The organism is Thermus sp. (assembly GCF_037444525.1).
Classification (GTDB): domain Bacteria; phylum Deinococcota; class Deinococci; order Deinococcales; family Thermaceae; genus Thermus.
In genome coordinates this window covers 1-47949 of the sequence record NZ_JBBIMD010000008.1, presented here as the reverse complement: position 1 = coordinate 47949, position 47949 = coordinate 1, and the positions used below count along the sequence as shown (strand labels likewise).

Below are 47949 nucleotides of genomic sequence, written 5' to 3'. Positions count from 1 at the left end.
AAAGCCCCCCAGGTTTAAGCCTGGGGGGCCATGGTGGAGCGGGAGACGGGACTTGAACCCGCGACCCCGACCTTGGCAAGGTCGTGCTCTACCAACTGAGCTACTCCCGCAAAATCAAAATCCCCCGCACCGACCTACTCTCCCAGGACCTCGCGGTCCCAGTACCATCGGCGCTGGCGCGTTTCACTTCCGTGTTCGGAATGGGAACGGGTGGTTCCACGCCGCTATGGGCACGGGGGACTCTCCTCTTCTCCCTCTCAAAATCCTCGCACCACCCAAAAGGTGGCAGAAGACCTCAAAAGCTGGGGTGGCATCACTGCATCTAGGAGTCAAGACCTCGGACAATTGGAACCGGTCGGCTAAACGCCTCACGACGCTTACACCCCCGGCCCATCCACCGGGTCGTCTACCCGGGTCCTTACCGGCTTCACACCGTGGGAGGCCTCATCTCGAGGCAGGTTTCCCGCTTAGATGCTTTCAGCGGTTATCCCTCCCGCACATGGCTACCCAGCTTATGCCCCTGGAGAGACAGCTGGAAAACCAGAGGTGCGTCCCTTCCGGTCCTCTCGTACTAGGAAGAGCCCCCCTCAAGCCTCCTGCGCCCGTGGCGGATAGAGACCGAACTGTCTCACGACGTTCTGAACCCAGCTCGCGTGCCGCTTTAATGGGCGAACAGCCCAACCCTTGGGACCTTCTTCAGCCCCAGGATGCGACGAGCCGACATCGAGGTGCCAAACCTCCCCGCCGCTGTGGACGCTCGGGGGAGATCAGCCTGTTATCCCCGGGGTAACTTTTATCCGTTGATCGATGGCCCTTCCACACAGAACCACCGGTTCACTAGGCCCGGCTTTCGCCCCTGCTCGGCTTGCAAGCCTCACAGTCAGGCCCCCTTCTACCCTTGCGCTCTCCAGCGGATTTCCGTCCCGCCTGAGGGAACCTTTGGGCGCCTCCGTTACCCTTTAGGAGGCGACCACCCCAGTCAAACTGCCCGCCAAGCGCTGTCCCCCTCATCAGGGTTAGGCCCCCAGCCGCATCAGGGTGGTATTTCACCGGCGCCTCCACCGCCCCCAAAAGGACGGCTTCACAGGCTCCCACCTATCCTACGCAGATGCAACCAAGAGCCAACACCAGGCTGCAGTAAAGCTCCACGGGGTCTTTTCGTCCTGCCACGGGTAGGCCGCATCTTCACGGCCAGTTCAATTTCACCGGGTCCCTCGCCGAGACAGCGCTCCGGTCGTTACGCTTTTCGTGCAGGTCGGAACTTACCCGACAAGGAATTTCGCTACCTTAGGACCGTTATAGTTACGGCCGCCGTTCACCGGGGCTTCGGTTCAGGGCTTGCACCCCTCCCCTTGACCTTCCGGCACCGGGCAAGCGTCGCTCCCTATACCTCCTCTTACGAGTTCGCAGAGAGCTGTGTTTTTGGTAAACAGTCGCCAGAGCCTGTTCACTGCGACTCGCTCATCGCGAGCACCCCTTCTCCCGAAGTTACGGGGCTAACTTGCAAAGTTCCTTGGCGAGGGTTCTCCCGCGCGCCTTAGTGCTCTCGCACCCGCCCACCTGTGTCGGTTTCCGGTACGGGTTCCCATGGGTTACGCTTAGAGGCTTTTCTCGGCTCCCTGGCTTCAGGAGGTTCTCACCCTCACGGGCTTCCCCACCACGCAGAGCTCACGAGAGGCGGATTTCCCTACCCCTCACCCTGCGCTTCTGGCCGGGCTCAGCCATGGCTCCGGTCCCCCTAGCCTAAAGCGTCACCCCATCGCACCCATGGGAAGGGCCGGAATATTAACCGGCTGCCCTTCGGCTACGCCTCTCGGCCTCACCTTAGGCCCCGCCTAACCCTACGCTGACGACCATTGCGTAGGAACCCTTGGGCTTACGGCGACAGGGATTCCCACCCTGTTTATCGTTACTCATGCCGGCATCCGCACTTCCCTTACCTCCAGCCGCCCTCACAAACGACCTTCATCGGCATCGGGAACGCTCCCCTACCGCCTAGAGGCTCATCACCCCTAGACCCGCAGCTTCGGCGCTGGGCTTAAGCCCCGATCATTTTCGGCGCAGCACCACTCGACCAGTGAGCTATTACGCACTCTTTAAAGGATGGCTGCTTCTAAGCCAACCTCCTGGCTGTCTAAGCGGCACCACATCCTTTCCCACTTAGCCCAGACTTCGGGACCTTAGCTGGCGGTCTCGGTTGTTCCCGCGCTCGGACACGAACGTTATCGCTCGCGCCCTCACTCCCAGGCTCCACCTGAGACCCTTCGCAGTTTGACAGGGTTTGGTAGGCTGGTAGGCCCCCTAGCCCTATCAGCGCTCTACAGGCCCCAGTCAGCACCTGAGGCTGACCCTAAAGTCATTTCGGGGAGAACCAGCTATCTCCGGGTTCGGTTAGCTTTTCACTCCTAACCCCAGCTCATCCGAGGGGTTTGCATCCCCCACCGGTTCGGCCCTCCACTGGGTCTCACCCCAGCTTCAGCCTGGCCAGGGCTAGCTCACCCGGTTTCGGGTCCACGACCGCAGACTAAACGCCCTATTCGGACTCGGTTTCCCTACGCCTCCGCCTCCACAGCTTAAGCTCGCCTGCGATCGTGAGTCGCCGGCTCATGCTTCAATAGGCACGCCGCAACCCCACAAAAAGGCCGCGACTGCTTGTAAGCCCACGGTTTCAGGCTCTATTTCACTCCCCTCCCGGGGTTCTTTTCACCTTTCCCTCACGGTACTGGTCCACTATCGGTCACCCGGAGTACTTAGCCTTAGGCGGTGGTCCGCCCAGATTCCCCCATGGCTCCACGAACCACAGGGTACTCGGGTACCCTCACCTATCCCTACACCTTCCGCCTACGGGGCTTTCACCCTCTTCGGCGCTGCTTCCCAACAGCTTCGGCTAGGCTCAGGATTCGGCTTAACAAGGGCCCCACTACCCCGCCCGGTTAAACCAGGCGGTTTAGGCTAGTCCCCTTTCGCTCGCCGCTACTCAGGGAGTCGATCTCTCTTTCCTCTCCTCTGGGTACTGAGATGTTTCAGTTCCCCAGGTTCCCCCCGCCAAAAAGCGGTGGCCCGTGTTCCCACAGGCCGGGTTCCCCCATTCGGACATCCAGGGATCCACGCTCGCTACCAGCTCCCCCTGGCTTATCGCAGGTAGCCACGTCCTTCATCGGCTTGGGTGCCAAGGCATCCACCGTGGGCCCTTAGCATCTTGACCCCCAAAGAGCTACCTCACGTAGCCCCTTGACTACCTATCCACCCCAGCTTTCAAGATCCCCCGCCACCCCTCCGGGCAGCGCAAATAAAAACCTACCACCCACACCACCAGCTGTCAAGGGGGTGTGGCATACTGAGGGCATGAACCTTCTAGACCGGATCGGCCGGCTCATCCGGGCCAACCTGAACGAGCTTTTGCGGCGGGCGGAAGACCCGGAGAAGATCATTGAGGAAGCCCTTCGGGAGATGAAGGAGGCCCTTCGCGAAGCCCGGCGCAGCGTGGCCGAGGCCATGGCGGAGGAGAAGCGGCTCACGAGAGAACGGGAAAGCCACCTGAAAGAGACGGCGCTTTGGGAGGAGAAGGCCAAAGAAGCCCTGATGGCCGGTCGGGAGGACCTCGCCCGGGAGGCCCTGAGGCGGAAGAAGCGGGCCCTGGACTTGGCCGAGGGGTTTTGGGTCCAAGGGGAGGAGCAAAGGGCCCTGGTGGAGCGGCTCGTGACCCAGCTCAAGGCCCTCGAGGCCAAGATTGAGGAAGCGGAGGCCCGAAAGAAACTCCTCATCGCCCGCAAGCGGGGCGTGGAGGCCGCGGAGGCGGTGCGGCGCATGGAGTCCCGCCTGGAGGGGCATCCGGCCCTCGAGGCCTTTGAGGAGATGGAGGCCCGCATCCTAGCCATGGAGGATCGGCACGAGGCCCTGAAGGAGCTGGACGGGGCCGATTTGGAAAAGGAGCTCGCCGCCCTCTCGGCGGAGAAGGCGGTGGAGGAGGAGCTTAGGCGGCTTAAGGAGGAGCTTGGCAGATAGGGAAAGCCCCCCAATACCCCACCAAAGCTTTCCTAGGTGTGGGCCAAAGAAAAGGGGCTAGGGTAGCCTGACGGCCGACCCAGCGCACCTTCCCCTCAGGCCCTGTGAAGGCTTTGCGGTGCAGGGGCGCTTAACCTCAGCCCTCAAACGCCACGGGGGCTTTCCCTGGCGGCTTAAAGAAGGTGGTAGGCTTTGCCCAGCCAGAGCATCAGGGCCACGGTGGATGCGGAGAGGACAATAAGGAGGAGCATAAAGAAGATAAACCGCAGGTCAAAGGTCTCCCCCTCCGTGGTGAGCACCCGGGGGTTCAGGATGAGGTAAAAAAGCAGGGTCACCAGGGCCGCACCCAAGGCAAAAAACGCGATGTACGCCATCTCTCCCTCCCTTCACCAGAGGCGCAAGAGGGCCTCCAGGTTCGCCCTTAAGTTTACCAACCCTACCCCGTAGGTGGGAACCCCCAGGGCCCACCCCACCGCCCCCCAGTATGGGCCGGGCTCCTCCGGCAGGTCCACGGGGGGCTTTTCCGTGCGCCAGGGGGGGTAGAGCCGGCGTTCTTGGTACACGAGGCCCGTGGGGGCCTCCACCTGGAGGGAAAGGGGCTCTCCTTCCGCCTCTAGGGGCCGCCACCCCTCCTCCGTCTCCTTGCCCCCGGGGAAGGAAAGGCCAAGGCCTTCGCCGGGAAAGGCCAAAAGAAGGCGCTGGGGGCGGAACTGGACCAGGAGGTGGGCCAAGGGGGCCGCCGCGGGGCCGGAGAGGGGGCGGCCCTCCAGGGTGCGGGAAAGGGGGGAGGGGTCCAGGGCCAAGAGGATCCGGCCGCGGAAGGTGAGGCCGTTTAGGGCCTGGAGCACCGGGAGGGCCTCCTGGTATGGGGCGTGGAGGAGGACCGTCCCCCCGCCCCGGCCGCCCTCCAGGTAGGCGAAGAGGGTGCCGAAGGGGTCCAGGCCAGCCCGCACGTGCTCCGAGAGGACCTCGAGGTCCACGTAAAGCCTCTCCAGAAGGGGCCCCATCATGGCCTCATGGTATCCTAAGCCCGGTGCGCTACCTGGTCCTCTCCGATATCCACGGGAACTGGTCTGCCCTGGAAGCGGTCCTGAAGGCTGCCCCTTCCTTTGACCGGGTCCTCTTCCTGGGGGACGCGGTGGGCTACTATCCGGATGGGGACCGGGTGCTGGACTTCCTCCTGGAGGTGGGGGCGGAAGGCGTTTTGGGCAACCACGACGCTTGGCTGTTGGCCCTGGACCAACTGCCCGTGGAGGGGCCGGTGCTGGAGATCCTGGCCTGGCAGAGAAGGCGGCTTTCCCGCCGCCACCTGGAGTACCTCGCCAGCTGGCCCTGGCAGAAGGAGGTGGAGGGGGCGCTTCTGGTGCACGGGAGCCCCTGCGACCCCTTCATCTACCTGGACGACCTCGCCCCCGCCCGGGAGGCCTTCGCCTGCACGGAGAAGGCCCTGGTCTTCCATGGCCACACCCACCTGGCAGGGGCCTTCTTGGCCCTGGAGGGTCCCAGGCCTTGGGTGCGCCACCAGGCCTTTCCCCAAGGGGGCGAGCTCCTCCTTTCCCCCAAGGTGCGGGCCCTGGCAAACCCGGGCTCCGTGGGCCAGCCCCGGGACGGGGTGCCGGGAGCGGCCTTTCTCCTTTGGGAGGGGAACCGGCTGGCGTTTTACCGGGTGGACTACCCCCTGGACCAAGTGGAAGCTAGGCTCCTGGAAGAGGGATTCCCACTATGGCTTCTGGAGCGGCTCAAGGTGGGGCAATAATCGGCCACGAGGCCATCCTGGCCCTTCTGCCCAAGCTTTCCGCCTCCACGCTGCTCTTCACGGGCCCCGAGGGGGTGGGGCGGCGCACCGTGGCCCGGTGGTACGCCCTGGGCCTGAACCTGGGCTTTCCCCCCCCTTTCCCCTTCGAGCACCCCGACCTCTTGGAGATCGCCCCCAAGGGAAAGGCCCTCCGGGGGCGGGCAGAGATCCCTTTGGAGGAGGTGGAGCCCCTTTTCGCCTGGCTCTCCACCCACCCCCGGGGCCAGGCCAAGGTGGCGGTCCTGGACGGCGCCCACCTCCTCACCCCTGCCGCGGCCAACGCCCTTTTGAAGCTTCTGGAAGAGCCCCCGGCCTACGCCCGCCTGATCCTCATCACCCCTAGCCGCGACACCCTCTTCCCCACCCTGGCCAGCCGGGCGGTGGAGGTGGCCTTCTCCCCCGTGCCCGAGGAAAAGATGAGGGTCCTCACGGAGGACCCGGAGCTTTTGGCCTACGCCATGGGGGCCCCGGGACGGCTCTTCAGGGCCCTTTCCGACCTCCAGGCCTTCCGGGGGCGGATGGGAAAGGCCAAGGCCCTCCTCAAGGCGGGATCCCTGGAAAGGCTAAGCCTCCTCAAGGAGCTCCTGGCGGAAGAGGAGGGGTTCCAGGCCCTCTACGCCCTCCTTAAGGAAAGGCCTGAACGCCTCCTCCCCCTCTTCCGGGCCCAGGAGGCCCTGGAGCGCTACGTAAGCCCGGACCTGGTCCTGGCCCGCCTCGCTTTAGACTTAGGGCTATGACCGTGGGCGTCCGCTTCCGCACCCCCACCCTCCGCTACTTCCGCTTCCAGGGGGAGCCGCCCCCTTTGGACAGCTTCGTGGTGGTGCGCACCCCCCGGGGCCTCGAGGTGGGCAAGGTGCGCACCCCCCCGAGGAAGGCCCCCGAGGCCGGGGAGGTGGTGCGCCTGGCCAGCAAGGAGGACCTGGACCGGGCGGCGAGGCTTAGGGCCAAGGGGGAGGAGATCCTCTTCTACCTCCGGGCGCGGCTTAAGGAGGAAGGCGTACAGGCCAAGGTCCTGGGGTGCGACCTCACCCTGGACGGCCGCCACCTCCTGGTCCACTACGCCGCCAGCGAGCGGGTGAACCTCAGGCCCTTTGGGGCGGAGCTCGCCCGAACCTTCGGCCTCAGGGTGGAGTTCCAGGCGGAAGGCCCCAGGGAGGAGGCGGGCTATCTGGGCACCTTGGGGGCTTGCGGGATGGAGTCCTGCTGCTCCACCTGGCTCCAGGGCTTCGCCCCGGTGTCCATCCGCATGGCCCGGGACCAGCAACTTCCCCTCTCCCCGGATAAGATCTCCGGCCCCTGCGGCCGCCTCCTCTGCTGCCTGGCCTACGAGCACCCCGTGTACCAGGAGCTCCTAAAGGAGCTCCCAAAGAAAAACGCCCGCGCCTGCACCCGCGAAGGGGTCTGCGGCAAGGTGCAGAAGGTAAACCCCCTTAAGGGCACGGTGGAACTCCTGCTGGAGGAGGGGAAGATCCTGGAGGTGCCCAAGGAGGAGCTGGAATGAGGTCCCACCGGACACAAGGCCCCCTCCCCACCTTCTACCACTTCTACCCCGGGGTCCCAGCGGTGGTGGGGGTGCGCCTGGGGGAACGGGTAAACTTCTGCCCCGCGGTGTGGAACACCGGGCTTTCCGCCGACCCGCCCCTCTTCGGCGTGGCCCTAAGCCCCAAGCGCTTCACCCATGGCCTCCTCCTGGAGGCAAGGCGCTATAGCGCGAGCTTCCACCCCCACACCCAAGCCCCCTTGGTGCAGCACCTGGGAAGCGTCTCCGGGCGGGAGGTGTACAAGGGGAAAACCCCCCACTTCCTGGGCCACACGGGCGTGCCCATCCTGGAAGGGGCCTACGCGGCCTACGAGCTGGAGCTCCTTGCCGTCCACTCCTTCGGCGACCACGACCTCTTCGTGGGCCGGGTGGTGGCGGTGTGGGAGGAGGAGGGCCTCCTGGACGAGGCGGGAAGGCCTAGGCCCGGCCTCGCCCTCCTCTACTACGGCCGGGGGCTTTACGGCCGCCCAGCGGAGGAGGCCTTCCGGCCGTGACCCAGGCCGAGGCCTTTGGCAGAAGGGTGCGCCGCCTGGCCCTGAACCGGCAGGGCACGGAGGCCCAGGTCTTCTTGGAGGAAGGCTTTTTGTACCTCCGGTCGGACGGCTTCGCCCGCTTCGCCCAAGGGGAGGGGGAGGAAACCCTTATGGGCTTCGCCCTCCTAAGGGGCGGGGTGGAGCTGCGCTTTAGGGACGGGAGCGTCCTCCGCCTCCTCTACCGCTTGGGCCGCCTGAAGGCTTACTTCTCGTAGGGCTTGCCCACAGCCCCGGGCGGGCGGCTCCGGCCCATGAACCCCGCCAAGACCAGGATGGTGACCACGTAGGGAAAGGCCTGGACCAAGACCGCGGGGAGGATGTCCGTGCCCTGGAGCTGGATGGCAAGAGCGCTGGCAAAGCCAAAAAGGAGGGTGGAAAAGAGGATGCCCACCGGGTGCCACTTGCCAAAGATCATGGCCGCCAGGGCGATGAAGCCCATCCCCGCGGACATGCCCCGCACGAACTGGTTGAGGAAGCCGATGGAAAGGTAGGCCCCGGCAAGCCCCGCCAAGACCCCGGAGAGGACCACCCCCAGGTAGCGCATGCGGTGGACGTTCACCCCCAGGGTGTCCGCGGCCTCCGGGTATTCCCCCACCGCCCTAAGGCGCAGGCCCCAGGGGGTTTTGAAGAGAAGCCACCAGCTTAAGGGCACCAGGAGGAAGGCCAAGTAGACCAGGGGGGACAGGGCGAAGCCCTCAGGGCCCCAGAGGGGTAGGCGGCTTTGCACCTCCTTGGAGCTGGTGGCGTTGCCGTACAGGTAGGTGAGGACCAGGCTCGGCGCCCCCAGGGCCAGGAGGTTGAGGGCCGTGCCGCTCACGATCTGGTCCGCCCGGTAGCGGATGGAGACCACCGCATGCACCCAGGCCACCAGCGCCCCCACCACCATGGCCACCAGCACCCCCGCCCAGGGCAACCAAGGGGCGGGGCCCAAGGAGGCTTCCATCCTTTCCACGAACACCGCCGCGGACAGGGCCCCGAAGAGGATGATGCCCTCCAGGGCGATGTTCACCACCCCACTCCGCTCGGAGAACATCCCCCCTAGGGCGGTGAGGAGGAGGGGCGTGGTCTGGCGCAGGGTGGAAAGGAGGAGGGCCAGGAAGAAGGCCGCGTCCAGGTTCACCGCGCCCCCTCCTTTCCGGCCTCCTGGGCCTTGAGCTCCACCTCTGCCGCCCTTAAGGGGTCGGTGAAGTAACGGGGGAGGAAGCCGCCGGCGGCGATGAAGAGGACGATGAGGGCCTGAAGCACCGCCACCAGCTCCCGGCTGATGCCGAGCTGGAGGTTCACCTGAAGCCCCCCTGTGAGGAGGATGCCGAAAAGCCAGGCGGCAAGCCCCACCCCAAGGGGGGTGTTCTGGCCCATGAGGGCCACGGCGATGCCGTCAAACCCCACGCTATAGGGGAGGGACTGCTTGAGGCGGTACTCGTCAATCCCCCCGCCCAGGACGTAGTGGGTGGCGGCCAGGCCCGCCAGGACCCCGGAAAGGAAGAGGATGGCCACGATTTTCCGCCTCGAGGGCACCCCCGCGTACTCCGCCGCCTTGGGGGCAAGGCCCAAGGCCCGAAGCTCATACCCCCCCACGCTGCGGAAGACGTAAAAGTGGAAGAAGGCCAGGGCTAAGAGGGCCAGGAGGAAGCTTCCGTTGAGCCGCACGGAGGTGAGCTCTCCCCCCAAGGCCACCTTTGGCCCGGGGAGAAGCCCCCCTAGGAGGTAGCCCAGGACGAGCCCCAAAAGCCCGAAAAGAACCCGGTACCCAAGCCTTTGCCGCACCAGGAAGTACCCCAGAAGGCCAAGAAGAAGGGCCAAGGGCAGGGCAAAGGAGAGCTCCCCTCCAGGGGCCAAAAGGTCCGTCCAGAGGGGGATGCGGGCCTCGGGGCGGATCTCGTAGCTCCTCGCCTCGTACCCCAGGTACTTGAAGGGGAGGTAAACGGGCTGGCCAAAGAAGCGGTACTCGTTGGTGGAGATGAGGAAGAGGAAAAGGCTTGCGGCCACGTAGTTCAGCATGATGGTGTTGATGACCTCGTGGGCTCCGAAGCGGGCCTTGAGCCAGCCGGGCAGGGCCCCCCAAAGCCCTCCGGCTAGGGCCGTGGCCAGGATGGCTAGGGGCAGGACCAGCCAGCGGGGCCCAGGCAGGTACACCCCCACCAGCATGGCGGCGATGGCCCCTAGGATAAGCTGCCCCGGGGCACCGATGTTGAAAAGCCCTCCCCTGAACCCCAGGGCCACCGCCAGGCCGGTGAAGATCAGGGGCGTGGCCAGAAGGAGGCTCTGCAGGAAGCCGGGGAGGCTCACCAGGGGGCTGAAGAGGAGCTGGTAGGTGTAGGCGATGAGGTCCAGCTTGAGCATCAAAGCCTCCCTCAAGCCCCTCGCCTCCCCCGGACTTTCCCGGATGAGGGCCACGATGATCCCGCCCGCCAGCACGGCCAGGAGGAGGGAGAAGAGGGGCACCACCGCCCCCCGGCGCCGCACCAGGAAGGCCACCCCCCCCGGGGCCCGAAGCCGTCCCAAAAGGAGAAGGTAGAGGCTAAAGGCCAGGGTAGCGTAGCCGGCAAGGCCTAGGCTGTGGCGCCTTAGGGGTGGGGTTTCCCCCTGGGCCAGGGCGGGGGCGTTGGTGGCCGAAACGCTCCCGTAGAACAAGAAGGCCAAAAGGAGGAAAAGCCCAAGCCCCACCCCCCCTAGGAGGTAAAGCCTCTTAGGGGAGGCCCGGAAGCCCAGGAGGAGGGTGAGGAGGAGCCAGGCGGAGGCCAGGTAGAAGTAGGGGAAAAGCCAGGCATCCCGGTAACCCTGGGGAAGGCTCCCCAGGGGCAGGTGGTGCCCGAAGGGGTTCAGAAGCACCCCCTCTCCGCCAAAGAGTCGGTGGGGCACAGCCCAAGGGGCCAGGTACCAGAGCAACGCGGTGAGGAGGCCCCCCAAGAGGACCAGCACCCCCACAGGGCGATCGGTCAACACGCCCAGGATTCTACCCCATCCCCCGGGGTAGACTTGAGGGGTGGCACCTGAGGAAAAGGCCCAGAGGGTGCGGCGGATGTTCTCCGAGATCGCGCCCCGCTACGACCTCCTGAACCGGCTCCTCTCCTTGGGGGCGGACCTCTCCTGGCGCAGGCGGGCGGTGGCCCTGGCCTTGGAAGGGCGCCCCCGGCGCATCCTGGACCTGGCCACGGGCACGGGGGACCTGGCCCTTCTCCTAAAGGAAGGGGCCCCCGAGGCCCAGGTGGTGGGGGCGGACTTCGCCCCGCCCATGCTGGCCCTGGCCCGGAAGAAAGCGGAGGTGCGGGGGGTGGAGGTGGATTTCCTCGAGGCCGACGCCCTGGCTCTCCCCTTCCCCGACGCCTCCTTTGATGCGGTGACCGTCGCCTTCGGCTTCCGCAACTTTGCAGACTACCAAAGGGCCCTCCACGAGATCCACCGGGTCCTGGCCCCTGGAGGAAGGCTCGTCCTCCTGGAGTTCCCCCCGCCCCCCAAGGGGGCCTTCGGCCTGGTCTACCGCCTTTACTTTGGGAAGATCCTCCCCTTCATCGGCGGCCTGATCTCGGGGAGCTTCGGCGCCTACCGGTACCTGCCGGAAAGCGTGGAGGCCTTCCCACCCCCTGAGGCCCTGAAGGCCCTCATGGAGGAGGTAGGGTTCAGGGTGCGCTACGAGCTCCTCACCTTTGGGGTGGCGGCGATCCACGTGGGGGACAAGGGCTAAGCGCCTCGGCATGGAGAAATCCCCAAGGGGACTCGGAGGAAAGGGGGGCCAAGGCTAGACCCCTTTTGAGGGGCCCCGCCCAGGAAAGCTTCGGCGGGGTATCTAAAGCCCCGCCGACCGGGCCAGCTCCTCATCGGAAGGCACCCGGCCTTCCTTCAGGGCCTCCACCAGGAAGAGGCTCATCCGCCCCAGGGCATCCCGTACCCGGCGCCACTCGGAGAGGGGCCTCCCCGAGGGGTCGGGGAAGGAGACGTGGCGCTTTAGAGTCTTCTTGGGGTAGGCGGGGCAGGCCTCCTTGGCCTGGTCGCAGACCGTGAGGACCAGGCCGAAGTTCCAGGGGTCCGGCACCTCAAGAAGGGTCTTGGAGGTGTGGCCAAGGAGGTCCAGCCCCACCTCGGCCATGACCCTCTTGGCCTCCTCCTTGACGAAGGTCTTCTCCGTACCTGCCGAGTGGACCTCCAGATCCACCCCAAGAAGGCGGGCATGGTGGCGGAGCCAGGCCTCGGCCATCTGGCTGCGGGCGGAGTTGTGGGTGCAAAGAACGAGGAGGCGCATCCTTCTAAGCTTAGAGCCTTCCCGTCAAGAGAGGGTCAGACCATCCTGCTGAGAAGCTCCACCTTCTCCTCCAGGACCCCCAGGGCCTTCCGCCAGAAGGCGGGGCTTTCTAGGTCAAAGCCGAAGCGGGCGGCAAGCTCCTTGGCGGGGTACATCCCCGAGGCGGCAAGGAGCTCCTCGTAGCGCTCGGAGAAAGTGGGGTCCTCCTGGGCCTCGCGGTAGACCGCAAGGCCGAAGAGGAGGCCGAAGGTGTAGGGGTAGTTGTAGAAGTCTGCGCCGTAGTAGTGCCCCTTCACCGCCCACATGTAGGGGTGGAAGGTGGCAAGGGCCTCCCCGTAGGCCTCCTTCTGGGCCCTAAGCATCAGCTCCTTGAACTCCCTGGGGGAAAGCTCCCGGGCGCGCCGGGCCTCAAAGACCCAGGACTCAAAGAGGAAGCGGCTGTAGATGTCCACCACCACCTGGGCCGCCCCCTGGAGGTAGGCGTCCAGGATGAGGCGGGCCTCCTCCGGCCTCACCTCCTTCAAGGCCGCCTCCACCACCAGGGTCTCGTTCATGATGCTGGCGGTCTCGGCCAGGGTCATGGGCACTTCCCGGAGGCTTGCGGGCACCTGGGCCAGGGCGAAGTTGTGGTAGGCGTGGCCGAGCTCGTGGGCCAGGGTGGAGAGGGATTCAAAGCTCTCCTCGTAGTTGGCCAGGATAAGGCTCTTGCCCCCGCCCCGCGGCATGCAGTAGGCCCCGCCCACCTTCCCCCTTCGGGGAAGGAGGTCCATCCAGCGCTCCAGGAAGGCCAGCTCCGCCACGCGGGCGGCGTTGGGGAAGGCGGAAAGCTTCTCCTTGAGGAAGCTTTGGGCCTCCTCCAGCGTCCAGCGCCGCCCCTCCCCCAGGGGGGCGAAGAGGTCCCACCAGTCCAGCCTTTCCTTCCCAAGCCCCTTGGCCTTCAGGGCGAAGTAGCGGCGGAAGAGGGGAAGGCTTTCCTTCACCGCCTCCAGCAAGGCGGAAAGGGCCCGCCGCGTGATGCGGTTGGCGAGGAGGGTGGGCTCGAGGTCGTCCCGGAAGGCCCGGCGGCGGTTCAGGACCGAGGCCTCCCCCTTCACCCCGTTCATGGCGAAGGTCAAGGGGACCTCGTGCAGGGCCCAGGCCTTAAGCTCCGCTTCATAAGCCTTTTTCCGCACCTCCTCCTCGGGGCGGAAGTAGAGGTTGCGCACCTGGGTGATGGGGAGTTCCTCCCCGTCCACCTGAGCAGTGATCTGGCTGGTGAGGCTCTCGTGGAGCTTGCCCCAGGCCTCCCGGCCCGAGAGGGAAAGCTCCGCGGCCAGGGTCTCTTCGCCCTCGGGCATGAGGTGGAGGGCCTGGAGGCGGGCCTCCTCCACCAGGATGCGGTAGGGCCCGGCCTCCTCGGGGTCCTCTAGGGCCAGACGGCGGGTGAGGCGGGGGGCGAGGCGCTTTAGGTCCAGGAGGAGGACCTGGAACTCGGAAAGCTTGGCGGAGGCGGCCTCGTCCGCCGTGTCCGCGGTGAAGCGGGCGTAAAGGTAGGCCTGAAGAGGGGTGGCCTCCTCGTAAATCCCGTCCAGGGCAGCCAAGACCTCTGCCAGGGGAGCCCCCTTCTCCAAAAGGGCCCCAAGGGCCCCGATCCGGCCCCTTAGCCCCTCCCAGGCCTTTCGGAACTCGGGGCTTTCCAGGCTGGGGAAGAGGGGGGTAAGGTCCCAGGTGGTTTCCATGACCCCAGTATACTGACCCGGCGGTCAGCCTTTAGGGGAAGGAGTTAGACCTGGTATAGTTTTAGCCTATGGAAGGCTTCCCCGTGGTGGTGCACGTGGACGTGCGTTTCCGCGACCTGGACCCCTTGGGCCACGTGAACAACGCCGTCCATCTCTCCTACATGGAGCTGGCCCGCATCCGCTACTTCCAGAGGATCTCCCCCGACTGGCTCCAGGAAGGCCACTTCGTGGTGGCCCGCATGGAGGTGGACTACCTCAGGCCCATCTACCTGGAGGACGAGGTGCGGGTGGGGGCCAAGGTGGTGGGAATTGGGCGGTCCAGCCTCAAGATGGAGCACCTCATCCTGGCCGGGGGCGAGCCCGCCGCCCGGGGGCTTTCCGTCTTGGTCTGGCTGGACGAAGGGCGGCCTGCCCCCCTTCCCGAGGCGGTGCGGCGGCGGATTGAGGAGGTGGAGGGCCGCTCCTTCTGAGGCCCTAGCCCTTTAGGAAACGCACGTAGCGCTCCAGGAGGAGGTAGGCCTCCCCCGAGGCTAAGACCTCGAGGGCAAGCCCCACCCCTTCCTCCAGGCTTCCCACCCGCCCCGCGGCGTAGAGCCCGGCCCCTGCCGAAAGGGCCACCGCGTCCCGTAAGGGGCCCTTCTCCTCCCCTTTCAGGAGGCGGCGGGCCAGGTGGGCGTTCTCCTCGGGGCCGCCCCCCCTTAGGGCCTCCAGGGGGGCCCGTCTGAGGCCCACCCCCTCGGGGGTGAGGGCGTAGGAGCCCCGGCCCACCTCCACCACCCGGTTCTCCCCCAATACCAGCTCGTCCGCCCCCTCCCCATGGACCACGAGCCCCTTGGCCCCAAGCCGCTCCAGGGCCTCGGCCATGGGGGAAAGCCAGGCGGGGCTAAAGACCCCCAGGACGTACCGGTCCGCCCCCGCGGGGTTGGTGAGGGGCCCAAGGAGGTTGAAGACCGTGCGGATGCCGAGCTCCGCCCGCACCGGGGCCACGTGGCGCATGGCGGGGTGGAAGACCCGGGCGAAGAGGAAGCCGAAGCCCAGGGCCTCTATGGCCTCCCCCACCCGCTCCGGGGGGGCCTCGAGGTCCACCCCCAGGGCCTCCAGGAGGTCGGCGGAGCCCGCCCGGGAACTGGCCGCCCGGTTTCCGTGCTTGGCCACCGCCACCCCCCCCGCGGCTGCCACCAGGGCCCCCAGGGTGGAGAGGTTGACCAGGCCCTGATGGTCCCCCCCCGTACCCACGATGTCCAAAAGGGGCCTCCTTTCCACCTTGAGGGGCCTTGCCGCCTCCCGCATGGCCCGGGCCATGGCCGCGATCTCATGGGGGCGCTCCCCCCTTAGGGCCATGGCGGTGAGCACCCCCGCGGCCCGCACCGGGGTGACCTCCCCCCGCATGAGGGCCCCCATGAGCCCATAGGCCTCCTCCTCTGTAAGGACCTCCCCCAAAAGCGCTTTCCTTATGGCCTCCATGGGTCCTCCAGGAAGTTCTTGAGGATAAGTTTACCCGCCTCCGTGAGGTAGCTTTCCGGGTGGAACTGCACCCCGTGCACGGGGTAGGCCCGGTGGCGGAGGCCCATCACCGTTCTCTCCCCCGCCTCCTCGGCCCAGGCATTCACCAAAAGCTCCTCCGGGAGGTTTCGCACCACCAGGGAGTGGTAGCGGGTGGCGGGGAAGGGGCTTTCTAGGCCCCGGAAGACCCCGGTGCCATCGTGGTGGATGGGGCTCACCTTGCCGTGCATAACCAGGGGGGCAGGCACCACCTCCGCCCCGAAGGCCGCCCCGATGGCCTGGTGGCCCAGGCAGACCCCGAGGATGGGGTAGCGGGGGGCGTAGCGCTGGATGAGGGGGACGGAAAGCCCAGCCTCGAGGGGGGTGCAGGGCCCTGGGCTGATGAGGATGCGGTCCGGATCCAAGGCCTCCACCGCCTCCAGGGCAAAGCGGTCGTTCCGCCACACGATGGGCTCAGCCCCGAGCTCCCCCAGGTACTGGACCAGGTTGTAGGTGAAGCTATCGTAGTTGTCCACCACCAAGACCCTCATAGCCCCTCCTCCGCCATCTCCACCGCTTTTAGGAGGGCCCGCGCCTTGTTCAGGCACTCCTGGTACTCCCTTTCCGGCACCGAGTCCGCCACGATGCCCGCCCCGGCCTGGATGTGCATCCGGCCCTTGGCGATGACAAAGGTGCGCAAGGTTAAGGCCATGTCCATGACCCCGTCGTAGGCCAGGTAGCCAAAGCTTCCCCCATAAGGCCCCCGACGGTGGGGCTCCAGCTCCTCGATGATCTCAATGGCCCGGATCTTGGGCGCCCCGGAGACGGTGCCCATGGGCAGGACGCTGGCCAAGGCGTCCAAGGGGGTCTTTCCCTCCGCCAAAAGCCCTTCCACCGTGGACACCAAGTGCATCACGTGGGAGTAGTACTCCACGTGCATGGGCTCCAGGACCCGCACCGTGCCGAAGGCGGCCACCCGGCCGATGTCGTTTCGGGAAAGGTCCAGGAGCATCAGGTGCTCCGCCCGCTCCTTTTCGTCCCGTAGAAGGTCTTCCGCAAGGCACCGGTCCTCCTCCTCGTCCCTCCCCCTAGGCCTCGTCCCCGCGATGGGCCGGGTGACCACCCGGCGGCCGTCGGAGCGGAGGAGGCTTTCGGGGCTTGCGGAGACCAGGACCACCTCCCCCAGGTCCAGGTAGCCCATGTAGGGGCTCGGGTTCACGCTCCTTAAGGCGCGGTAAAGGGCGAAGGGGTGGACGGTGAGGGGAGAGGAGAGCCTCAGGGAGAGGACCACCTGGAAGATGTCCCCGGCGTAGATGTAGCGGAGGGCCCTTTCCACGGCCTCGAGGTAGGCCTCCCGGGAAAGGTCCGCCTGGAACCCCACCCGCCCCCCGGGCCGCATCCCCGGCACCCCGGGGAGGGGCCCCTTGAGCCTGGCCTCGGCCCAGGAAAGCCGCCTCTCCGCCTCCTCCCCCTCCTCCCCCGGGGCGATGAGGTGGAGGAGACCCCTTAGGTGGTCAAAGACCGCCACCACCTCCGGCTCCACGAAGAGGAGGTCGGGCAGGCCCAGGTCATCGGGCTTGAGGGCGGGGAGGCGCTCGTAGTAGCGGATAAGGTCGTAGGCCGCGTACCCCACCACTCCCCCGAAGAAGGGGGGGAGGTCGGCGGGGCGCTCCAGGGGGGCGTGCACCGCCTGGTAAAGGGCGCGCAAGGGGTCTTCCGCGGGCAAGGGCTTCCCGTTTACGGTGAAGACCCCGTCCTTAAGCCGGAAGGTGCGCCTCGCCCCCACGCCCACGATGGAAAACCGGCTCTGCCGCCCCCGCTCCACGGACTCCAGGAGGAAGCTCACCGGGGCCTTCTCCGAAAGCTTCAGGTAAGCGGTGACGGGGGTTTCCAGGTCCGCCAGGAAGGTTCTCCGAAAAAGTCTGATGGCCATGCCGCCCCCTAAAAAAGCCCCCCGGGGTGCACCCCGGGGGCATGCCCGCCTCCACCCGGGGCCTATCCGGGCCACCACCAAGGGAAGACGGGCGCCATGGCCTTACCTTACCCCAAACCCCCGTCCAGGTAAAGGGCCCGGGGCCCCGAAGGGCCCCGGTAGGGAGGGAGTACACCGGTCTACTTGACCGGGGGACGGGACTTAAGCGCCTTCTGCGGGGAAAAGGCCCTGGCCCGCTGGGCCTTCACCTCCTCTGGGGTGAAGGGCTTGGCCTTGGACTTGGCGAAGACGGCAAGGACATGGTTCAAGACCGCCGCCACCTCCCGGTCTTTGAGCTGGCGGAAGGGCGGCATGACCCCGTTAAAGGTCTTGCCCCCCACGGTGAGGGGGCCCTGGAGGCCGTAGAGCACCACCCGGATGAGGTACGCCCGCCCGCCTTTGGCTTGGACCACCTTGTCCAGATGGGTGAGGGGCGGGAAGGCCCCGGGAAGGCCCTGCCCGTTCGCCTGGTGGCAGGTCTGGCAGTTGGCGGAGTAGACCTTAGCCCCTTCGCTCTGGGCCAAGCCCAGGCCCAAGAAGACCACCAGAAAGAGGATCTTCCTCATGCTTCCATTTTTACTGGGGAAGGGGGGTAGGGCTAGGGGCATTTGTCCTAGGGGTGTAGGCGCACCGGGGGTCGGCGGCCAGGTAGTCCCCGGTCTCAGCGAAGGCCCGGGCCCGGCTTCCCCCGCAGATCTCCTTGTACTCGCATCGGCCGCACTTCCCCTTCAGGCGGGCCTTGTCGCGGAGGGCCTGGAAAAGGGGGCTATGGCGGTAGATCTCCAGGAGGGGCATTTCCCGAACATTCCCCGCGGAAAGGGGCAGGAAGCCCGAGGGATAGACCTCCCCCGTGGAGGAGACGAAGACGAAGCCCAGGCCGTCGGAGAGGTGCACCCCCCGGCCCGCCCCCACCAGGGCCCCGTCCCCTCCCCCTTCCCTAGCCCGCCGCTCCAGGACCACCCGGCGGAACATGGGGCCTTCCGTGGTGCGGATCTTGAAGGGGTAGCGGCGGGAAAACTCGTAAAGGAGGTGCATGACCTCCTCGTACGCCTCGGGGGAAAGGCTTTCTAAAAGGGCCCCTCGGCCCACAGGCACCAGGAAGAAGACCTCCCAGGTGGCCACTCCTTTGGCCTTTAGGATCTCGGCGATCCCCGGCAGCTCCTCTACGGTGAGGCGGGAAACCGTGGTGTTCACCTGGGTCATGAGCCCCACCTCCCGCGCCCAGTCCAAAGCCTTTAGGGCCAGGGCAAAGGTCCCAGGCACGCCCCGGAAGCCATCGTGGGTTTCGGGGCTCGCCCCGTCCAGGGAGATGGCCATCTGGTGCACCCCAAGCTTCTTAAAGCGCACCACCACCTCCCGGGTGAGCCGGGGGGTCACCGCGGGGGTGATGCCCACCTTAAGCCCCAGCCGCTTTGCTTCCTCCAGGAGGAGGAAGAGGTCCGGCCGGGCCAGGGAGTCCCCCCCGGTGGGGAGGAGGATGGGCTTGGGGGTGTAGGTGGCAAGCTCCCGCAAAAGGGCCAAGCCCTCCTCCGTGGAAAGCTCCCCGGGCAGGGGATCGGGCTCGGCGGAGGCCCGGCAGTGGCGGCAGGCCAAAAGGCAGGCCCGGGTCATCTCCCAGGCCACCAGGAGAGGAAAGCGGTGGAGGTCGGGCTTCATGCCCCCAGGATGCCCCTTTGGAAGAGGGGCAGGTGTCCCCTCAACGGGCCAGGACCACCCGGTAGACCAGGCGGCGAGCTTCTTTAGCCCGGAGGGACACCTCCAGGCGGTACCCTTCCGGAAGAAGGGTAGCCCCCGGGAAGTCCAGGCGGAAGGGCTGGGGGAAGACCTCAGAGAGGAGGAGGGTTACGGGGTAGGGGTAAGGGTTTTCCAAAACGGTTTCCACCCGGTACGCGCGCTCCTTTTCCCCCTGGGCCACCTCCTCCACCCGGCGGAGGAGGCGGGCCCCCGCGTCCCGGCCCAGGAAGACCTCCGCCACCTCCCCTTCTGGGGTGGGGGGAAGGAGGGCCTGACCCAGGAAGAGGCCGTCCTCCACCGCCTCGAGGCGCCCCGGGGCCAGGGGGAAAGGGGCCTGGAAGCGGTAACCCCGTTCCAGGGGGAGGACCCCGGCGGTCCGGAAGGGCCCCTGGTAGCGGAGGAGGCGGGTGGGCTTGAGGTCCGCCCTGAGGAAGGGGAGCTCGGTGGTGCCCGTCTCCAGCCTTCTTGGGGGGAGCTCGTAGCGGAAAAGGCCAAAGGGGTTTTCCCCCGGGCTTTCCGCCAGGGCCTTATAGGCCACGGCCCGCTCCAGCACCGGGGCCTCCCCCGCAAGGAGGGTAAGCCGCTTGGCCTCGAGGGGCTCCCCTTCCAGGGTAAGCCGCGCCCAGGCGGTGAGGCGCCCCTCCTCCAGGGTGTAGAACACCTCCCCCCGAAGCCCCAGGTAGAGGTAGCGGAGCACCGCCTCCCCCTCCCCCCGGTAGCGGAAGAAGACGGCCCCCGGGCGGTAAAGGCGCTCCTCCTCCTCCACCCCAAGGAGGCGCAAGGAACCGGGCACCGTCTTCTCCAGCCGCTCCCCGCCCAGGTAGACCCAGGCGGAAGGGGGCAGCCTAAGGGGCTCCTTGATCTCGGCAAACCCCGGGTACACGGTGACCTCCTGGGCCCAGGCGATAAGGCCCAGGAAAAGGAGGGACAAGGCTTTTCTCACACCCCCAGTCTACGGGCCAGGGCCTCCACCTCTTCCCGCTTGAGGGGCCCCCCGTGGCCGGGATACACCCACTCCACCCCAAGCTCCAAGATCTTGCGCACCGTCTTTTGGGCCAGGGCGTGGTCCTCGTTGATGAGCCTTGGGGGAAGCCCCTTGCCCCGTAGGGCGTCCCCTGCAAGGAGCACCCCTTCCCGGAAGAGCCCCACCTGGCCCAGGGTGTGGCCGGGAAGCTCCACCACCCGCCAGCCCAGGACCTCCACCCCCTCCTCCACGGGCCTTAAGGCCTCCTCGGGAAGGGGCGGGCCCAGGTTGGCGAGAAAGCCCCCAAGAAGGGGGATGGGAAGGGGTGGGCGGGGCTTCTCCCCCGTGAGGTAGGGCCACTCCTTGGGGTGGGCCAGGATGGGGAGGCGGAACCTCTCCCAAAGGGCCCTGGCCCCCCCGGCATGGTCCAGGTGGTGGTGGGTGAGGAAGAGGAGGAGGGGGAGCGTGTCCAGGAGGAGGAGAAGCCTCCGGCTTTCCCAAGGAAGCCCCGCGTCCACCAGGAGATAGCCCCCTTCCACAGGGACGCGGTAGAGGTTAGCGGCAAAGGGAAGGCGCTCAGGCCCGCTCATGGACGGGGGCTACGCCCATCTCCCTAAGGGCTCGCCGGATGCCCTCGGCATCTATCCCCGCCTTCTTGTGGAGGGAGGGGATGGCCCCGTGCTCAAAGAAGCGGTCGGGGAGGGCTAGGATGCGGACCTCGGGCTTTAGGCCCATCTCGTTTAGGGCCTCCAGGACCGCGCTCCCAAAGCCCCCCATCCCCTGGTGGTCCTCCACGGTGATGAGCTTGTAGCCGGCAAGCCAAGCCAGCATCTCCCGGTCCAGGGGCTTCAGGAAGCGGGCGTTCACCACCCCCACTCGGGGGTCGTCCCCTGCGGCCTCGAGGGCGTACCTCAGCGTCTTCCCGAAGGCCAGGAGGTAGACCTCCCGCCCCTCCTTCAAGACCTCCCACTTTCCCCAAGGGATCTCGGGCCAAACCCCCTCGGGGGCCCGCTCCACGCTGTCCCGGGGGTAACGGATGGCCACCGGCCCCCCCACCTCCAGGGCCTTCTTCAGCATGGCCCGAAGCTCCAGGGCGTCCTTGGGGGCGGCGATCTGTAGGTTGGGGACGGTGCGCAGGAAGGCGATGTCAAAGACCCCGTGGTGGGTGGCCCCGTCCGCCCCCACGAGCCCCGCGCGGTCTATGGCGAAGACCACGGGGAGGCCCTCAATGGCCACGTCGTGGACCACCTGGTCGTAGGCCCGCTGCAGGAAGGTGGAGTAGATGGCCACGATGGGCTTCATCCCCTTTAGGGCCAGCCCCGCGGCGGTGGTCACCGCCACGTCCTCGCAGATGCCCACGTCCAGGTAACGTTCGGGGTGCTCCGTGGAGTAGCGCACCAGCCCCGAGCCCTCCCGCATGGCCGGGGTGATGACGAAGAGGCGGGGCTCGAGGTGGGCGAGCTCCGTCACCGCATCCCCAAAGGCCTGGCTCCAGGAGTAGCCCTTGGAGACCTTCTCCGGCTTCTTGGGGTCAAAGCCCGGGGGCCCGTGCCAGTAGATGGGGTCGGCCTCGGCCACCTTGTAGCCCTTCCCCTTCTGGGTGACCACGTGGAGGAGGGTGGGGCCTTCCAGGGCCTTGAGGTGCTCCAGGATGTGGATGAGCCCTTTCAGGTCGTGCCCGTTCACCGGGCCCACGTAGCGGATGCCCCAGGCGTAAAAGGGGTTCTCCTGGTGGAGGAGGAGCTTGGCCGCCTCCTTGGCCCGGTCCACCAGGCCGAAGAGCCGGGGGGATATGTGCTCCAGGACGTTCTTCCCCAGCTTCTCCATGTCCTGGACCCACTTCCTAATCTGGAGCTCTTTGAAGTACTTGTTGAGGGCCCCCACGTTTTCGGAGATGCTCATCTCGTTGTCGTTGAGGACGATGAGCATCCGCTTCCCCAACTCGCCGATCTTGTTGAGGGCGGCCAGGGCCATCCCCCCCGTAAGGGCCCCGTCGCCGATGACCGCCACCACGTGGTGGTCCTCCCCGAGAAGGTCCCGGGCAATGGCCATTCCCAGGGCGTTGGCCAAGGAGGTGGAGGCGTGGCCTGCGGTGATGGCATCGTGGGGAGACTCCGAAACCTTGGTGAAGCCGGAAAGCCCCCCCTCCAACCTCAGGGTGTGGAAGCGGTCCTTTCGGCCTGTAACCAGCTTGTGGGCGTAGGCCTGGTGGCCCACGTCAAAGACGATCCTGTCCCTCGGGGAGTGGAAAACCCGGTGCAGGGCCAGGATGAGCTCCACCGCCCCTAAGGAGCTCGCCAGGTGGCCACCGTTTTGCGCCGTGACCCGGATGATCTCGCTCCGGATCTCCTCGGCAAGGAGAAAAAGCTCCTCCAGGCTCAGGGCTTTCAGGTCCTCAGGGGAGTTCACCTTGTCCAGTACCATGGGCCACCTCTAACGAAAGTTGCGCTCCACCAAAACCCGCCCCTCCCGGGTGCGCACCTCGCCCACCCCGGGGGCAAACCAGACCTCGTAGGCCGCCTCGCCCCGCTCGTCCTTGAAGCTTTGGCGGATGCGAAAGACCCGGAAAGCCCCCGCGGGGACCCGCACCTCCCGGCTTTCCAGGACCTCCATGGTGTAGGAAAGGGCTCCGCTGGCCAGGGGTTCTTTCCCGGTGGGGGAAAGGAGCTCCACCTTCACCTCCGCCCTCCCCCCCCAGCGGTACCCCACCTGGAGGAGCCCCTCAGGGGGATACTCTAGGAGGGGTGGGGCGAAGACCACCCGGGCCGCGGGCTCCTGGAACCCCAAAAGCCTCACCCCTTCCCCCACTTGGCGGAAGTAGACCCGGTCCTCCCCCCGCCCGAAGCTCCGGAAGCGCAAGACCTCCTGCCCCTCGAACACCCCGGGGCCTTCCACCCGGAGGCGGTAGGAGGGAGCGGAAAGGCTTTCTCCCTCGGGGAGGTAGACCCACTCCAAGCCGGTGAGGGCGGGGTAAAAGCCCACGGGGCCCTCGAGGGTGGGCCCCACCTCCCCCACCCGGGGGGCGCAAGCGGCGAGGGCGAGGAAGAGGGGCATAAGGTACCGCCTCATGGTACGGAGTTTACCCCCAAAGCCCCGTAGCCCCTCCCACAAAGGCTAGCGCCCTTCCGTAGCCAGGGCCTTCCTTTGGGCCTCCTCCAGGGCCCTCCTGGGGTCCATGCCCCCCTTGAGGCTTCGCTCCAGGGCCTCCTCCAAAAAGCCGTACCAGAGAACCATCTCCGGATCTTGGCTCCAGGGGCGGCCCCATTCCGCCTGGGCAAACACAGCCTTGCGCTCCGGATCCTTGAAGAACTCCCCCAGCACCCGTTCTGCGGAGCGGCGCAAGGGGAGGTACCAGGTGGCCTCGGCCCACTCCGCCTGGAGATCGGGCTCCAGAAAGCTCCGCCAGAAGGCCACCGCGCCCCGGATCTGCTCCGGGGAAGCCCCCTTTAGCACCACCAAGGCTGCCCCGGAAAGGGGCACCGTCCCCGAGGGGACGCGGGGCACCGGGGCCAGGCCCACAGCGAAGGGCAGGGAGGTCTGGCTCAGGACCACGGGCAGGGCGGTGCTGGGGCCTAGGCCCATGAAGGCCTTGGTGCGCAGGAAATCCGCCACCGCGAACTGGACCTCCGCCAGGTTGCGGGCCTGGGCGTGGCCCTTTTTCACCATGCGGTGAAGCATCTCCAAGGCCTCCACCACCTCCTTGGAGGTGAAGGCGGGCTGGCCCCCTTTCACCAGGCTTCCCCCCAGGCTCATGACCACGGCGTTGAAGCTCCAGATGTCCGTGGCGACCACAAACCCCTTGGCGGTGCGGCTCGTGAGGCGGGCCGCGGCCTCTTCCACCTCGGCCCAGCTCTCTGGGGCCTTAAGCCCCCGGGCGCGGAAGGCGTCCTTGTTGTAGTAGAGCACGGGGACGGAAAGGCCCAAGGGGAGGCCATAGGTCTTCCCCCTCACCTGGCCCGCCCTTAGGAACTCGGGATAGAGGTCCTGGGGCAGGTCCTGGAGATAGGAATCCAGGGGGAGGGCCACCCCCTCCTGGGCCAGGCGGGGGAGGAAGGAAAGCTCGGCCTGGAAGAGCGCCGGTGCCCCCCCGGAGCGCAGGGCGGAGAGGAGCTTCACCCCCGCCTCCCGATAGTCCCCCTGGTAGCGGGCTTCGAGGCGGTAGGCCTTTTGGGCGGCGTGGAAGCGGTCTATGGCCTTGAGGAGCACCTTGTCCCCGGGAGGGCCCGCGGTGTGCCAGAAGGGGATGGCGGCCTGGGCCCACCCCAGGAGCAAAAAGGGAAGGAGGAAAAACGCCCTCATCCCCCCAAGCTTAGCGGGGCCTCCATGAGAAGGCCTGAAGGGGCAAGCCCCGCCTCCTTAAGGAAGGGAAGGGCCGCCCGGTAAAGCCTCGCGCGGGCCTCGAGGAAGGCCCGCCGCACCTCGGGGCCCGGGAAGCCCTCGGGGAGGAGGGCCTCGGGGAGGCCAGGGTCCAGGAAGAGGGCCTTGCGCATCTCGTGCACCAGGCGGGTGAGGAGGGCGAAGGCCCTCTCGGGGTCTTCGGGCACCTCGGGAAAGGCCAAAGAGCGGTAAAACCGGGCCGCCTCCTCCAGGGGGAAGGCCCTAAGGACCTCCTCCTTGGGGCCCATGGGCTCCGCCTGGAAGAGGAGCCCCTTCACCCGGTAGAAACCCAGGAGTTCCAAAGCCGCCTTCTCCTCGGCCCCCGCCCCCAGGTAGACCCCGCTTTGGAGGAGGCCGAAGCCCAAAAGGGCCATCTCCCGCCGGAAACGCTCCCTTTCCGCCCGCACCCTCGGCCCCTCGGGGAGGACAAGGAGGAAGCGCCCCTCCCAGGGATGGGGGGCCCCGTAGAGCCTCTTCCGCACCTGCTCCACCTGCCAGTACACCCGATCGGAAAGGGCGTAGGCTGCGCTCCGGCCCACCCTCACAGGGCCCACCCAGCCCCGCTTGGCGCTCCGGGAAAGGGCAGCCCGCACCGCCGCCTCGGAGAAGCCGAGGGCGGCCATGGCCCGCACCAGGGCCCGCACCGGGGCCTGGCGCTCGGGGTAGATGTACTCCAGGAAGAGGGTGAAGATGGTGGAACGGGCGCGCATCTTAGAAAGCAGGTTCCAGGAGCCTCTCCCGGTGCTCCCTGAGGACCCCCTCCAGGAAGGCGGCAAGGGGCATGCTCCCCAGGTTCCCCCGGTGGCGGCGGCGGACGCTCACCGCGCCCTCGGCCTTCTCCCGCTCCCCCACCACCAGCACATAGGGCACCTTGGCCACCTCCGCGTCCCGGATCCGGGCCTGCATCCTTTCCGGCCTTAGATCGGCCTCCGCGCGCAGGCCCAAGGCCCTAAGGCGCTCCACCACCTCCTTGGCGTAGTCCTCCTGCTTCTCGGAAACCGGCACCACCACCACCTGCACCGGGGCAAGCCAAAGGGGGAAGTCCCCGGCGAAGTGCTCTATGAGGATGCCGATGAAGCGCTCCAGGGAGCCGAAGGGGGCGCGGTGGATCATAACGGGCCGGTGCTCGTCCCCGTCCCGGCCTACATAGGTAAGGCCGAAGCGCTCGGGGAGGTTATAGTCCACCTGGATGGTGCCAAGCTGCCACTCCCGCCCCAGGGCGTCCTTCACCACGAAGTCCAGCTTGGGGCCATAGAAGGCCGCGTCCCCCTCCTCCACGGTGTAGTGGAGGCCCGCCTCCAAGGCGGCCTCCTCAATCTGCCGCTCCGCCAGGGCCCACTTGGCCTCGTCCCCCACGTACTTCGCGCTCTTAGGGTCCCGCACGCCGATGCGGGCCCGGTAGTCCTTCAGGCCCAAGGTGGAGAGGACCTTCAGGACCAGGTCCAAAACCCCCAGGAACTCCTCCTTCACCTCCTCGGGGGTGCAGAAGATGTGGGCGTCGTCCTGGGTGAAGCCCCGGACCCGGGTCAGGCCCAAAAGCTCCCCCGCCTTCTCGTAGCGGTAGACGGTGCCGAACTCCGCAAGCCTCAAGGGAAGCTCCCGGTAGGAGCGGCGCCGATGGGCGTAGATGCGGATGTGGTGGGGGCAGTTCATGGGCTTTAGGAGGTACTCCTCCTCCTCGCCCCGCTCCTTGAAGCTGATAGGGGGGAACTGGCTTTCCGCGTAGTAGGGGTAGTGGCCCGAGGTCTTGTAGAGCTCCAAGGAGCCGATGTGGGGGGTGGTGACCAGCTGGTAGCCCCGCCTTATCTGCTCCTCCCGCATGAAGGCCATGAGCTCTTCCCGGATGACGTTCCCCTTGGGGAGCCAAAGGACAAGCCCCTTCCCCACCATGGGGTCAATCAGGAAAAGCTCGAGCTCCCGCCCAAGCCTCCTGTGGTCCCGCCGCTTGGCCTCCTCCAGCTGCCAGAGGTACTCCTTGAGCTCCTCGGCGGTGCGGAAGGCCACCCCGTAGACCCGCTGGAGCATGGGCCGCGTCTCGTCCCCCCGCCAGTAAGCCCCGGCCACGTGGGTGAGCTTGAAGTGGGGGGGGATGCGGCCCGTGGAGGGGACGTGGGGCCCCCGGCAGAGGTCGGTGAAGCCGAAGCCCTCGTCCCCCTGCTGGTAAAAGCTGATCTCCTCCCCTTCCGGGATCTCCTGGATGAGCTCCACCTTGTAGGGGTCCTTGCCCTGGTAGCGGGCCAGGGCTTCGGCCCGGGAAAGGGCGAAGCGCCTTAGGGGGAGGTCCCGCCTCAGGATTTCCCGCATCTTCTCCTCAATAACCGGGAGGTCCTCGTCGGAGAGGGGCTCGGGGGCCTCTATATCGTAGTAAAAGCCCTTCTCTATCACCGGCCCCACCCCCAGATGGACCCCCTCCGGATCGTAGCCCTTTTCCCGGAAGTACTCCTTCACCGCCTGGGCCAGGACGTGGGCCAGGGTGTGGCGGAAGAGGTGCTGGTACTCGGGGTCCTTCTCCGTGAGGATGCGCACCCTCGCCCCAGGGGGCAAGGGCTTAAAGAGGTCGTAAAGCTCCCCGTCCACGATGGCCCCCACCGCCGCCCGGGCCAGGCCCGGCCCGATGCGCTCGGCCACGTCCTTGGCGGTGGCCCCCTCGGGGACCTCGAGGGCTCGCCCATCGGGTAGATAGACCGTCATGCCCTTCACTATATCCCCCTTTGACCGGTTCCTGGTGGTCCAGGCCCGGGAAGAAGGGCTTACCTTGGTGAGCGGGACGCCATCCTGGACCGCTACGGGGTGGAGCGGATCTGGTAGGGCCCCAGAGAAACGCTTAGCCTTCCCTGGGTAGCTTCCGCCCCGCCCAAAGGGCCAGGGCGTAGAAGGCCGAGGCCGCGGGGAAGAGGGCCCCAAAGCCGAAGAGGTCCACCAAGGCCCCGCCCAGCACGCTGGAGAAGGCAAAGAACCCCGCTACGGTGTTGGCCAGGCCGATGTAAGCGCTCCGCTCCCCCTCAGGGGCCAGGTTCAGGAGGTAGGTGGTGGTGGCAAGGCCAAGGGCCGCGAGGTAGGCTCCCTGGAGGAGGAAGACCACCCCGAAGAAGGAGGGGGGTAGGAGAAAGAGCAGAAGGGGCGCGGCCACGGCCAGGAAGGCCCCCGCCTGGAGCACCCCCTTGGACCCCCTTTCTGCCATGCGGGCCCAAAGGAGGTTGGAAAGGGTGAAGGAAAAGGCGTAAAGGGAAAGGTAGAGGCCAAGCTCTGCCCCCTGCCCGAGCTTCCGCACGGCAAAGACCGCATAGAAGGGTTCCACCATCCCCCCAAGGCCCAAAAGCAGGCGCACCCTTAGGTAGCGGCGGAAGGCGCGGTCCCGCCAAGGGGCAAGGAAGTCCACCCGCTGGGGCGGAGCCTCCTCGAGGGGCTCCTCCGTGAGCCCGAAGAGGTACCACCCCACCCCAAAGGCCAAGGCCCCTAGGAGGAAAAGGAGGGCGTAGGGCAAAGGGAAAGGAAGGGGCAAGGCCAGGATGGCCCGCACCCAAAACCCGGCCAGGAAAGCCAGGAGCCCCCCCACCAGGTTGCGGGCGCTGAAGAGGGCGGCCCGGCGCCCCATGGACACGGTCTTGGCCACCACCTCCCAGAAGGGCAGGCTGGAAACCCCGGTGAAGAGGGCGTTCAAGAGGAGGCCCAGGAGAAACCCCCCAAGAAGGAGGTGGGGCCAGGGGCCAAGGAGAAGGGCAGAAAGGGCCATGAGGAGGACCCCCGTCAGCCTGAGGGCCGCCACCTTGCGGTAGAGGACGATCTTCCGGGGAAGCCTCGCCACCCAAGGGGCCAGAAAGGCCTGGGGCACCATCCCCCCCGCCTGGAGGAGGGCGGGCAGGAGGCCGATGAGGCTTGCAGGGGCCCCGAGCTTGGCGGCGAAGCCCGCGAGGACGATGTTGGGGTTTAGGAAGGTGTCCCCTAGCCACACCAGCCAGCCGTTCAGCACCGCCAGGCGGTAGTTCCGCTCCCGGAGGTCTAAGATGGTGAGAATGGTGCTCCTGCCTTCCCTTGGGCCCTTCCACATCCTGCACCCACGCTACAACGCGGCCACGGTCCTGGCCATCCTCGAGGCCCAAGGCCCCCCCGCGGTCTACCTGGCCTCCCACAGCCCCCAGGGCCTGGAAGGGGGGGCCTGGCGGGAGGAGGATCCCCTCCTCTTCCACCTCCTCCCTTGGGCGGAGGAGCGGGGCATCCCCGTGGTGGCCCTGGACCAGGAGGCCCACCTCAAGGAGGAGGCGGAGGCCTTCCGCCAAGCCCTAGCCCAGCACCCCCTGGGGGCCCCCCACTTGGAGCGCATGGGGGCCTTTGACCAGGCCCTTTTGGGGCTTCTGAAGCGCCCCCTGACCCCAGAGCTCCTGGCCGACGCCGCCTTCTGGCAGGAGGTGGAGGCCGTATACCGGGGCTTCGCCGAGGCCTTTGGGGAGGGCCCTGCCACGGGCTTCCGCGCCCATAGGATGGCCCGGGTGGCCGAGGCCCTAAGGGGGCGGGAAGGGGCGGTGGTGGCGGACTTCCTGGACTACCCCTTCCTCCTAAAAGCCCTTCCCCAGGCCACCTTCCCCTCCCACACCCCCACGGAGGCGGAAAGGGTGCGGGCCCTTTTGGACCGGGCCTGGCAGCTTAAGGAGGAAGACGACTGGGCGGCCCTCCTCCAGGGCCTCATGGAGGTGGGCACCCCAGAGGCCCTCTTCCTCGCCGCCCAGATCTACCTGGCCGCGGGGCAGTGGGAAGATGCCCTCCTCCTCATGGAGGAGGTCTTCCGCATGGACTTCCAGCACCCGGGCTACCTGCCGGGCTATGTCCTCGCCCGCTTCGGGCAACTATTGGACCTCGCGGGGCAGAGGGAACGGGCCCTAAGGGCCTACCGGGGGGTCCTGGCCCTCTCCTTTGCCCCCGAGGAGGCCCGGGCCATCGCCCTAGCGGGGCTCAGGACCCCCTTTCGCCTCTAGGCCCCCACGGGCTGGGCCTTAGGCCCCCTGGCCACCGCCCGGCGGCCCACCACCCTTAGGGCCAGGGGGAGGAGCTCCACGCGGTACCGGTCGGCCTCAGGAAGGAGTTCCCCATCGGCGTGGGCGGGCACGGGGGCGGTGAAGTGGGCCTCCAGAACCCGCCCCGAAAAGGCGCGCACCTCCTTGTGCCCGAGGTGCCGGCCCAGGAGGAGGCGGGGCAGGATGAGGACCACCCCCAGGCGGGAGAAGCGCCCCGCGAGGATGAGGGTAAGCCTCCCGTCCCTGGGGTCGGCCATGGGGGCGATGGGGATGCCGCCCCCGTAGGCGGGCCCGTTCATGGCCGCAAGGAGGAGCAAAGGCCCCGCGTACACTTCTTCCCCGTCTACCCAAAGCCGCCCCTCGGGAAGGCGGAGGTCCTTGAGAACGGCAAAGAGGGCGTAGAGGTAGCGGGGCATGCCCCGGAGGAAGGGAGGTGCGGAAAGGGCCTTCTTGGCCACCAGGGCATCAAACCCCAGGCCCAAGGAGGCCCCAAAGGGCTCCCCGTTGGCGAAGCCCAGGTCCACAGCCTCCTCCGGGGCAAAGAGGGCGTGCTCCAGAGCCTGGGGCCAGGGGAGGCCCTTTAGGCCCAGCATGCGGGCGAAGTCGTTGCCGCTCCCGATGGGCACCACCCCCAGGGTCTTGTCCGTGCCCACAAGGCCCCTCAGGACCTCGTGCACCGTGCCGTCCCCCCCCACGGCCACCACCCGCGCCCCCGGAGGAGCGGCTTGGGCTAGGGTTGCGGCGTGGCCCGGCCCCTCGGTGAGGAAGGCCTTGGCCCCCTGTTCCCGGGCAGCCTGTAGGATGGCACCGGAGAGCCGCCCCACCTTCCCTCGGCCCGCGGCCGGGTTGACGATGACCCACCTTTCCACCCCTGTATTTTAGGGGCATGGGCCTCCTCGCCCACTTCCTAAAAGGCCCCCACCCCAAGACTACCCTCCTCCTCACCCGCGCGGGGCCGGTGGAAAACCCCCACCACCTCCTCTACAGCCACCCCGGCCTGCCCCTAGCGGAAGCGGGGCGGAAGGCCCTTCTCGCCCTCCGCCCCCTCCTCGCCCCTTACCCTTTGGCCTATGTCTACGGGGCGGACAGCCTCGCCGAGGGGGAGGCGGCCAGGCTCCTCGCCCAGGCCCTGGGCCTCCCTTTTGCCCTCCTTCCCGGGCTTAGGGAGCGGGCCTGGGGGGCCTGGGAGGGCTTGAGCTTCGCCGAGGTGGAGGCCCGCTTTCCCCTGGAGGTGGGGGCCTGGTTGGAGGACGAGGCGGGCTTTGCGCCCCCCGGGGGGGAAAGCCTCCTCGCCGCCTGGGAACGAGGGAAAAGGGCCTTGAAGGGCCTCTTGGAAAGGCACCCGGGGCAGGCCATCCTGGTCATCGGGAACTGCACCCTAAACCGGGCCGCCTTAAGCCTCGCCCTGCCCCTTCGCCCGGAGGAGGGCTTACGGGTGGAGCAGGACTACGCCCGGCTCACGGTGGTGGACTTCTACGGGGGGGAGGGGGTGGTGAAGGCCTTGAACCTCAGGCCCCTCCCAAAGGAGTAAACTGAGGGTATGATCCGGCCCGTCACCCGGCAGGACCTCCCGGGCCTCTTGGACCTCCTCCGCCACCTGGACAGGGAGGGGGGCCCCGGGGTGCTGGCCCCGGAGGCCCGGGACCTCGAGGGCCTGGCGGAGGAGCTGGAAGACGGCCTGGTCCTGCACCGGGAAAGGGTGGAGGGGTACGTGGGCCTCTACCCCTTCTGGGACGGGGCGGCCCTGGAAGGCCCCTTGGCCTACCGGGCGGAAGACCTCCTTCCCCTCCTCCAAGGGGCGGAGGAGCGGGCCAAAGCCCTCCCGACAGAACGGCTTTACGCCTTCCCCCAAGCGGGGAACCACCCCCTGCGGAACGCCCTGGAAGAGGCTGGGTTTTCCCTCCTCCACCTTACCTACTTCTACGTGAAGGCCCCGGAGGGCCTGGATCACCCGCCCCCCAAGGGGGTCACCATCCGAGAGGGCTTCCCGGGGCCTGGGGTCTACCGGGAGCTCTACCGGGAGAGCGAGGAGGGCTGGGCCTTAAGGCTACGCTGGACGGACGAGGAGCTCTTGGAGCATTTCCAGGACCCGGGGGTCCACCTCCTGGTGGTCTACCAGGGGAAAGACCCCGTGGGGATGGCGGAGGTGGAGGTGGAGGAGGGGGAAGCCAGCGTGGCCTACATCGGGGTGGTGCCCCGGGCGCGGGGGCAGGGGATCGGCCGGGCCCTCCTTTCGGAGGCCGCCCGGCTGGCCCGGAAGAAGGGGGCCAGGCTCCTCAGGGTCCGGGCCCACGACCACGAGAAGGAGGCCCGGGAGCTTTACGAGAGGCTCGGCTTCCGCCTGGAAGAGGCGGTGGCCACCTACGCCAAGGAGCTTAAGGCGAGCCGGTAGGTGGTGGCGTGGGCCTCCACGGTGAGGCGGGGATCGCGGTTGTACCCGCCCCCCATGACCACCACCAAGGCCGCCCCCAGCTCCTTCACGAAGCGATAGACCCGGAGGTCCCTCCGGGCCAAGCCCCCGAGGCTCAAGGCGAGCCGCCCAAACCGGTCCCCCTTCAGGACGTCCACCCCCGCGTTGTAGAAGACCAGATGAGGACGGAAGGACCAGGCCTTCTCCAAAGCCTCCTCCAGGGCCCAAAGATAGGCCTCGTCCCCCACCCCGTCGGGCAGGCCCACGTCCAGGTCGCTCCGCTCCTTCTTCAGGGGGTAGTTCCGCTCCCCATGGAGAGAGAGGGTGTAGACCGTGGGGTCCTGCCCGAAGAAAACCGCGGTGCCGTTCCCCTGGTGGGCGTCCAGGTCCAGGACCAAAACCCGCCCCGAGAAACCCCCTCGCCTGAGCCAGGCCACGGCCACCGCCACGTCGTTGAAGAGGCTGTAGCCCTCGGCCCGGTCGGGAAAGGCGTGGTGGGTGCCCCCGGCGAGGTTCAGGCCGAGGCCCCCCTCGAGGGCGTCCAGGGCGGCCATCAGGGTCCCCCCGGCGGCGTGGAGGGCCCGCCGGAGGAAGGAGGGGCTAAAGGGGAGGCCAAGGCGGAGGCTCTCCTTTCGGGAAAGCCCCTGGCCGAAGACCTTCTCTAAGTACGCGGGATCGTGGGCCAGGAAGAGGGCTTCCTTGGGCACCTCGGGGGCAGGCTCCAAGGGGAGGAGGCCCTTTAGAGCCTCCGCCACCCCCCGGTACTTGTAGAGGGGGAAGGGGTGGCCCTCGGGGAGGTCCACGGGGAGGTGGTAGGTGGTGTAGGCCTTCACACCCCCATCATGCCCGCTTAGACTGGAGGAAAACCGTGCGCCTCCTCCTCCTTTCCGACCAGGTCCACCCCCACCTCCACACCCCCCGCTTCCCCCAAAACCTCCCCCCCTTGGACCTGGTGCTGGCCGCGGGGGACCTCCCCGGGGACTATTTGGAGTACCTGGCCAGCAAGGTGGCGGTGCCCGTGCTCTACGTCTTCGGCAACCACGGGGCGGAGTGGGTGCGGGAAGGGGAAGGACGGAGGCGGCCCGGGGGGGTGGTCCTCCTCCACGGGCGGCTTTTCGTCCACCGGGGGCTTTGGATCTACGGCATCGGGGGCGTGCCCCGGTACCGGGAGGGGGAGGGCCAGTTTTCCGAAGGGGAGCTCCTCCGCCTGGTCCTGAAGCCCTTCCCCCTTGCCTTCCCCAGGCGACTTGGAAAGGGCCACGGGGTGGACCTCCTCCTCACCCACGCCCCGCCCCCAGGACCGAGCACGGGGCAGGACTTCGCCCACCGGGGAAGCCCAGCCCTCGCCCTCTTCCACCGCCTCTACCGCCCCAGGGTCCACGTGCACGGCCACGTTCCCCTCCTCGGGGCGAACCCCCCAAGGCGCCACCGCACCCCCCTAGGGGTGGAGGTGGTGAACGCCCAGGGCTACGCCCTCCTGGAACTCAGCTGGCGGTAGGCCTCGTAAGCCGCCACCCCCACGGCCACCGCCAGGTTCAGGGAGCGCACAGGCCCGGGGATGGGGATGTGGAGGGAGGGGAAGGCCTTTAGGATCTCCGGGGGAAGCCCCCGGGTCTCGGGGCCGAAGAGGAGGTAATCCCCTTCCCGAAACTCGGCCTCAAAGAGGCTTACTTCCCCCCGGGCGCTGAAGGCCAGGACCCGCGCCCCTTCAGGAAGGGCCGCCAGAAAGGCCTCCCAGGTGTCGTGGACCTGAGGCCGCACGTGGGGCCAGTAGTCCAGCCCCGCCCGCTTAAGCCGGGGGTCCCCCAGGCGGAAGCCCAAGGGGCAGATGAGGTGGAGGGGAAAGCCCAAGGCGGCCGCGGTGCGGGCCACGTTCCCGGTGTTTTGGGGAATCTCCGGCTGGTAGAGGACCAGGTGCAGCATCAGGCCCTCCGGTACCGGGTGCCCGGCCCCCGGCCCTCCCGCACCACCCGCCCCTCCCCCATGAGGCGGCGGAGGAGGGCCAGGGCCTCCCTTTGGGAAAGGCCCAGGAAGGCCTCGAGGTCCCGCCGGGTGCGGGGGACCTCCAGCGCTGCCAGGAGGCGCTGGGCCAGGGGGTCCTGGCCCTGGAGGCGGTACCGCCCCCCTTCCTTGAGGAGGAACCCCATGCGCTCCAGGCGGTGGAGGACCCGCCGGGCGCCCTCGGGGGGAAGCTGGAGGGCCCGGGCCAGCTCCTCGAGGGTCGCCCTTCCCACCCGCCGTAGGTGGCCGAGGACGATGAGGTGGTCCAGGCTGAAGGCACCATGCCGCTCCTGGGCCTCCGCCAGACCCCGCACGAAGGCCTCGTCCAGCTCGGGGTTGTAGAGGACCAGGGTGAGGGCCTCGGGGAAGAGGCGGTACTCGGGGGGTTCCTTGCCGTACTTGAGGAGGAGGCGGTACATCTTGTCCACCCCGCTCCCCGCCCGCTCCACGTAGCCCAGCCGGTAAAGGGCCTCGGCCAGCCGGGGGTTCCGCCTTTTTGGGGGGTGGCGGAGGACGTTCTCCGGGGTGATGCCCGGAGGAAAGCCCCCGGGGTTGGAGATCTCCAGGCGGTCTTGGTGGTGGTGGACCTGGATGGCATCCAGGCTCTGCCAGTCCCGGTGGACCAAGGCGTTTAGGAGGGCCTCCCGGTAGACCTCCTGGTCAAAGTCCCAGACCTCTATCCGAAAAAGCCCCACGGTGAGGTAGCGCACCCGGTTTCGGGCCTGGATGAGGTCCTTTAGCCGCTCCAAGAGGGCGGGGATGGGCCTCAGGAGGTCCTCCCGGAAGGCGTAACCCTCCTCGTCTTGGTGGAAGTAGTAGCTCACCTCCGCCTGGGGCAAAAGCCGCTTGAGGGCGAGGGGCGTGCCCGCAAGGAGGAGCCCCGCCACCGTGGGCCTCTCCTCCCCTTCCACCCGCTCTAGAAGGCCTAGGGCGAAGAGGAGCTCCAGGTCGGGCAGGGCCGCGAGGGCGCTTCCCCTTTCCTCCAGGATGCGCCTAAGGCGCAGGACCTCCAGGGGGTCCAGGTCGGAGAGGCTGGCCGCGGGGAGGACCTGAGCGGTGAAGTCGGGCTCGGGGCGGGCCTCCCCCAGCCGGAGCTCGCTAAGGCGGGAACCGTCCCAAAAGGGCACCCGCCCGGGGCCTAGGGCGATGGCCGCGGGGGCCCGGGGAACGTGGAGGGCGAGAACCCGCCCTTCCGGGCCCTCTAAAACCTCCACGTAGGGCAGGAGAAGCCCCTGGGTGAGCTGGAAGAGGGCGTGGGTGATCTGCAGGGGGTGGATCTCCGCCGCCCCCAGCACCCGCCCCTCCGGGCCCACCCCCAGGAAGAGGATGCCCCCCTTGTGGTTGGCCAGGCCCGCGGCGTAGCGGGCGAGCTCCTCCGGGGAAAGGTCCGGGGGCAGGAAGAGGGTGCGCTCGTCCTGCCCCGCCTTCAGGCGCTCAAGAAGCTCCGCCCACGTCACGGGCTCCAGTTTACGAGGCTTGGGCTCCGGAGGGTTTGTGCACGTTGTCCACCTTACTCATGACAAAAATCCGCTTTATGGGTAAAAACTGACTCTTTGTTTGGGTATTAATGGCACTTTGTCAAGATAAAGCTTGACAAACTGCCTAAGCTAACCTACCCTCAACCCTAAGGGGGTGACCATGGGAAGAATAGCCGCCCTAACCCTTTTGATCCTTGGAAGCCTCGGCCTAGCCCAGGAGACGAGCGGCGCGGACACGGCCTGGATGCTGGTCTCCACCGCCCTCGTCCTCCTCATGACCCCGGCCCTGGCCCTCCTCTACGGGGGGCTGGTGCGGGGCAAGAACGCCCTGAACACCATGCTCATGAGCTTCTCCGCCCTGGCCTTCGTGGGGGTGGGCTGGGCCCTTTTGGGCTACACCCTGGCCTTTGGAGACGGGGGGCCTTGGCTAGGGGGATTGCGCCACGCCCTCCTCCAGGGGGTAGGCCTCGAGGCCAAGGGCACCATCCCCCACCTCCTCTTCCTAGCCTTCCAGGGCACCTTCGCCATCATCGCCGCCGCTTTGGTCTCCGGGGCCATCGTGGAGCGCATGCGCTTCCCTGCCTACCTAGCCTTCCTCATCCTGTGGGGGCTTTTGGTTTACGCCCCCCTGGCCCACTGGGTCTGGGGTGGGGGGTTTTTGGGGGCCCTGGGGGCCCTGGACTTCGCCGGGGGCACAGTGGTCCACATCAACGCGGGGGTGGCGGGACTGGTGGCCGCCTTAGTCCTCGGGCCCAGGAAGGACTACGGCCGCCAGGCCATCCTGCCCCACAACATCCCCCTCAGCCTCCTGGGGGCCGCCCTCCTCTGGTTCGGCTGGTTCGGCTTCAACGGGGGTAGCGCCCTGGCGGCCAATGGCATTGCCACTCTGGCCTTCGCCAACACCTTCCTGGCCCCCATGGCCACCCTGGTGGTCTGGCTCCTTTTGGACCTCTTCCGCACCGGCAAGGCCACCGCGGTGGGCACGGCCACGGCCATCGTGGTGGGCCTGGTGGCGGTTACCCCGGCCGCGGGGTTCGTCTCTCCCCTTTCCGCCCTGGTCCTCGGGGCCTTCTCGGCCTTCCCCAGCTACTTCGCCCTGCTCCTTCGGGCCCGGACCCGGCTGGACGACAGCCTGGACGTCTTCGCCGCCCACGGGGTGGCGGGGATGGTCGGGGCCCTCCTCACCGGGATCCTGGCGGAAAAGGCCTGGAGCGGGGCGGCGGACGGGCTCCTCTTCGGCAACCCGGCCCAGCTCGGGGTCCAGGCTCTGACCGTGGGGGTGGCTGCGCTCTACAGCGCCCTGGCCACTTTCGTCCTCTTGAAGGCCATAGCCCTCCTCACCCCCTTGCGGACCAGCCCCAAGGAGGAGGGCCTGGGCCTGGACGTGACCCAGCACGGGGAGGAGGCCTACGCTTCTGGGGAAGGGGCCGTCCTGGTCCTTCCCGAAGCCGCGCCCCCGGCCCTGAAGCCCAAAGGAGGTAAGGCGTGAAGCTCATCGTGGCCATCGTCCGCCCGGAGAAGCTGGGGGAGGTTCTGGAGGCTCTTTTCAAGGCCGAGGTGCGGGGGCTCACCCTAAGCCGGGTCCAAGGCCATGGGGGGGAGACGGAGAAGGTGGAGACCTACCGGGGCACCACGGTGAAGATGGAGCTCCACGAGAAGGTGCGCCTGGAGATCGGGGTTTCCGAGCCCTTCGTCAAGCCTACGGTGGAGGCCATCCTGAAGGCCGCCCGCACCGGGGAGGTGGGGGACGGGAAGGTCTTCGTAATCCCGGTGGAGAAGGTCTACCGCATCCGCACCGGGGAGGAGGACGAGGCCGCGGTGACCCCGGTACAATAGGGGTGTGACGGCCAGGCAGCGGGCCATCCTCAACCTCCTGGTGGAGGCCTACATCCAGACGGGGGCCCCTGTCCCCTCGGCCCGGGTGGCCGAGGGGACAGGGCTTTCCCCTGCCCTGGCCCGCTACGAGCTCATCGCCCTGGAGGAGATGGGCTACCTCACCAAGCCCCACGCCTCCGCGGGCCGGGTGCCCACCCGCCAGGGCTTCCGGCAGTACAGCCTCTCCCTTCTCCCCCCAAAAGGCCTCCCCCCCGCGGTCCAGGAGCGGGTGGAGCGGGCCCTCCTGGGGGCCCGGGAACCCGAGGCCTTCCTGGTGAAGGTGGCCGCGGGGCTTTCCGGCTACCCCGCCCTTCTCCGCTTAAGGCCTAGGAAAAGGCCCCGCCTCCTCCAGGTCCACCTCTCCCCCCTCCCCGAGGGGACCCTGGCCGTCTTGGTCCTGGAGGGGGGGCGGGTGAAGGAGGCCAGGCTTCCCCTCACCCTAAGCCCCGCCCGGCTGAAGGAGGCGGAGGAGGCCCTGCAAGGGCCTTTTGAGCGCCTGCCCAAAGCCCCTTCTGGCCTCGAGGACCTCTTCAGCGCCCTGGAAAGGGTCCTGGCCCAGGGCCTGGGGCAGACCTACCGGGAGGGCCTGGCCCAGGCCCTTAAGGAGCCCGAGGCCCGGGACCCGGCCTTCCTGGAACGGCTGGTGCAGCTCTACGAGGCGGAAGGGGAGGACCTCCTCACCCCCCCGGGCCGGGTGGACGTGCGGGTGGGGGAGGTGGAGGGGGTGAGCGCGGTGCAGGCGGGCCTTGCCCGGGGGGAGTGGACGGGGGAGCTGGTCCTCTTAGGCCCCATGCGCATGCGCTACCCCGAGGCCTTGGCCGTGGCCTATGGCCTGAGCCAGGTCTATACTGAGGGCCATGCGGGTTGAAGTGCGGCTTTTCGCCCTTTACCGGGAACAGGCGGGCCAGGACCGCCTCAGCCTAGAGCTTCCCGAGGGGGCCAGGGTCCTCGAGGCCCAAAGGGCCTTGGAGGCCCTTTTCCCCGGGCTTGCCCTGGAAGGAGGGATGGCCGCGGTGAACCAGGCCCTGGCGGGGGGGGAAACCCCCTTAAAGGAGGGGGACGAGGTGGCCTTCCTGCCCCCCGTCTCCGGCGGCCAGGACAGCTTCGGCCTCACGGAAGCCCCCCTGGACCTGGGGGCCCTGGTGGCTTGGGCCACGGCCCCCGAGTACGGGGCGGTGGTGAGCTTTCTCGGCACCACCAGGAGCCCCAACCGGGGGGCGGAGGTGGCCTACTTGGAGTACGAGGCCTACCCGGAGATGGCGGAGAGGGTCATGGCCCAGATCCTAGGGGAGATGCGGGCCCGCTGGGACCTAGGCCGCATCGCCCTCTGGCACCGATTGGGCCGGGTGGACCCAGGGGAGGCCTCCATCGCCATCGTGGTCTCGGCCCGCCACCGCAAGGAAGCCTTCCTGGCCTGCCAGTACGCCATTGACCGGGTGAAGCAAATCCTCCCCGTCTGGAAGAAGGAGCACCGCCCCGACGGGAGCTTCTGGGTGGAGGGCTTCGCCCCCGAGGAGCACCGGCTTTGACCCCCTGGGCCGTAGGGCTTCTCCTCCTCGCCGCCTGGGCCTTGCCCCTTCTTTTGGGCTTCCTTTCAGGCCGGGCCTTCCTCGTGGGGAGGAGGCGGGTGGGGCTTGGCCTCCTCCTCTTCGGGGCCTTTTTGGGCCTTCTGGTGAAGCCGAGGCCCTTGGGGCTTCTCCTCCTCCTCCTCGGGCTTGGGCTTGGGTACTGGCCCCTAAGGCGGCCCGCCTAGAGGGGCCTTAAGTCTTCCAAAAGGAGCCACCCCACCCCCTGGGGCAGGCCTTCCAAAAGGGGCTGGAGGGCCTTCGCCACCCGCTCGGCCAGGGGCTTTGGGGCCTCGGGCGGGTCTTGGGAGAGGACGAGGAGGGTGAGCTGGTAAAAGCGCTGGCCCGCCGTGGGGGTCCCATCCTCAAAGAAGGGGGTGGGGGGCGGGACCTCGTCCAAAAGGAGCCTGGCCCCTTCCACCGCTTCGGGCAGGAGGGCCTTCAGGTCCAGGGGGGCCTCCTTGGGGTGCCACAGGTAGCCTTGGAAGAGGCGGATGGCCTGCACCCCCTCACTCTACCCGCGCCACCACCTCCCCCTCCAGGAGGTAAAGCCGGGGCAGGCGGCGGGAGAGGTGCACCGCCACCTCGTAGGGGATGGTGCCCCGGGCCTCCGCCAAGGCGCAAAGGCCCGTGGGACCGAAGTCGGGGCCGATGACCTCAAAGACCGCCTCCAGGCCCACGGGCCCCGGGAGGAGCACCGTGGCCTGGTCCATGGAGATGCGCCCGGCCAGAGGGAGGAAGGCCCCATCCGGCCCCCGCACCCCCCGCACCGCCCCCCTAGGGAGGCCATCCGCGTAGCCCACGGGCAGGGTGGCGAGCCACTCCCCCCCTTGGGCCACGTACTCCCCCCCGTACCCCACCTGGGCGCCCCTCTCCAGGCGCTTCACCAGGGTGGGCCGGGCCAGGAGGCGGAGGACGGGCTTAAGGCCAAAGCCCGGCACGAGCCCGTAGAGGGCGAGCCCCACCCGCGCGTTCCCCCCCCCGTGGAGGAGGAGGCCATGGGAGTTTTCCAGGTGGTAGAAGTAGTCGGGGCCTAGGGCCCTTCGCACCTCCAGAAAGCGGGCCCTCTGCACCTCCACGAACGCCGGGTCCTCCCCCACGGTGGCCAGGTGGCTGTAGACCCCCTCCACCCGCACCCCCAAGGCCTCCACCGCCCTCAGGGCAGCTTGGGCCTCCCTCCAGGGGAAGCCCACCCGGTGCATGCCCGTGTCCACCTTGAGGTGGGCCCTAGGGGTGAGGCCCAGGGCCCGGGCCCTTTGGGCCAAGGCCTGGGCGGCCTCGAGGGTGGAGAGGGTGGGGATGAGGCCCAGCCCAAGGGCCTCCTCGGCCTCGAGGGGGTGGAGGCTTCCCAGGAGGAGGATCTCCCCCGCCACCCCTCCCCGCCTTAGGGCCCGGGCCTCCCCCAGGGTGGCCACCGCTACCCGCCTTACCCCCCGCCCCAGGAGGAAGCGGGCGATGGGCAGGGCCCCGTGGCCGTAGGCCTCCGCTTTGAGCACGGGGATGACCTCCCCCTTAGCCCGGGCGGAAAGGAGGGCGTAGTTGGCCCAAAGGACCCCCAGGTCCACCTCCAGCCAGGCCCGGTAGGGGGGTTCCATGGGACCCAAGATAAAGGCCCTATCGTGGAAACGTCCACACGGCCCTCAGTCCTCCAAAAGGCCCACGAAGCGGAAGGGGTCCGGGTCCAACCTGAACTTGCGGCGGTCCAGGTGGGCAAGGAGCTCGTGGAGCCTTTCTGTCCCCCCTTTAAGGAGTAGGTGGTAAAGGTAGTGCCCCTTGAGCTTGGGCACGGGGGCCGGGGCGGGGCCCAAGACCTCCTCCTCCCCCGCCACCTTCCTCAGGACCTCCCGGAGCTCCAGGGCCAGGGCCAAGGCCTTCTCCTCCTTGCGGTGGGCCACCTCCAGCTTCAGCATGCGCACCTTGGGGGGGTAGTCCAGGGCCTCCCTGAGGGCCTTCTCCTGCCACAAGAAGGCCTCCACCTCCCCCTCCTCCAGGGCCCGGTGGACAGGGTGGTCGGGGTGGAAGGTCTGGAGGACGAGGAGGGGCCGGTGGCCGGGCCTGAGCTCCGTGAGGGCCCAAAGGAGGCGGTGGTACCGCTCCGCGGCCCGGAAGTCCGAGTCCAAGAGGAACCCGTCCGCGTGGGGGAGGAGGACCAAGGCAAGCCCGGGAAGGACCGGGCCCCTTAGGAGGGCCGTGGTCCCCACCACCACCCCCCCCTCCCCCTGGAGGAGGGGGGTGAGGTCGTCCTTGCCGTCCTTGGCGAAGCGGTAGACGGGGAGGCCAAGCCGCTCCTTAAGCTCCCTTAGAAGCCAGTCTACCCCTGGACCCCGGGGCTCCAGGAGGGGGGAGCCGCACCGGGGGCAAAGGGGGGGCGGGGCCTCCTTATGGCCGCACTGGTGGCAGAGAAGGGTGAGGGGGGCTTGGTGGAAGCGCAAGGGCAGGGCGCAGTCCGGGCAGGTGGGCTTGTAGCCGCAGTCCGGGCAGAGGAGGAGGGCGCTATAGCCCCGCCTCGAGGCCAAGACCACCGCCTGGCGGCCCTTCTCCTCCACCTGCTTGAGGAGGGCGAGGGCCCTCCCCGTAAAGGGCCAGCCCCGCTCCTCCTTGAGGGAAAGGGTGAGGAGGCGGGGCTTGGGCACGGGGAGGCGAAGGGGCTTTCTTTCCAGGACCTCCACCGCGGGCACCAAGGAGAGGTAGGTGAGGGGGATCCCCAAAAGCCGGGCCCTAAGCTCCGCCAGGGGAGGGATGAAGGCCCGGGTGCCCGAGGGAAGCTTGTAGCTTTCGCTCCCCTCCTCCACCACCACGATCCCCTGGGGGGTGTAGGGCAGGAGGAGGCCCCCGTAGGTGGCGAAGACCGTGCCCCCTGGCCTCTGGAAAAGGGCCTCCCGGGCCCAGAGGGGAAGCCCCCCGTGGTAGGGCCTGGCCTCGGGGAAGCCCTCCAGGAAGCGCTCCAGAAGCCCCACCTCGGGGAAGAGGACCAGGTGGTCCCCCTCCTCCAGGAGGCCCCTTAGGACGCGCATCCTCTCCCGAAGCCGCCCCCCGTTCACCCGCTCGGGCCTTTCCGGAAGGGTAAGGGGGGCTATGGCCTCCTTTCCCCCGCCCCTCGGAGGCTCGGGGGGAAGGAGGCCGATGTACCCCTTTTCCAGGAGCCGCTTCACCACCCCTACCCCCACCCCCGCGGCCCGGGCTAGGGCGGCCTGGCTTTCCGCCTCCCCCAGGGCCTTGAGGACCTCGAGGACCCGTCTAGAGGCCTCCCCTAGCCCCTCCTCGGGCTCCTTCAGGACGCGGAGGACCCTCTTTTGCGGCCTAAAGGAAACCTCCTCCTCTAGCACCCCGCCCTCCCGCAAGAGGTCCAAAAGCTTAGGGTCAAAGCCCTTGGCCTCCTGCCAGTCCCCTAGGGCGGAAAGCCCGGGGGGGAGAAGCCCGGGGTCTGCCCCCGGAAAGAGGCGCACCCGGTGGACGGGCTCGGGCATGGGGGGGAGGAAGTCCGCGAGGACCTGGCCCAGGGGGGCGAAGAGGTGGTGGGCCGCGGCCCTCAAGAAGGCGATCTCCTCCGCCCGAAGAAGGGGGACCTCGTCCAGGTAGGCCAGGGCGTGGCGGAGGTGGAGGGCGGGCCGCCCCTCCCCTTCCCCCACCACCACCCCTAGCTGCACCTCCCCCCGCCAGGGCACGGCCACCCGCCGGCCCAGGGCCCCTTCCTCTTCCCTCCCCAAGGGGGGGAGGTAGGTGAGGGGTTCCAAGGGAAGGGGCAGGGCCACCTGCAAAAGCCGCATGGGGCCAAGATACCCAAACCCCCCACCCTTGACAAACCCCCTTGGGCCAGCCATACTGAAGGTTGGCGACGCGGGGTGGAGCAGCCTGGTAGCTCGTCGGGCTCATAACCCGAAGGTCGCGGGTTCAAATCCCGCCCCCGCAACCAAACCCGCCCCCGGGCACAAAGGGCCTGGGGGCGTTGCTTTACCCTCAGGGCATGGACTGGCAGGTGCTGGAAAACCCCGAGCGCCTCTACAAGGAGTTCCGCTTCCCCGACTTCCGGGAGGCCCTGGCCTTCGCGGACCGCGTGGGGGCCCTGGCGGAGGAGAAGGGGCACCACCCCCGGCTCACCGTGGAGTGGGGGCGGGTGGCGGTGGAGTGGTGGACCCACACGGCAGGGGGCGTCACGGAGAAAGACCGGGAGATGGCCCGGCTGACGGATGGCCTCTACACCCCTTAGGCTAAAGGGGATGGAGGCGCGCACCCTCGAGCTCGTCTTCCCCGAGCACACCAACCCCCTAGGGGCGGCCTTTGGCGGCTTCGTCCTGGGCCTCATGGACAAGGTGGGCTCCTACGCCGCGGCCCGACGCGCCAGAAAGCCCGTGGTCACCGTGGCCGTGGGCGGCGTGGAGTTCAAGGTGCCCATCCGCACCGGGGACCTCCTGGAGGTGGTGGCCCGGGTGGTGCGGGTGGGCCGGACCTCCCTCACCGTGGAGGTGGAGGTGTACAAGGAGCGCTTCGGCAAGGAGAACGGGCGGGTTCTCGCCACCAAGGGGGAACTCACCTACGTGGCGGTGAACGAGAAGGGGGAGCCCGTCCCCGTGGACGCGCCGTGAAGGCCTACATAGACGAACGGTGCCCCTACTGCCGGGCCTTCGGGGAAGCCCTAAAGCGGCTTGACCGGGAGGGGAGGATTGTCTTCCTCCCCGTGGGGAGCGCCCCGGAAGGGGACAGATCCGCCCTCCTCGAGGCCCTCCACGTCTACGAGGGGGAAAGGGTCCATAGGGGCTACGGGGCCCTCCTGACCCTGGCCCGGGCCCTTCCCCCCCTTTGGCCCCTCTACCCCCTCCTCTGGCTCGGGGGGGCCTTGGGGGTGGGCCCCTGGCTCTACCGAGCCTTCGCCCGGAGGAGGCTCCGGGATGCCTGAGCTGCCCGAGGTGGAGACCACAAGGAAAAAGCTCCTTCCCCTCCTAAGGGGTAAAACCCTCCTTAAGGTCCTCCACCAAGACCCCCTGCGCTACCGGAATACGGAAGGGGCGGAAGGGGAAAGGGTGTTGGACCTCGGGCGCCGGGGAAAGTTCCTCCTCTTTGCCCTCACGGGGGAAAAGGAGATGGTGGTCCACCTGGGCATGACGGGGGGCTTCCGCCGGGAGAAGACCCCCCATGCCCGGGTGGAGTTCGTCCTGGAGGATGGGTGCCTATTCTTCCACGACCCCCGGCGCTTCGGGCGGATCTGGGTGGTGGAGCGGGGGGCGTACGGGGAAATCCCCCTCCTCGCCCGCCTGGGCCCCGAGCCCCTGGAGGCCTTCCCCTTCTCCCCCTTCTACCAGGGCCTAAGGCGAAGCCAAAGGCCCCTCAAGGCCCTCCTCCTGGAACAGCGCCTGGCCGCGGGGGTGGGGAACATCTACGCGGACGAGGCCCTTTTCCGGGCCGGGCTTAATCCCTTGCGCCCCGGGCGAAGCCTCTCGGAGGAGGAGGCCCTACGCCTCCACCGGGCCTTGCGCGCCGTCCTCGAGGAGGCGGTGGCCCTCGGGGGAAGCACCCTCTCCGACCGGACCTACCAGCAGCCGGACGGCGCCCCTGGGGGCTTCCAGACCCGGCACGCGGTCTACGGGCGAAGGGGCCTTCCCTGCCCCCGATGCGGCGGCCCCATCCTCCGCCTGAAGGTGGCCGGGCGGGGCACCCACTTCTGCCCCCGCTGCCAGGCGTAGACTCTAAGGGCATGCGCGCCTACATCGCCTTGGGAAGCAACCTGGGAGACCGGGCGGGGTACCTCCTTCTGGCCCTTTCCGCCCTCTCCCGCCTGCCTCAGACCCACCTCCTCCGCCTCTCCCCCATTTACGAGACCGACCCCATAGGCCCGCCCCAGCCTCCCTACCTCAACCTGGTGGCGGAGGTGGAAACCGCCCTGCCCCCTAGGGCCCTCCTCCAGCACCTCCTGGACATAGAGCGGGCCCTGGGCCGGGTGCGCAAGGAACCCCTAGGCCCCAGGACCATAGACCTGGACCTCCTCCTCTACGGGGACCTGGTCTTGGAGGAGGAAGGCCTCACCCTCCCCCACCCCCGCCTCCACCAACGGGCCTTCGTCCTGGTGCCCCTGGCGGACCTGGCCCCCGACCTCCTTCACCCCCGGCTGGGCCAGCGGGTGGCCCACCTCCTGGAGGCCGTGGGCCGGGAGGGGGTGCGCCCCCTTGTGCTATAGTGGGGCTACCGCGGGCGTGCTCGCGCGAGGAGAAGGACAGTGGAGCTAGAAGCTGGAAGCATCGTGGAAGGCCGCGTGGTGCGGGTTACGGATTTTGGCGCCTTTGTGGAGCTGCCGGGCGGGGAGCAAGGCCTGGTGCACATCTCCCAAATCGCCCACGAGTTCGTGAGGAACGTCCGGGACTTCCTCAACGAGGGGGACATCGTCCAGGTGATGGTCAAGGGCCGGGACGCCAAGGGTCGGCTGGACCTTTCCATCAAGGACCTGACCCCCGCCCCCGAGGGGGCCCCGCCTCCCCGGCCCCGGCGCCTCCCCAAGCAGGCCCCGGAGTTTGAGAACAAGCTCAAAAGCTTCCTCCGAGGCACGGGGGGGGTTGGGGGCGGCAAAGGGAAAAAGGGCGGCAAGAAGAAGCGGTAGCCCGGGCCCTGTGCCCCCCAGGGGTTTATCCCTGGGGGGTTTTGCCCTAAAGTGGGGGAGGTATGGCGAAGCCCGTGGAGGTTACGGACGCGGAGTTTGACCAGCTCTTGGCGCAGAACCCCTTGGTCCTGGTGGACTTCTGGGCGGAGTGGTGCGCCCCTTGCCGGATGATCGCCCCCATCCTGGAGGAGTTGGCCCAGGAGTACGAGGGGCGGGTGGTGGTGGCCAAGCTGGACGTGGACGAGAACCCCAAGACGGCCATGCGCTACCGGGTGATGAGCATCCCCACCGTCATCCTCTTCAAGGGGGGCCAGCCGGTGGAGGTCCTGGTGGGGGCCCAGCCCAAGCGCAACTTTGAGGCCAAGCTGCAAAAGCACCTGCCCCCCAGCGCCTGATGCGGATCGCCCTGGATGCCATGGGGGGCGACCATGCCCCCAGGGTCACCGTGGCCGGGGCCCTGAAAGCGGCCCGGTCCGGGGTGGAGGTGGTCCTGGTGGGGCCAGAGGACCGGCTTCAGGAGGAGCTCAGGCGCCAGAGGGGAGACCTCCCCATCTGCCACGCCCCGGACTGGATCCGCATGGAGGAGCACGCCACCGAGGTGCGGAGGCGCCGGGAAAGCTCCATCGCCGTGGCCATGGAGCTCCTCCAAAGGAAAGAAGTAGAGGCCGTGGTGTCCATGGGCCACACCGGGGCCACCATGGCCGCGGCCCTCTTCACCCTGGGACGGGCGAAGGGGGTGGAGCGGCCGGCCCTTCTGGTGGAGTTCCCGAGCCAACGGGGCCGCACCTTCCTCCTGGACGGGGGGGCGAACGCGGACTGCCGCCCCTCCTTCCTCCTCCAGTTTGCGGCCATGGGCCTGGCCTATGCGGAGGCCAGCGGGGTGGAGGCCCCCAAGGTGGGCCTCCTTTCCATCGGGGAGGAGGAGGGGAAGGGGAACGCCTTGGTCCTCGAGGCTTACCCCCTTCTGAAGGCCGCTTTAGGGGAGCGCTTCTTCGGCAACGTGGAGGGGCGGGACATTTTCTTCGGCACCACGGCCGTGGTGGTCACCGACGGCTTCACGGGGAACGTGGCCCTAAAGCTTGCAGAAGGGGAGGCCAAGGTCCTCCTCTCTTGGATTAAGGAGGCCCTCGCCTCCTCCCCCCTGGCCCGGCTTGGGGCCCTCCTGGCCCTCCCCGCCCTGAGGCAGGTGAAGGCCAGGGTGGACCCCGCCCAGTACGGGGCCATGCCCCTTCTCGGGGTGGAGGGCACGGTCCTCATCGGCCACGGCTCCGCGGACGAGGAGGCGGTGAAAAACGCCCTCCTCCGGGCCAAGGCCCTGGTGGAAGCGGGGCTTTTGGAGCGGGTTAGGGAGAAGCTCTCCCGCCTACACGTCTAGGATCACCCGCGCCCGCCACCTTCCCCCTTCCTCCGCCACCTTAAGGCCGTGGAAGGTGGCGCTTTTCACCTCGCCCTGGAAACCCATCTCCGGCCGGAACGCCTCCCCAAAAAGCGTCCCCTCCAGGGCGTAGCCTGTGGAGGTGGGGGTTATGCGCAACACCGCCCGCCCGGGGACGAAGCCCTTGGTCTGGATGAGGTAGACGAGCTCGTTCAGAAAGTGCACCAGAAGGGTTTCCAAGTCCTCCGCCTCCAGGCGAAGCCGCCTCCGCCTTTTCCCTCCTTTAGGAGGGGACTGGAACATGACCCCCAAAAGCCCAAGAAGGGCAGCCTGGAAGAGGGCCTCGAGGCTCTCCCCCTCCAGCTCAAACCCCACGTCCGCGGTGTGCTCTAAAGGCCTCACCACCATGGCCCCTCCTTAAGCCCCTCCTCCCCCACCACCCAAAAGGTCTCCGTCCAAAGCCGCTCGGGATGCTTCTCCATGAAGGAGAGCACGGAAAGGGCCTGGGTCTTGTGCTGGGCCAAGGCCTTGAGCTTCCGGCTTAAGGCCCACTCGGGAAGCCTCAGGCGGTGGGTCACGGGCCAGGGCCCTTCCGGACGCACAAAATGGACCAGCCGGAACCCTTCCGCCGCCTCCCGGACGTAGCGGCTTGCGGCCACGTGGTCGGGGTGGCCGTTGATGCCGTCTGGGGGAAAGGTGAGGACGAAGCGGGGCCTTAGGGCCTGGAAGCGGGCCCTAAGCACCGCCACCGCCTCCGGGTGGGCCTCGAGGCCCCTGCCCTCCCCAACCCCCCGCTCCTCCGCCCCCACCTCCGGGGGCAGACCGTTGGGAAAGGAGAAGACCTCCAGGTGGTCCACCTGGAGGACCTCCGCCGCCCGCCTGAGCTCCTCCGAGCGCACCTCTCCCAAGCGCTCCGGGGGGCAAAGGCCCAAGGTGCGCCCCGCCTCCCCCCGGGTGAGGGCGATGACCCCGGTCTTGAGGCCCTCCGCCTTGGCCAGGAGGAGCGCACCCCCCGCGCCAAAGGTCTCGTCGTCGGGGTGGGGTACCACCACCAAGAGGTCCATGCCCCCATCTTGACAAAAAGATGGGGGGGCGGTATATTGCTTTTTGCGCTGGCGGAAGCCGGCGGGGGATCTTGAAAGCGCAGGATTCGGGCTAAACACGAACCCACACGCCTTCGGGCGTACTTTTGTTGGAGAGTTTGATCCTGGCTCAGGGTGAACGCTGGCGGCGTGCCTAAGACATGCAAGTCGTGCGGGGTGGTTCGCCACCCAGCGGCGGACGGGTGAG

Annotated in this window: 53 protein-coding genes, 2 tRNA genes and 3 rRNA genes; 27 read left to right on the top strand and 31 right to left on the bottom strand. The window is 68.1% G+C overall.

Annotation, left to right across the window (positions count from 1 at the left end):
* Positions 1-34: 34 nt before the first annotated feature.
* The 3 genes from WKI94_RS02345 to WKI94_RS02335 form a co-directional block, all read right to left on the bottom strand.
* Positions 35-110, bottom strand: a tRNA-Gly gene (locus tag WKI94_RS02345).
* Between the two features lie 11 nt (positions 111-121).
* Positions 122-238 (bottom strand): 5S ribosomal RNA (gene rrf, locus WKI94_RS02340).
* A gap of 87 nt (positions 239-325) precedes the next feature.
* A 23S ribosomal RNA gene (locus tag WKI94_RS02335) occupies positions 326-3205 on the bottom strand.
* A 140-nt stretch (positions 3206-3345) separates the two neighbouring features.
* Here WKI94_RS02335 and WKI94_RS02330 point away from each other — a divergent pair.
* Entirely contained in the window at positions 3346-4005 is a 660-nt protein-coding gene (locus tag WKI94_RS02330) for a PspA/IM30 family protein (RefSeq protein ID WP_337844166.1), read from the top strand.
* A gap of 173 nt (positions 4006-4178) precedes the next feature.
* Here WKI94_RS02330 and WKI94_RS02325 read toward each other — a convergent pair whose 3' ends face one another.
* The gene (locus WKI94_RS02325) at positions 4179-4379 is read right to left on the bottom strand and encodes a hypothetical protein (protein ID WP_337844165.1); all 201 of its coding nucleotides are present in this window, start codon (positions 4377-4379) and stop codon (positions 4179-4181) included.
* A 12-nt stretch (positions 4380-4391) separates the two neighbouring features.
* Complete coding sequence (locus WKI94_RS02320; RefSeq protein ID WP_337844164.1) at positions 4392-5015, bottom strand: hypothetical protein; 624 nt, start codon at positions 5013-5015, stop codon at positions 4392-4394.
* A 23-nt stretch (positions 5016-5038) separates the two neighbouring features.
* On the opposite strand from WKI94_RS02320, the gene WKI94_RS02315 reads away from it, so the two are divergent.
* From WKI94_RS02315 to WKI94_RS02295, 5 genes are read left to right on the top strand one after another with little or no spacing between them, the layout of a single operon-like run.
* Entirely contained in the window at positions 5039-5761 is a 723-nt protein-coding gene (locus WKI94_RS02315; RefSeq protein ID WP_337844163.1) for a metallophosphoesterase family protein, read from the top strand.
* The gene (locus tag WKI94_RS02310; RefSeq protein WP_337844162.1) at positions 5728-6537 is read left to right on the top strand and encodes a DNA polymerase III subunit delta'; all 810 of its coding nucleotides are present in this window, start codon (positions 5728-5730) and stop codon (positions 6535-6537) included. The genes WKI94_RS02315 and WKI94_RS02310 overlap by 34 nt, the downstream gene beginning before the upstream one ends.
* Complete coding sequence (gene ricT / locus WKI94_RS02305; protein ID WP_337844161.1) at positions 6534-7301, top strand: regulatory iron-sulfur-containing complex subunit RicT; 768 nt, start codon at positions 6534-6536, stop codon at positions 7299-7301. The genes WKI94_RS02310 and ricT overlap by 4 nt, the downstream gene beginning before the upstream one ends.
* The gene (locus tag WKI94_RS02300; RefSeq protein ID WP_337844160.1) at positions 7298-7834 is read left to right on the top strand and encodes a flavin reductase family protein; all 537 of its coding nucleotides are present in this window, start codon (positions 7298-7300) and stop codon (positions 7832-7834) included. Before ricT ends, WKI94_RS02300 begins: the two co-directional genes overlap by 4 nt.
* The gene (locus tag WKI94_RS02295) at positions 7831-8088 is read left to right on the top strand and encodes a hypothetical protein (RefSeq protein WP_337844159.1); all 258 of its coding nucleotides are present in this window, start codon (positions 7831-7833) and stop codon (positions 8086-8088) included. The genes WKI94_RS02300 and WKI94_RS02295 overlap by 4 nt, the downstream gene beginning before the upstream one ends.
* On the opposite strand, the gene WKI94_RS02290 is transcribed toward WKI94_RS02295, so the two are convergent.
* Positions 8076-8993, bottom strand: a complete 918-nt coding sequence (locus WKI94_RS02290; protein WP_337844158.1) for an ABC transporter permease — start codon at positions 8991-8993, stop codon at positions 8076-8078. The two genes, WKI94_RS02295 and WKI94_RS02290, sit on opposite strands and share 13 nt — an antisense overlap.
* Positions 8990-10819, bottom strand: coding sequence for an ABC transporter permease (locus WKI94_RS02285; RefSeq protein WP_337844157.1), 1830 nt, complete (start codon positions 10817-10819; stop codon positions 8990-8992). Before WKI94_RS02285 ends, WKI94_RS02290 begins: the two co-directional genes overlap by 4 nt.
* Positions 10820-10859: 40 nt before the next feature.
* Here WKI94_RS02285 and ubiE point away from each other — a divergent pair, with 40 nt between their 5' ends.
* Positions 10860-11558 (top strand): bifunctional demethylmenaquinone methyltransferase/2-methoxy-6-polyprenyl-1,4-benzoquinol methylase UbiE, encoded by a 699-nt coding sequence (ubiE, locus tag WKI94_RS02280; RefSeq protein ID WP_337844156.1) that lies wholly within the window; start codon positions 10860-10862, stop codon positions 11556-11558.
* A 102-nt stretch (positions 11559-11660) separates the two neighbouring features.
* On the opposite strand, the gene WKI94_RS02275 is transcribed toward ubiE, so the two are convergent.
* Positions 11661-12113, bottom strand: a complete 453-nt coding sequence (locus WKI94_RS02275; protein ID WP_337844155.1) for an arsenate reductase ArsC — start codon at positions 12111-12113, stop codon at positions 11661-11663.
* A gap of 35 nt (positions 12114-12148) precedes the next feature.
* A complete protein-coding gene (locus WKI94_RS02270; protein ID WP_337844154.1) occupies positions 12149-13831 on the bottom strand; it encodes a M3 family oligoendopeptidase in 1683 nt (560 codons plus the stop codon).
* 68 nt (positions 13832-13899) lie between these two features.
* Here WKI94_RS02270 and WKI94_RS02265 point away from each other — a divergent pair, with 68 nt between their 5' ends.
* Positions 13900-14301, top strand: a complete 402-nt coding sequence (locus tag WKI94_RS02265; RefSeq protein ID WP_337844153.1) for a thioesterase family protein — start codon at positions 13900-13902, stop codon at positions 14299-14301.
* 4 nt (positions 14302-14305) lie between these two features.
* On the opposite strand, the gene trpD is transcribed toward WKI94_RS02265, so the two are convergent.
* The 13 genes from trpD to WKI94_RS02200 all read right to left on the bottom strand — a co-directional run bounded on the left by trpD (position 14306) and on the right by WKI94_RS02200 (position 28408).
* Positions 14306-15295, bottom strand: coding sequence for an anthranilate phosphoribosyltransferase (gene trpD, locus WKI94_RS02260; RefSeq protein WP_337844152.1), 990 nt, complete (start codon positions 15293-15295; stop codon positions 14306-14308).
* A complete protein-coding gene (locus WKI94_RS02255) occupies positions 15283-15864 on the bottom strand; it encodes an aminodeoxychorismate/anthranilate synthase component II (RefSeq protein WP_337844151.1) in 582 nt (193 codons plus the stop codon). Before WKI94_RS02255 ends, trpD begins: the two co-directional genes overlap by 13 nt.
* The gene (gene trpE / locus WKI94_RS02250; protein WP_337844150.1) at positions 15861-17246 is read right to left on the bottom strand and encodes an anthranilate synthase component I; all 1386 of its coding nucleotides are present in this window, start codon (positions 17244-17246) and stop codon (positions 15861-15863) included. The genes WKI94_RS02255 and trpE overlap by 4 nt, the downstream gene beginning before the upstream one ends.
* A 179-nt stretch (positions 17247-17425) precedes the next feature.
* The gene (locus WKI94_RS02245) at positions 17426-17851 is read right to left on the bottom strand and encodes a cytochrome c (RefSeq protein ID WP_337844149.1); all 426 of its coding nucleotides are present in this window, start codon (positions 17849-17851) and stop codon (positions 17426-17428) included.
* Positions 17852-17861: 10 nt separating this feature from the next.
* The gene (locus tag WKI94_RS02240; protein WP_337844148.1) at positions 17862-18941 is read right to left on the bottom strand and encodes a TIGR04053 family radical SAM/SPASM domain-containing protein; all 1080 of its coding nucleotides are present in this window, start codon (positions 18939-18941) and stop codon (positions 17862-17864) included.
* Positions 18942-18981: 40 nt separating this feature from the next.
* Positions 18982-19962, bottom strand: a complete 981-nt coding sequence (locus WKI94_RS02235) for a hypothetical protein (protein ID WP_337844147.1) — start codon at positions 19960-19962, stop codon at positions 18982-18984.
* A complete protein-coding gene (locus tag WKI94_RS02230) occupies positions 19959-20573 on the bottom strand; it encodes an MBL fold metallo-hydrolase (protein ID WP_337844146.1) in 615 nt (204 codons plus the stop codon). The genes WKI94_RS02235 and WKI94_RS02230 overlap by 4 nt, the downstream gene beginning before the upstream one ends.
* Positions 20560-22407 carry a 1-deoxy-D-xylulose-5-phosphate synthase gene (dxs, locus tag WKI94_RS02225; protein WP_337844145.1) on the bottom strand — a complete coding sequence of 616 codons (1848 nt, stop codon included), beginning with the start codon at positions 22405-22407 and terminating at the stop codon, positions 20560-20562. Before dxs ends, WKI94_RS02230 begins: the two co-directional genes overlap by 14 nt.
* 9 nt (positions 22408-22416) lie before the next feature.
* Positions 22417-23052 (bottom strand): hypothetical protein, encoded by a 636-nt coding sequence (locus WKI94_RS02220; protein ID WP_337844144.1) that lies wholly within the window; start codon positions 23050-23052, stop codon positions 22417-22419.
* Between the two features lie 45 nt (positions 23053-23097).
* Entirely contained in the window at positions 23098-24282 is a 1185-nt protein-coding gene (locus WKI94_RS02215; RefSeq protein ID WP_337844143.1) for an ABC transporter substrate-binding protein, read from the bottom strand.
* On the bottom strand, positions 24279-25070 hold the full coding sequence (locus tag WKI94_RS02210) for a PaaX family transcriptional regulator C-terminal domain-containing protein (RefSeq protein WP_337844142.1): 792 nt from the start codon (positions 25068-25070) through the stop codon (positions 24279-24281). The genes WKI94_RS02215 and WKI94_RS02210 overlap by 4 nt, the downstream gene beginning before the upstream one ends.
* Position 25071: 1 nt before the next feature.
* Positions 25072-27051 (bottom strand): threonine--tRNA ligase, encoded by a 1980-nt coding sequence (gene thrS, locus WKI94_RS02205; protein ID WP_337844141.1) that lies wholly within the window; start codon positions 27049-27051, stop codon positions 25072-25074.
* Between the two features lie 133 nt (positions 27052-27184).
* Positions 27185-28408 (bottom strand): MFS transporter, encoded by a 1224-nt coding sequence (locus tag WKI94_RS02200; RefSeq protein WP_337844140.1) that lies wholly within the window; start codon positions 28406-28408, stop codon positions 27185-27187.
* Here WKI94_RS02200 and WKI94_RS02195 point away from each other — a divergent pair.
* Positions 28365-29330, top strand: coding sequence for a hypothetical protein (locus WKI94_RS02195; RefSeq protein ID WP_337844139.1), 966 nt, complete (start codon positions 28365-28367; stop codon positions 29328-29330). The two genes, WKI94_RS02200 and WKI94_RS02195, sit on opposite strands and share 44 nt — an antisense overlap.
* Here the strand turns inward: WKI94_RS02195 and WKI94_RS02190 are convergent.
* Positions 29327-30238 (bottom strand): diacylglycerol kinase family protein, encoded by a 912-nt coding sequence (locus WKI94_RS02190; RefSeq protein WP_337844138.1) that lies wholly within the window; start codon positions 30236-30238, stop codon positions 29327-29329. The genes WKI94_RS02195 and WKI94_RS02190 overlap by 4 nt on opposite strands.
* A 17-nt stretch (positions 30239-30255) precedes the next feature.
* On the opposite strand from WKI94_RS02190, the gene WKI94_RS02185 reads away from it, so the two are divergent.
* Positions 30256-30900 (top strand): histidine phosphatase family protein, encoded by a 645-nt coding sequence (locus WKI94_RS02185; RefSeq protein ID WP_337844137.1) that lies wholly within the window; start codon positions 30256-30258, stop codon positions 30898-30900.
* A gap of 9 nt (positions 30901-30909) precedes the next feature.
* Positions 30910-31761, top strand: coding sequence for a GNAT family N-acetyltransferase (locus tag WKI94_RS02180; RefSeq protein WP_337844136.1), 852 nt, complete (start codon positions 30910-30912; stop codon positions 31759-31761).
* On the opposite strand, the gene WKI94_RS02175 is transcribed toward WKI94_RS02180, so the two are convergent.
* Positions 31731-32612, bottom strand: a complete 882-nt coding sequence (locus WKI94_RS02175; protein WP_337844135.1) for a histone deacetylase — start codon at positions 32610-32612, stop codon at positions 31731-31733. The two genes, WKI94_RS02180 and WKI94_RS02175, sit on opposite strands and share 31 nt — an antisense overlap.
* A gap of 35 nt (positions 32613-32647) precedes the next feature.
* Between WKI94_RS02175 and WKI94_RS02170 the strand changes: the two genes are divergently transcribed.
* Positions 32648-33277, top strand: a complete 630-nt coding sequence (locus tag WKI94_RS02170) for a metallophosphoesterase (RefSeq protein WP_337844134.1) — start codon at positions 32648-32650, stop codon at positions 33275-33277.
* On the opposite strand, the gene WKI94_RS02165 is transcribed toward WKI94_RS02170, so the two are convergent.
* The gene (locus WKI94_RS02165; RefSeq protein WP_337844133.1) at positions 33247-33702 is read right to left on the bottom strand and encodes a tRNA (cytidine(34)-2'-O)-methyltransferase; all 456 of its coding nucleotides are present in this window, start codon (positions 33700-33702) and stop codon (positions 33247-33249) included. The two genes, WKI94_RS02170 and WKI94_RS02165, sit on opposite strands and share 31 nt — an antisense overlap.
* Positions 33702-35237 carry an ATP-binding protein gene (locus WKI94_RS02160; RefSeq protein ID WP_337844132.1) on the bottom strand — a complete coding sequence of 512 codons (1536 nt, stop codon included), beginning with the start codon at positions 35235-35237 and terminating at the stop codon, positions 33702-33704. The genes WKI94_RS02165 and WKI94_RS02160 overlap by 1 nt, the downstream gene beginning before the upstream one ends.
* 265 nt (positions 35238-35502) lie before the next feature.
* Here WKI94_RS02160 and WKI94_RS02155 point away from each other — a divergent pair, with 265 nt between their 5' ends.
* Genes WKI94_RS02155 through WKI94_RS02135 form a run of 5 tightly spaced genes read left to right on the top strand, consistent with a single transcriptional unit; the run spans position 35503 to position 38886 of the window.
* On the top strand, positions 35503-36747 hold the full coding sequence (locus tag WKI94_RS02155; RefSeq protein ID WP_337844167.1) for an ammonium transporter: 1245 nt from the start codon (positions 35503-35505) through the stop codon (positions 36745-36747).
* A complete protein-coding gene (locus tag WKI94_RS02150) occupies positions 36744-37094 on the top strand; it encodes a P-II family nitrogen regulator (RefSeq protein ID WP_337844131.1) in 351 nt (116 codons plus the stop codon). The genes WKI94_RS02155 and WKI94_RS02150 overlap by 4 nt, the downstream gene beginning before the upstream one ends.
* Before the next feature lie 4 nt (positions 37095-37098).
* On the top strand, positions 37099-38001 hold the full coding sequence (locus tag WKI94_RS02145; protein ID WP_337844130.1) for an HrcA family transcriptional regulator: 903 nt from the start codon (positions 37099-37101) through the stop codon (positions 37999-38001).
* Positions 37991-38662 (top strand): molybdenum cofactor biosynthesis protein MoaE, encoded by a 672-nt coding sequence (locus tag WKI94_RS02140; protein WP_337844129.1) that lies wholly within the window; start codon positions 37991-37993, stop codon positions 38660-38662. The genes WKI94_RS02145 and WKI94_RS02140 overlap by 11 nt, the downstream gene beginning before the upstream one ends.
* A complete protein-coding gene (locus WKI94_RS02135; RefSeq protein ID WP_337844128.1) occupies positions 38659-38886 on the top strand; it encodes a hypothetical protein in 228 nt (75 codons plus the stop codon). The genes WKI94_RS02140 and WKI94_RS02135 overlap by 4 nt, the downstream gene beginning before the upstream one ends.
* On the opposite strand, the gene WKI94_RS02130 is transcribed toward WKI94_RS02135, so the two are convergent.
* From WKI94_RS02130 to WKI94_RS02120, 3 genes are read right to left on the bottom strand one after another with little or no spacing between them, the layout of a single operon-like run.
* Positions 38883-39203 carry a DUF3208 domain-containing protein gene (locus tag WKI94_RS02130; RefSeq protein WP_337844127.1) on the bottom strand — a complete coding sequence of 107 codons (321 nt, stop codon included), beginning with the start codon at positions 39201-39203 and terminating at the stop codon, positions 38883-38885. The two genes, WKI94_RS02135 and WKI94_RS02130, sit on opposite strands and share 4 nt — an antisense overlap.
* A gap of 4 nt (positions 39204-39207) precedes the next feature.
* Positions 39208-40293, bottom strand: coding sequence for an alanine racemase (gene alr / locus WKI94_RS02125; RefSeq protein WP_337844126.1), 1086 nt, complete (start codon positions 40291-40293; stop codon positions 39208-39210).
* Positions 40294-40338: 45 nt separating this feature from the next.
* Entirely contained in the window at positions 40339-42465 is a 2127-nt protein-coding gene (locus tag WKI94_RS02120; RefSeq protein ID WP_337844125.1) for a primosomal protein N', read from the bottom strand.
* 69 nt (positions 42466-42534) lie between these two features.
* Between WKI94_RS02120 and WKI94_RS02115 the strand changes: the two genes are divergently transcribed.
* The 9 genes from WKI94_RS02115 to plsX all read left to right on the top strand — a co-directional run bounded on the left by WKI94_RS02115 (position 42535) and on the right by plsX (position 46659).
* Positions 42535-42611 (top strand) — tRNA-Met (locus WKI94_RS02115).
* Positions 42612-42662: 51 nt separating this feature from the next.
* Positions 42663-42905, top strand: a complete 243-nt coding sequence (locus WKI94_RS02110; protein ID WP_337844124.1) for a 4a-hydroxytetrahydrobiopterin dehydratase — start codon at positions 42663-42665, stop codon at positions 42903-42905.
* A gap of 10 nt (positions 42906-42915) precedes the next feature.
* Positions 42916-43281, top strand: coding sequence for a hotdog domain-containing protein (locus WKI94_RS02105; protein WP_337844123.1), 366 nt, complete (start codon positions 42916-42918; stop codon positions 43279-43281).
* A complete protein-coding gene (locus WKI94_RS02100; protein WP_337844122.1) occupies positions 43278-43592 on the top strand; it encodes a DCC1-like thiol-disulfide oxidoreductase family protein in 315 nt (104 codons plus the stop codon). Before WKI94_RS02105 ends, WKI94_RS02100 begins: the two co-directional genes overlap by 4 nt.
* On the top strand, positions 43585-44376 hold the full coding sequence (gene mutM, locus WKI94_RS02095) for a DNA-formamidopyrimidine glycosylase (RefSeq protein ID WP_337844121.1): 792 nt from the start codon (positions 43585-43587) through the stop codon (positions 44374-44376). The genes WKI94_RS02100 and mutM overlap by 8 nt, the downstream gene beginning before the upstream one ends.
* 11 nt (positions 44377-44387) lie before the next feature.
* On the top strand, positions 44388-44867 hold the full coding sequence (gene folK, locus WKI94_RS02090) for a 2-amino-4-hydroxy-6-hydroxymethyldihydropteridine diphosphokinase (protein WP_337844120.1): 480 nt from the start codon (positions 44388-44390) through the stop codon (positions 44865-44867).
* A 39-nt stretch (positions 44868-44906) separates the two neighbouring features.
* Complete coding sequence (locus tag WKI94_RS02085) at positions 44907-45284, top strand: RNA-binding protein S1 (protein WP_337844119.1); 378 nt, start codon at positions 44907-44909, stop codon at positions 45282-45284.
* Between the two features lie 62 nt (positions 45285-45346).
* Positions 45347-45679, top strand: a complete 333-nt coding sequence (gene trxA / locus WKI94_RS02080) for a thioredoxin (RefSeq protein WP_016330207.1) — start codon at positions 45347-45349, stop codon at positions 45677-45679.
* On the top strand, positions 45679-46659 hold the full coding sequence (gene plsX, locus WKI94_RS02075; RefSeq protein WP_337844118.1) for a phosphate acyltransferase PlsX: 981 nt from the start codon (positions 45679-45681) through the stop codon (positions 46657-46659). Before trxA ends, plsX begins: the two co-directional genes overlap by 1 nt.
* Here plsX and WKI94_RS02070 read toward each other — a convergent pair.
* Together WKI94_RS02070 and WKI94_RS02065 are read right to left on the bottom strand one after the other, a co-directional pair.
* Complete coding sequence (locus WKI94_RS02070) at positions 46648-47067, bottom strand: archease (RefSeq protein ID WP_337844117.1); 420 nt, start codon at positions 47065-47067, stop codon at positions 46648-46650. The two genes, plsX and WKI94_RS02070, sit on opposite strands and share 12 nt — an antisense overlap.
* The gene (locus WKI94_RS02065; RefSeq protein WP_337844116.1) at positions 47058-47723 is read right to left on the bottom strand and encodes a PIG-L family deacetylase; all 666 of its coding nucleotides are present in this window, start codon (positions 47721-47723) and stop codon (positions 47058-47060) included. The genes WKI94_RS02070 and WKI94_RS02065 overlap by 10 nt, the downstream gene beginning before the upstream one ends.
* Positions 47724-47848: 125 nt before the next feature.
* On the opposite strand from WKI94_RS02065, the gene WKI94_RS02060 reads away from it, so the two are divergent.
* A 16S ribosomal RNA gene (locus WKI94_RS02060) occupies positions 47849-47949 on the top strand; the annotation flags it as partial.

Coding starts and splice junctions, on each gene's coding strand:
- WKI94_RS02330 (WP_337844166.1), top strand. CDS start 3,346: ATGAACCTTCTAGACCGGATCGGCCGGCTCATCCGGGCCAACCTGAAC.
- WKI94_RS02325 (WP_337844165.1), bottom strand. CDS start 4,379: ATGGCGTACATCGCGTTTTTTGCCTTGGGTGCGGCCCTGGTGACCCTG.
- WKI94_RS02320 (WP_337844164.1), bottom strand. CDS start 5,015: ATGATGGGGCCCCTTCTGGAGAGGCTTTACGTGGACCTCGAGGTCCTC.
- WKI94_RS02310 (WP_337844162.1), top strand. CDS start 5,728: ATGGCTTCTGGAGCGGCTCAAGGTGGGGCAATAATCGGCCACGAGGCC.
- ricT (WP_337844161.1), top strand. CDS start 6,534: ATGACCGTGGGCGTCCGCTTCCGCACCCCCACCCTCCGCTACTTCCGC.
- WKI94_RS02300 (WP_337844160.1), top strand. CDS start 7,298: ATGAGGTCCCACCGGACACAAGGCCCCCTCCCCACCTTCTACCACTTC.
- WKI94_RS02275 (WP_337844155.1), bottom strand. CDS start 12,113: ATGCGCCTCCTCGTTCTTTGCACCCACAACTCCGCCCGCAGCCAGATG.
- WKI94_RS02270 (WP_337844154.1), bottom strand. CDS start 13,831: ATGGAAACCACCTGGGACCTTACCCCCCTCTTCCCCAGCCTGGAAAGC.
- WKI94_RS02265 (WP_337844153.1), top strand. CDS start 13,900: ATGGAAGGCTTCCCCGTGGTGGTGCACGTGGACGTGCGTTTCCGCGAC.
- trpD (WP_337844152.1), bottom strand. CDS start 15,295: ATGGAGGCCATAAGGAAAGCGCTTTTGGGGGAGGTCCTTACAGAGGAG.
- WKI94_RS02255 (WP_337844151.1), bottom strand. CDS start 15,864: ATGAGGGTCTTGGTGGTGGACAACTACGATAGCTTCACCTACAACCTG.
- trpE (WP_337844150.1), bottom strand. CDS start 17,246: ATGGCCATCAGACTTTTTCGGAGAACCTTCCTGGCGGACCTGGAAACC.
- WKI94_RS02245 (WP_337844149.1), bottom strand. CDS start 17,851: ATGAGGAAGATCCTCTTTCTGGTGGTCTTCTTGGGCCTGGGCTTGGCC.
- WKI94_RS02240 (WP_337844148.1), bottom strand. CDS start 18,941: ATGAAGCCCGACCTCCACCGCTTTCCTCTCCTGGTGGCCTGGGAGATG.
- WKI94_RS02230 (WP_337844146.1), bottom strand. CDS start 20,573: ATGAGCGGGCCTGAGCGCCTTCCCTTTGCCGCTAACCTCTACCGCGTC.
- dxs (WP_337844145.1), bottom strand. CDS start 22,407: ATGGTACTGGACAAGGTGAACTCCCCTGAGGACCTGAAAGCCCTGAGC.
- WKI94_RS02220 (WP_337844144.1), bottom strand. CDS start 23,052: ATGAGGCGGTACCTTATGCCCCTCTTCCTCGCCCTCGCCGCTTGCGCC.
- WKI94_RS02215 (WP_337844143.1), bottom strand. CDS start 24,282: ATGAGGGCGTTTTTCCTCCTTCCCTTTTTGCTCCTGGGGTGGGCCCAG.
- WKI94_RS02210 (WP_337844142.1), bottom strand. CDS start 25,070: ATGCGCGCCCGTTCCACCATCTTCACCCTCTTCCTGGAGTACATCTAC.
- thrS (WP_337844141.1), bottom strand. CDS start 27,051: ATGACGGTCTATCTACCCGATGGGCGAGCCCTCGAGGTCCCCGAGGGG.
- WKI94_RS02195 (WP_337844139.1), top strand. CDS start 28,365: ATGGTGAGAATGGTGCTCCTGCCTTCCCTTGGGCCCTTCCACATCCTG.
- WKI94_RS02200 (WP_337844140.1), bottom strand. CDS start 28,408: ATGTGGAAGGGCCCAAGGGAAGGCAGGAGCACCATTCTCACCATCTTA.
- WKI94_RS02185 (WP_337844137.1), top strand. CDS start 30,256: ATGGGCCTCCTCGCCCACTTCCTAAAAGGCCCCCACCCCAAGACTACC.
- WKI94_RS02180 (WP_337844136.1), top strand. CDS start 30,910: ATGATCCGGCCCGTCACCCGGCAGGACCTCCCGGGCCTCTTGGACCTC.
- WKI94_RS02165 (WP_337844133.1), bottom strand. CDS start 33,702: ATGCTGCACCTGGTCCTCTACCAGCCGGAGATTCCCCAAAACACCGGG.
- WKI94_RS02155 (WP_337844167.1), top strand. CDS start 35,503: ATGCTGGTCTCCACCGCCCTCGTCCTCCTCATGACCCCGGCCCTGGCC.
- WKI94_RS02140 (WP_337844129.1), top strand. CDS start 37,991: ATGCGGGTTGAAGTGCGGCTTTTCGCCCTTTACCGGGAACAGGCGGGC.
- alr (WP_337844126.1), bottom strand. CDS start 40,293: ATGGAACCCCCCTACCGGGCCTGGCTGGAGGTGGACCTGGGGGTCCTT.
- WKI94_RS02120 (WP_337844125.1), bottom strand. CDS start 42,465: ATGCGGCTTTTGCAGGTGGCCCTGCCCCTTCCCTTGGAACCCCTCACC.
- WKI94_RS02110 (WP_337844124.1), top strand. CDS start 42,663: ATGGACTGGCAGGTGCTGGAAAACCCCGAGCGCCTCTACAAGGAGTTC.
- WKI94_RS02105 (WP_337844123.1), top strand. CDS start 42,916: ATGGAGGCGCGCACCCTCGAGCTCGTCTTCCCCGAGCACACCAACCCC.
- mutM (WP_337844121.1), top strand. CDS start 43,585: ATGCCTGAGCTGCCCGAGGTGGAGACCACAAGGAAAAAGCTCCTTCCC.
- folK (WP_337844120.1), top strand. CDS start 44,388: ATGCGCGCCTACATCGCCTTGGGAAGCAACCTGGGAGACCGGGCGGGG.
- trxA (WP_016330207.1), top strand. CDS start 45,347: ATGGCGAAGCCCGTGGAGGTTACGGACGCGGAGTTTGACCAGCTCTTG.
- plsX (WP_337844118.1), top strand. CDS start 45,679: ATGCGGATCGCCCTGGATGCCATGGGGGGCGACCATGCCCCCAGGGTC.
- WKI94_RS02070 (WP_337844117.1), bottom strand. CDS start 47,067: ATGGTGGTGAGGCCTTTAGAGCACACCGCGGACGTGGGGTTTGAGCTG.
- WKI94_RS02065 (WP_337844116.1), bottom strand. CDS start 47,723: ATGGACCTCTTGGTGGTGGTACCCCACCCCGACGACGAGACCTTTGGC.